Source organism: Streptomyces bikiniensis (assembly GCF_000716625.1).
Taxonomy (GTDB): Bacteria; Actinomycetota; Actinomycetes; order Streptomycetales; family Streptomycetaceae; genus Streptomyces; species Streptomyces bikiniensis.
On sequence record NZ_JNXJ01000033.1, the window covers coordinates 1 to 56,452 of the forward strand.

At 73.4% G+C, this 56,452-nt stretch carries 52 protein-coding genes and 1 pseudogene (1 of these 53 cut by a window edge); 30 read left to right on the forward strand and 23 right to left on the reverse strand.

Annotation, left to right across the window (positions count from 1 at the left end; genetic code table 11):
- From dacB to folE, 6 genes are all read left to right on the forward strand, one after another.
- The coding region (gene dacB / locus OO47_RS24075; RefSeq protein ID WP_033210118.1) for a D-alanyl-D-alanine carboxypeptidase/D-alanyl-D-alanine endopeptidase at positions 1-542 on the forward strand (542 nt) is incomplete at its 5' end.
- A gap of 54 nt (positions 543-596) precedes the next feature.
- Positions 597-1,736, forward strand: coding sequence for a zinc-dependent metalloprotease (locus tag OO47_RS24080; protein ID WP_030219397.1), 1,140 nt, complete (start codon positions 597-599; stop codon positions 1,734-1,736).
- Between the two features lie 207 nt (positions 1,737-1,943).
- Positions 1,944-2,978 carry a tRNA lysidine(34) synthetase TilS gene (gene tilS / locus OO47_RS24085; RefSeq protein WP_030219400.1) on the forward strand — a complete coding sequence of 345 codons (1,035 nt, stop codon included), beginning with the start codon at positions 1,944-1,946 and terminating at the stop codon, positions 2,976-2,978.
- Positions 2,979-3,019: 41 nt separating this feature from the next.
- On the forward strand, positions 3,020-3,559 hold the full coding sequence (gene hpt / locus OO47_RS24090; protein WP_030219403.1) for a hypoxanthine phosphoribosyltransferase: 540 nt from the start codon (positions 3,020-3,022) through the stop codon (positions 3,557-3,559).
- Positions 3,560-3,742: 183 nt separating this feature from the next.
- Positions 3,743-5,764 (forward strand): ATP-dependent zinc metalloprotease FtsH, encoded by a 2,022-nt coding sequence (ftsH, locus tag OO47_RS24095; protein WP_030219406.1) that lies wholly within the window; start codon positions 3,743-3,745, stop codon positions 5,762-5,764.
- A gap of 107 nt (positions 5,765-5,871) precedes the next feature.
- Positions 5,872-6,477: a GTP cyclohydrolase I FolE gene (gene folE / locus OO47_RS24100; RefSeq protein ID WP_030219409.1), complete on the forward strand. Its 606-nt coding sequence runs from the start codon at positions 5,872-5,874 to the stop codon at positions 6,475-6,477.
- A gap of 47 nt (positions 6,478-6,524) precedes the next feature.
- On the opposite strand, the gene OO47_RS24105 is transcribed toward folE, so the two are convergent.
- The 6 genes from OO47_RS24105 to OO47_RS24130 all read right to left on the reverse strand — a co-directional run bounded on the left by OO47_RS24105 (position 6,525) and on the right by OO47_RS24130 (position 11,393).
- Positions 6,525-7,007, reverse strand: coding sequence for a DUF3180 domain-containing protein (locus tag OO47_RS24105; protein ID WP_030219411.1), 483 nt, complete (start codon positions 7,005-7,007; stop codon positions 6,525-6,527).
- 47 nt (positions 7,008-7,054) lie between these two features.
- Positions 7,055-7,654, reverse strand: a complete 600-nt coding sequence (folK, locus tag OO47_RS24110; protein WP_030219413.1) for a 2-amino-4-hydroxy-6-hydroxymethyldihydropteridine diphosphokinase — start codon at positions 7,652-7,654, stop codon at positions 7,055-7,057.
- Positions 7,651-8,010 carry a dihydroneopterin aldolase gene (folB, locus tag OO47_RS24115; RefSeq protein WP_030219416.1) on the reverse strand — a complete coding sequence of 120 codons (360 nt, stop codon included), beginning with the start codon at positions 8,008-8,010 and terminating at the stop codon, positions 7,651-7,653. Before folB ends, folK begins: the two co-directional genes overlap by 4 nt.
- Before the next feature lie 134 nt (positions 8,011-8,144).
- The gene (locus OO47_RS24120; RefSeq protein WP_030219419.1) at positions 8,145-8,624 is read right to left on the reverse strand and encodes a nuclear transport factor 2 family protein; all 480 of its coding nucleotides are present in this window, start codon (positions 8,622-8,624) and stop codon (positions 8,145-8,147) included.
- Positions 8,621-9,481 (reverse strand): dihydropteroate synthase, encoded by an 861-nt coding sequence (gene folP / locus OO47_RS24125; RefSeq protein ID WP_030219422.1) that lies wholly within the window; start codon positions 9,479-9,481, stop codon positions 8,621-8,623. The genes OO47_RS24120 and folP overlap by 4 nt, the downstream gene beginning before the upstream one ends.
- 100 nt (positions 9,482-9,581) lie before the next feature.
- The gene (locus OO47_RS24130; protein WP_030219424.1) at positions 9,582-11,393 is read right to left on the reverse strand and encodes a phosphatidylglycerol lysyltransferase domain-containing protein; all 1,812 of its coding nucleotides are present in this window, start codon (positions 11,391-11,393) and stop codon (positions 9,582-9,584) included.
- A gap of 198 nt (positions 11,394-11,591) precedes the next feature.
- Here OO47_RS24130 and OO47_RS24135 point away from each other — a divergent pair, with 198 nt between their 5' ends.
- Positions 11,592-12,704, forward strand: a complete 1,113-nt coding sequence (locus OO47_RS24135) for an alpha/beta hydrolase (protein WP_030219428.1) — start codon at positions 11,592-11,594, stop codon at positions 12,702-12,704.
- 18 nt (positions 12,705-12,722) lie between these two features.
- Here OO47_RS24135 and OO47_RS24140 read toward each other — a convergent pair whose 3' ends face one another.
- On the reverse strand, positions 12,723-13,688 hold the full coding sequence (locus tag OO47_RS24140; RefSeq protein WP_030219431.1) for an ABC transporter ATP-binding protein: 966 nt from the start codon (positions 13,686-13,688) through the stop codon (positions 12,723-12,725).
- 144 nt (positions 13,689-13,832) lie between these two features.
- Here OO47_RS24140 and OO47_RS24145 point away from each other — a divergent pair, with 144 nt between their 5' ends.
- The 5 genes from OO47_RS24145 (at position 13,833) to OO47_RS36965 (ending at position 17,875) form a co-directional block, all read left to right on the forward strand.
- Positions 13,833-14,519 carry an ABC transporter permease gene (locus tag OO47_RS24145; protein ID WP_030219442.1) on the forward strand — a complete coding sequence of 229 codons (687 nt, stop codon included), beginning with the start codon at positions 13,833-13,835 and terminating at the stop codon, positions 14,517-14,519.
- Between the two features lies 1 nt (position 14,520).
- Positions 14,521-15,249 carry an ABC transporter permease gene (locus OO47_RS24150; RefSeq protein ID WP_063831928.1) on the forward strand — a complete coding sequence of 243 codons (729 nt, stop codon included), beginning with the start codon at positions 14,521-14,523 and terminating at the stop codon, positions 15,247-15,249.
- The gene (locus OO47_RS24155) at positions 15,242-16,231 is read left to right on the forward strand and encodes an ABC transporter substrate-binding protein (protein WP_030219447.1); all 990 of its coding nucleotides are present in this window, start codon (positions 15,242-15,244) and stop codon (positions 16,229-16,231) included. Before OO47_RS24150 ends, OO47_RS24155 begins: the two co-directional genes overlap by 8 nt.
- 130 nt (positions 16,232-16,361) lie before the next feature.
- Entirely contained in the window at positions 16,362-17,387 is a 1,026-nt protein-coding gene (locus OO47_RS24160) for a hypothetical protein (protein ID WP_030219450.1), read from the forward strand.
- Positions 17,384-17,875 (forward strand): GNAT family N-acetyltransferase, encoded by a 492-nt coding sequence (locus tag OO47_RS36965; RefSeq protein ID WP_030219453.1) that lies wholly within the window; start codon positions 17,384-17,386, stop codon positions 17,873-17,875. The genes OO47_RS24160 and OO47_RS36965 overlap by 4 nt, the downstream gene beginning before the upstream one ends.
- Positions 17,876-17,974: 99 nt before the next feature.
- Here OO47_RS36965 and OO47_RS24170 read toward each other — a convergent pair whose 3' ends face one another.
- Complete coding sequence (locus OO47_RS24170; RefSeq protein WP_030219455.1) at positions 17,975-19,117, reverse strand: NADH-quinone oxidoreductase subunit D; 1,143 nt, start codon at positions 19,115-19,117, stop codon at positions 17,975-17,977.
- A 31-nt stretch (positions 19,118-19,148) separates the two neighbouring features.
- A complete protein-coding gene (locus OO47_RS24175; RefSeq protein WP_030219457.1) occupies positions 19,149-20,132 on the reverse strand; it encodes an SAM-dependent methyltransferase in 984 nt (327 codons plus the stop codon).
- Between the two features lie 132 nt (positions 20,133-20,264).
- Here OO47_RS24175 and OO47_RS24180 point away from each other — a divergent pair, with 132 nt between their 5' ends.
- Positions 20,265-21,467 (forward strand): sensor histidine kinase, encoded by a 1,203-nt coding sequence (locus OO47_RS24180; protein WP_030219461.1) that lies wholly within the window; start codon positions 20,265-20,267, stop codon positions 21,465-21,467.
- Positions 21,468-21,490: 23 nt separating this feature from the next.
- Positions 21,491-22,168, forward strand: coding sequence for a response regulator (locus OO47_RS24185; protein ID WP_030219467.1), 678 nt, complete (start codon positions 21,491-21,493; stop codon positions 22,166-22,168).
- Positions 22,169-22,267: 99 nt separating this feature from the next.
- Here OO47_RS24185 and OO47_RS24190 read toward each other — a convergent pair whose 3' ends face one another.
- Positions 22,268-23,350, reverse strand: coding sequence for a DUF5937 family protein (locus OO47_RS24190; RefSeq protein WP_199812333.1), 1,083 nt, complete (start codon positions 23,348-23,350; stop codon positions 22,268-22,270).
- 162 nt (positions 23,351-23,512) lie between these two features.
- On the opposite strand from OO47_RS24190, the gene OO47_RS24195 reads away from it, so the two are divergent.
- The gene (locus OO47_RS24195) at positions 23,513-23,776 is read left to right on the forward strand and encodes a hypothetical protein (RefSeq protein WP_407696344.1); all 264 of its coding nucleotides are present in this window, start codon (positions 23,513-23,515) and stop codon (positions 23,774-23,776) included.
- 77 nt (positions 23,777-23,853) lie between these two features.
- Here OO47_RS24195 and OO47_RS24200 read toward each other — a convergent pair whose 3' ends face one another.
- Positions 23,854-25,080, reverse strand: coding sequence for a threonine aldolase family protein (locus tag OO47_RS24200; protein ID WP_078489864.1), 1,227 nt, complete (start codon positions 25,078-25,080; stop codon positions 23,854-23,856).
- Between the two features lie 125 nt (positions 25,081-25,205).
- Here OO47_RS24200 and OO47_RS24205 point away from each other — a divergent pair, with 125 nt between their 5' ends.
- From OO47_RS24205 to OO47_RS24250, 10 genes are all read left to right on the forward strand, one after another.
- On the forward strand, positions 25,206-26,180 hold the full coding sequence (locus OO47_RS24205) for a Rossmann-like and DUF2520 domain-containing protein (RefSeq protein ID WP_033210125.1): 975 nt from the start codon (positions 25,206-25,208) through the stop codon (positions 26,178-26,180).
- Between the two features lie 305 nt (positions 26,181-26,485).
- Positions 26,486-27,502: a pantoate--beta-alanine ligase gene (panC, locus tag OO47_RS24210; RefSeq protein WP_033210140.1), complete on the forward strand. Its 1,017-nt coding sequence runs from the start codon at positions 26,486-26,488 to the stop codon at positions 27,500-27,502.
- Positions 27,499-29,196: an L-aspartate oxidase gene (locus tag OO47_RS24215; RefSeq protein ID WP_051716243.1), complete on the forward strand. Its 1,698-nt coding sequence runs from the start codon at positions 27,499-27,501 to the stop codon at positions 29,194-29,196. Before panC ends, OO47_RS24215 begins: the two co-directional genes overlap by 4 nt.
- A complete protein-coding gene (gene nadC / locus OO47_RS24220) occupies positions 29,193-30,224 on the forward strand; it encodes a carboxylating nicotinate-nucleotide diphosphorylase (RefSeq protein ID WP_030219487.1) in 1,032 nt (343 codons plus the stop codon). Before OO47_RS24215 ends, nadC begins: the two co-directional genes overlap by 4 nt.
- A complete protein-coding gene (locus OO47_RS24225; protein WP_030219490.1) occupies positions 30,224-31,030 on the forward strand; it encodes a type III pantothenate kinase in 807 nt (268 codons plus the stop codon). Before nadC ends, OO47_RS24225 begins: the two co-directional genes overlap by 1 nt.
- A gap of 163 nt (positions 31,031-31,193) precedes the next feature.
- Complete coding sequence (locus OO47_RS24230; RefSeq protein WP_030219493.1) at positions 31,194-31,766, forward strand: hypothetical protein; 573 nt, start codon at positions 31,194-31,196, stop codon at positions 31,764-31,766.
- A gap of 14 nt (positions 31,767-31,780) precedes the next feature.
- Complete coding sequence (locus OO47_RS37385) at positions 31,781-31,957, forward strand: hypothetical protein (RefSeq protein ID WP_030219496.1); 177 nt, start codon at positions 31,781-31,783, stop codon at positions 31,955-31,957.
- A 148-nt stretch (positions 31,958-32,105) separates the two neighbouring features.
- The gene (locus OO47_RS24240) at positions 32,106-32,537 is read left to right on the forward strand and encodes a BlaI/MecI/CopY family transcriptional regulator (protein ID WP_030219498.1); all 432 of its coding nucleotides are present in this window, start codon (positions 32,106-32,108) and stop codon (positions 32,535-32,537) included.
- Between the two features lie 9 nt (positions 32,538-32,546).
- Complete coding sequence (locus tag OO47_RS24245) at positions 32,547-33,092, forward strand: amino-acid N-acetyltransferase (protein WP_030219501.1); 546 nt, start codon at positions 32,547-32,549, stop codon at positions 33,090-33,092.
- A gap of 211 nt (positions 33,093-33,303) precedes the next feature.
- Positions 33,304-33,639 (forward strand): histone-like nucleoid-structuring protein Lsr2, encoded by a 336-nt coding sequence (locus OO47_RS24250; RefSeq protein WP_030219502.1) that lies wholly within the window; start codon positions 33,304-33,306, stop codon positions 33,637-33,639.
- Here the strand turns inward: OO47_RS24250 and OO47_RS24255 are convergent.
- Entirely contained in the window at positions 33,618-34,208 is a 591-nt protein-coding gene (locus OO47_RS24255; RefSeq protein WP_030219504.1) for an SCO3374 family protein, read from the reverse strand. The two genes, OO47_RS24250 and OO47_RS24255, sit on opposite strands and share 22 nt — an antisense overlap.
- A 486-nt stretch (positions 34,209-34,694) precedes the next feature.
- Here OO47_RS24255 and OO47_RS24260 point away from each other — a divergent pair, with 486 nt between their 5' ends.
- Positions 34,695-37,217 (forward strand): ATP-dependent Clp protease ATP-binding subunit, encoded by a 2,523-nt coding sequence (locus OO47_RS24260; protein WP_030219506.1) that lies wholly within the window; start codon positions 34,695-34,697, stop codon positions 37,215-37,217.
- 77 nt (positions 37,218-37,294) lie between these two features.
- Here OO47_RS24260 and OO47_RS24265 read toward each other — a convergent pair whose 3' ends face one another.
- Complete coding sequence (locus OO47_RS24265) at positions 37,295-39,949, reverse strand: NACHT domain-containing protein (RefSeq protein ID WP_030219508.1); 2,655 nt, start codon at positions 39,947-39,949, stop codon at positions 37,295-37,297.
- A gap of 572 nt (positions 39,950-40,521) precedes the next feature.
- Here OO47_RS24265 and OO47_RS24270 point away from each other — a divergent pair.
- A complete protein-coding gene (locus tag OO47_RS24270) occupies positions 40,522-41,211 on the forward strand; it encodes a M23 family metallopeptidase (protein WP_030219510.1) in 690 nt (229 codons plus the stop codon).
- A 21-nt stretch (positions 41,212-41,232) separates the two neighbouring features.
- Here OO47_RS24270 and OO47_RS24275 read toward each other — a convergent pair whose 3' ends face one another.
- The gene (locus OO47_RS24275) at positions 41,233-41,790 is read right to left on the reverse strand and encodes a TetR/AcrR family transcriptional regulator (protein WP_030219511.1); all 558 of its coding nucleotides are present in this window, start codon (positions 41,788-41,790) and stop codon (positions 41,233-41,235) included.
- A gap of 104 nt (positions 41,791-41,894) precedes the next feature.
- Here OO47_RS24275 and OO47_RS24280 point away from each other — a divergent pair, with 104 nt between their 5' ends.
- Positions 41,895-43,472 (forward strand): MDR family MFS transporter, encoded by a 1,578-nt coding sequence (locus tag OO47_RS24280; RefSeq protein WP_030219512.1) that lies wholly within the window; start codon positions 41,895-41,897, stop codon positions 43,470-43,472.
- Between the two features lie 71 nt (positions 43,473-43,543).
- On the opposite strand, the gene cseC is transcribed toward OO47_RS24280, so the two are convergent.
- The 6 genes and pseudogenes from cseC to OO47_RS24310 all read right to left on the reverse strand — a co-directional run.
- On the reverse strand, positions 43,544-44,863 hold the full coding sequence (cseC, locus tag OO47_RS24285; protein WP_030219516.1) for a two-component system sensor histidine kinase CseC: 1,320 nt from the start codon (positions 44,861-44,863) through the stop codon (positions 43,544-43,546).
- On the reverse strand, positions 44,860-45,561 hold the full coding sequence (gene cseB / locus OO47_RS24290; RefSeq protein ID WP_030219519.1) for a two-component system response regulator CseB: 702 nt from the start codon (positions 45,559-45,561) through the stop codon (positions 44,860-44,862). The genes cseC and cseB overlap by 4 nt, the downstream gene beginning before the upstream one ends.
- Before the next feature lie 98 nt (positions 45,562-45,659).
- On the reverse strand, positions 45,660-46,448 hold the full coding sequence (locus OO47_RS24295; RefSeq protein WP_030219521.1) for a hypothetical protein: 789 nt from the start codon (positions 46,446-46,448) through the stop codon (positions 45,660-45,662).
- Positions 46,436-47,008 (reverse strand): SigE family RNA polymerase sigma factor, encoded by a 573-nt coding sequence (locus OO47_RS24300; protein ID WP_030219524.1) that lies wholly within the window; start codon positions 47,006-47,008, stop codon positions 46,436-46,438. The genes OO47_RS24295 and OO47_RS24300 overlap by 13 nt, the downstream gene beginning before the upstream one ends.
- A gap of 225 nt (positions 47,009-47,233) precedes the next feature.
- Entirely contained in the window at positions 47,234-48,169 is a 936-nt protein-coding gene (locus OO47_RS24305; RefSeq protein ID WP_030219527.1) for an HhH-GPD family protein, read from the reverse strand.
- A 450-nt stretch (positions 48,170-48,619) separates the two neighbouring features.
- Positions 48,620-49,246 (reverse strand): annotated as a pseudogene (locus tag OO47_RS24310) (phosphatase PAP2 family protein); the annotation flags it as partial.
- Positions 49,247-49,469: 223 nt separating this feature from the next.
- On the opposite strand from OO47_RS24310, the gene OO47_RS24315 reads away from it, so the two are divergent.
- Positions 49,470-50,357, forward strand: a complete 888-nt coding sequence (locus OO47_RS24315) for a hypothetical protein (protein ID WP_078489867.1) — start codon at positions 49,470-49,472, stop codon at positions 50,355-50,357.
- Positions 50,358-50,375: 18 nt separating this feature from the next.
- Here the strand turns inward: OO47_RS24315 and disA are convergent, their stop codons facing one another.
- Both disA and radA read right to left on the reverse strand, forming a co-directional pair.
- Positions 50,376-51,500 carry a DNA integrity scanning diadenylate cyclase DisA gene (gene disA, locus OO47_RS24320; protein WP_030219534.1) on the reverse strand — a complete coding sequence of 375 codons (1,125 nt, stop codon included), beginning with the start codon at positions 51,498-51,500 and terminating at the stop codon, positions 50,376-50,378.
- 779 nt (positions 51,501-52,279) lie between these two features.
- Positions 52,280-53,683, reverse strand: a complete 1,404-nt coding sequence (gene radA / locus OO47_RS24325; protein WP_030219535.1) for a DNA repair protein RadA — start codon at positions 53,681-53,683, stop codon at positions 52,280-52,282.
- Positions 53,684-53,860: 177 nt separating this feature from the next.
- Here radA and OO47_RS24330 point away from each other — a divergent pair, with 177 nt between their 5' ends.
- Positions 53,861-55,657: a sigma-70 family RNA polymerase sigma factor gene (locus OO47_RS24330; RefSeq protein ID WP_030219536.1), complete on the forward strand. Its 1,797-nt coding sequence runs from the start codon at positions 53,861-53,863 to the stop codon at positions 55,655-55,657.
- Positions 55,658-55,661: 4 nt separating this feature from the next.
- Here OO47_RS24330 and OO47_RS24335 read toward each other — a convergent pair whose 3' ends face one another.
- Positions 55,662-56,452, reverse strand: the 3' portion of a protein-coding gene (locus tag OO47_RS24335) for a hypothetical protein (RefSeq protein ID WP_078489869.1). The gene runs 76 nt beyond the window's last position; only the last 791 of its 867 coding nucleotides appear in the window; its start codon lies beyond the right edge, outside the window; it ends in the stop codon at positions 55,662-55,664.

Consider the following 56,452-nt stretch of genomic DNA (forward strand, 5'->3'; position numbering starts at 1 on the left):
ACTCCGCACCCCTCGCCGACCTGGTCGAACGCACCCTCACCCACAGCGACAACGACCTCGCCGAAGCCCTCGCCCGCCAGACCGCCCTCGCCCGTGAGCTCCCCGCGAGCTTCGACGGCGCCGGAAAGGCCGTCCGCGCCGAACTCGCCCGCCTCGGCCTCCCCGTCACCGGCACCCGCTTCGCCGACGGCAGCGGCCTCGACCGCGACGACCGCGTCTCCGCCGCCCTCCTCACCGGCCTCCTCACCCGCGCGGCCGACCCCGCCCGCCCCGCCCTGCGCCCCCTCCTCACCGGCCTCCCCGTCGGCGGCTTCACCGGCACCCTCACCGACCGCTTCGACACCGCCCCCGCCGGAGCCGGCCTCGTCCGCGCCAAGACCGGCACCCTCACCGGCGTCAACACCCTCGCCGGCACCGTCGCCACCCCCGACGGACGCCTCCTCGCCTTCGCCTTCCTCGCCGGCCGCACCCCCTCCCCGTACCAGGCCCAGCCCGCCCTCGACCGCCTCTCCGCCGCCCTGACCGGACAGGACCCGTCCTGAGGAGGTCCGTACCGAACACACACCGAACGCGGCCCGAGACCGTACGGTTGACACATGACGAGCATCGGTGGCGCAGGCACATCAGGGATGGTCGACTGGAACCTCGCGGTCGCGACCGCGACCCGCCTCGTACGGCCAGGACCCGAAGTCTCCCGCGACGAGGCCCGCGCGGTCGTCGCCGAACTCCGCAGGCACGCCAAGGCCTCGGAAGAACACGTCCGCGCCTACACCCGCATGATCCCCGAAGGCCACGAACCCCCCGACACCCCCGTCCTCGTGGTCGACCGCGCCGGCTGGATCAAGGCCAACGTCGCCGGCTTCCGCGAACTCCTCACCCCCCTCCTCGGCAAGATGCAGGAGCGCCGCTCCGCCGTCCCCGGCAGCGCCGTCCTCGGCGCCGTCGGCGGCAAGGTCACCGGCGTCGAACTCGGCATGCTCCTGTCCTTCCTCGCCTCCCGCATCCTCGGCCAGTACGAGACCTTCGCCCCCGCCACCCGCGACCTCCCCGCCGGCGCGAACGGCGCCGGACGCCTCCTCCTCGTCGCCCCCAACATCGTCCACGTCGAACGCGAACTCGAAGTCTCCCCGCACGACTTCCGGCTCTGGGTCTGCCTCCACGAGGAGACCCACCGCACCCAGTTCACCGCCGTCCCCTGGCTCCGCGACCACCTCCAGGGCGAAATCCAGACGTTCCTCGCCGCCACCGACGTCGACCCCGGCACCTTCGTCGAACGCCTCCGCGAAGCCGCCCAGACCCTCGCCGGCGGACGCCCCGAAGGAGAGGAGGGCGAACCCGCCCCCTCCCTGGTCGAACTCGTCCAGTCCCCCGAACAGCGCGAGATCCTCGGCCGCCTCACCGCCGTCATGTCCCTCCTCGAAGGCCACGCCGACTACGTCATGGACGGCGTCGGCCCCCAGGTCGTCCCCTCCGTCGCCGAGATCCGCGAGAAGTTCCAGGCCCGCCGCGCCCGCGGCGCCTCCCGCCTCGACCTCGCCCTCCGCAAGCTCCTCGGCCTCGACGCCAAGCTCCGCCAGTACCGCGACGGCGAACGCTTCGTCCGCGCCGTCGTCGACCAGGTCGGCATGGACGGCTTCAACCGCGTCTGGACCTCCCCCAACACGCTCCCCACCAAGAGCGAGATCGCCGCCCCCGCCGACTGGATCGCGAGGGTGCACCGTAAGGCAGACTCGTGAGGCGCACGGGACAGACGGCACCAGAACGCCGGTCGACCCTCCGCCAATCACCCGTCCGAGGGACCCTGACCACGGGGTGAGGCGTGCAATGCTCGGGTAACGGCCGGGTTTCTGTCACCATCGACGCACTCTGAGTGACCGAACCCCCCATTCCGACCGTTAAGACTCCGACCGAGGCACCCCACCCCATCACGAAGGGCACCGGACATGGGTCCCCATCCTGCGGTCGCGGCGATACGCCTGGCGGTCCGCCGCGTACTCCACGACGTCCTCACCGAACACCGGGCCGAGCACCGGAACACCCCCACCTCCACCGCACCCGACCCGCACGCCCCCCTCGTGCTCGTCGCCTGCTCCGGAGGCGCCGACTCCATGGCGCTCGCCTCCGCCCTCGCCTTCGAAGCCCGCAAACTCCCCGTACGCGCCGGCGGCATCACCGTCGACCACGGCCTCCAGGACGGCTCCGACACCCGGGCCGCCGAGGTCGCCGAACGTATGACCGCGCTCGGCCTCACCCCCTCCGAGGCCGTCGCCGTCACCGTCGGACGCGAAGGAGGACCCGAGGCCGCCGCCCGCGACGCCCGCTACGCGGCCCTCGACGCCGCCGCCGAACGCCACGGCGCCGCCGCCGTCCTCCTCGGCCACACCCGCGACGACCAGGCCGAAACCGTCCTCCTCGGCCTCGCCCGCGGCTCCGGGATCCGCTCCCTCTCCGGCATGGCCGCCGTCTCCGGCGCCACCCGCCGCTACCGGCGCCCCTTCCTCCAGCTCGACCGCCAGACCGTCCGCAAGGCCTGCGTCGCCCAGGAACTCGCCGTCTGGGACGACCCCCACAACACCGACCCCGCCTACACCCGCTCCCGACTCCGCCACGAAGGCCTCCCCGCCCTGGAGAAGGCCCTCGGAAAAGGCGTCGTCGAAGCCCTCGCCCGCACGGCCCAGCTCTCCCGCGACGACGCCGACGCCCTCGACACCTGGGCCGCCGACGCCGAGACCGCCGTACGCGACGAGGCCGGCGCCCTGGAGTGCGCCAAGCTCTTCGGACTGCCCCCCGCCGTACGCCGCCGCGTCCTGCGGCGCGCCGTCATCGCCGAGGGCGCCCCCGCCGGATCCCTCTTCGCCCGCCACATCGAGGAAGTCGACCGCCTCGTCACCGGCTGGCGCGGTCAGGGAGCCATCAACCTGCCCGGCCGCGTCGAAGCCCGCCGCCAGGGTGGCAGACTGGTCATTCGGCAAGGCTGACGCACGCTGCAACGAAAGTGACCCGGGTGAACGAGAAGGACATGGGCACCGACCTCCAGTCGGTGCTCATCACCAAGGAAGAGATCGACGCCAAGCTGACCGAGCTGGCCGCGAAGATCGACACGGAATACGCGGGCAAGGACCTGCTCATCGTCGGCGTCCTCAAGGGCGCCGTGATGGTGATGGCGGACCTGGCGCGCGCCCTGTCCACCCCCGTCACCATGGACTGGATGGCCGTCTCCTCCTACGGCGCCGGCACCCAGTCCTCCGGCGTCGTCCGCATCCTCAAGGACCTCGACACCGACATCAAGGGCAAGCACGTCCTGATCGTCGAGGACATCATCGACTCCGGCCTCACCCTGTCCTGGCTCCTGTCCAACCTCGGCTCGCGCGAACCCGCCTCCCTGGAGGTCTGCACCCTCCTGCGCAAGCCCGAGGCCGCCAAGGTCGCCATCGACGTCAAGTGGATCGGCTTCGACATCCCCAACGAGTTCGTCGTCGGCTACGGCCTCGACTACGCCGAGAAGTACCGGAACCTCCCCTTCGTCGGCACGCTCGCCCCGCACGTCTACGGCGGCTGAACCCACGGCCGTACGGGGAACCCGCACCGCCTTCCCTCCGTTGAACCACGGGAAGGCGGTCGCGGGCGACGATGCTGAGGTACCGTCCGAAGAACAGCTTTTTCACACCGCAGTACTCACAGCAGCTCTCACAGCAGCATTTTCCTACGGGCAGGAGGGACGGAGCGCTATCGCTCCGTATGGATGGACGTGAAGCGATACTTCCGTGGGCCGGTCATGTGGATCGTGCTGGCCGTCCTCGCCGTGGTCGTGCTGATGCAGGTCGTCGGCTCGTCCGAGGGCTACAAGACGGTGGACACCGGCAAGGTCGTCCAGGCGATCGACAAGAACCAGGTCAAGCAGGCAAAGATCACCACCGGTGACGAACAGCTCGTCAAGCTCGAGCTCGTCGACGGCCAGAAGATCGACAAGAGCGACAAGATCCAGGCCAGCTACATTGGCAGCCAGGGCGTCGCCCTCGCCGACAAGCTCCAGGAGAAGTTCGAGGCCGGACAGATCGAGAAGGGCTACACCGTCTCCCCGACGAAGCAGTCGGCCCTCGTCTCGATCCTCCTCTCCCTCCTCCCCTTCGTCCTCATCGTGGTCGTCTTCCTCTTCCTGATGAACCAGATGCAGGGCGGCGGCTCCCGCGTCATGCAGTTCGGCAAGTCCAAGGCCAAGCTCATCACCAAGGACACCCCGAAGACCACCTTCGCCGACGTCGCCGGCTCGGACGAGGCCGTCGAGGAGCTCCACGAGATCAAGGAATTCCTCCAGGAGCCCGCCAAGTTCCAGGCCGTCGGCGCCAAGATCCCCAAGGGCGTCTTGCTCTACGGCCCCCCCGGAACCGGCAAGACGCTCCTCGCGCGCGCCGTCGCCGGCGAGGCCGGGGTCCCGTTCTACTCGATCTCCGGCTCCGACTTCGTCGAGATGTTCGTCGGCGTCGGCGCCTCCCGGGTCCGCGACCTCTTCGAGCAGGCCAAGGCCAACGCGCCCGCCATCGTCTTCGTGGACGAGATCGACGCCGTCGGACGCCACCGCGGCGCCGGCCTCGGCGGCGGCCACGACGAGCGCGAGCAGACCCTCAACCAGCTGCTCGTGGAGATGGACGGCTTCGACGTCAAGGGCGGCGTCATCCTGATCGCCGCCACGAACCGGCCCGACATCCTCGACCCGGCCCTCCTGCGCCCCGGCCGCTTCGACCGGCAGATCGCCGTCGACCGCCCCGACATGCAGGGCCGCCTGGAGATCCTCAAGGTCCACCAGAAGGGCAAGCCGGTCGCCCCGGACGTCGACCTCGGCGCCGTCGCCCGACGCACCCCCGGCTTCACCGGCGCGGACCTCTCCAACGTCCTCAACGAGGCGGCGCTCCTCACCGCCCGCAGCGACCAGAAGCTCATCGACAACAAGGCGCTGGACGAGGCGATCGACCGCGTGGTCGCGGGCCCGCAGAAGCGGACCCGCATCATGTCGGACAAGGAGAAGAAGATCACCGCGTACCACGAGGGCGGCCACGCCCTGGTCGCGGCGGCCTCGCCGAACTCCGACCCCGTCCACAAGATCACCATCCTGTCCCGCGGCCGCGCCCTGGGCTACACGATGGTCCTGCCGGACGAGGACAAGTACTCGACCACCCGCAACGAGATGCTCGACCAGCTCGCCTACATGCTGGGCGGACGCGCCGCCGAGGAACTGGTCTTCCACGACCCGACCACCGGCGCCGCGAACGACATCGAGAAGGCCACCGCCACGGCCCGCGCGATGGTCACCCAGTACGGCATGACCGAGCGCCTCGGCGCGATCAAGTTCGGCGGCGACAACACCGAGCCCTTCCTCGGGCGCGAGATGGCGCACCAGCGCGACTACTCGGAAGAGGTCGCGGCGCTGGTCGACGAAGAGGTCAAGAAGCTCATCGAGACCGCCCACAACGAGGCCTGGGAGATCCTGGTCGAGAACCGCGACGTCCTCGACAACCTGGTCCTCGCCCTCCTGGAGAAGGAGACCCTCGGCAAGGAGGAGATCGCGGAGATCTTCGCCCCGATCGTGAAGCGCCCGGCCCGCCCGGCGTGGACGGGCTCCTCCCGCCGCACCCCCTCCACCCGTCCGCCGGTCCTCTCCCCCAAGGAGCTGGCCCTGACGAACACGGCGAACGGCTCGTCCGCCCCGGTGGAGACCACCAAGGGCATCGACATCGCCCCGGTGGACCCCCCGTCCCCGGAGGACTGACCTCCCCGGCCGACCGGGCGGACCCGGAATGGATACCGCGCCCCCACAGGTTTTAGCCTGTGGGGGCGCGGCCATTCGCGCACACAGGCATACGGAACGAGGCAAAGATGACCGACCCGGTGACCCTGGACGGCGAGGGCAGGATCGGCGACTTCGACGAGAAGCGCGCCGAGAACGCCGTACGAGAGCTCCTCATCGCGGTCGGCGAGGACCCGGACCGCGAGGGCCTGAGGGAGACGCCGGCGCGGGTGGCGCGGGCGTACAAGGAGATATTCGCGGGCCTGCGGCAGGAGCCCCAGGACGTCCTGACGACCACGTTCGACCTGGGTCATGACGAGATGGTGCTGGTCAAGGACATTGAGGTTTTTTCGACCTGTGAGCACCACCTTGTCCCGTTTCGCGGGGTGGCCCACGTCGGATACATCCCGTCCACGTCGGGGAAGATCACCGGTCTGTCGAAGCTGGCCCGTCTGGTCGACGTCTACGCCCGCCGTCCCCAGGTGCAGGAGCGGCTGACCACCCAGGTGGCCGACTCGCTGATGGAGATCCTGGAGCCGCGCGGAGTCATCGTGGTCTTCGAGTGCGAGCACATGTGCATGTCGATGCGCGGCATCCGCAAGCCCGGTGCGAAGACCATCACCTCGGCCGTCCGCGGCCAGCTGCGCGACCCCGCGACCCGCGCCGAGGCGATGAGCCTCATCATGGCGCGCTGAGCGCCACGACGCGGTAGGACGGTCCTCGGGAAGAGAAGGGCGGACCCTCAGGCCCGGGCGCTGCCCGGGCCCTCGTCGTCGTCCTCCGGGAGTCTGCAGACGCGTTCCAGGAAGAGGGCGGCCGCGATGACGGCCAGGCCCGCCAGGAGTGCGAGGGCCGCGTAGAGGGCCTGGTCGCGGCGGGCCGGGACGTCGAGGGAGCCGAGGAGGAAGACGCCCGTGCCGCCGTACATGCCGGCGACGAGGGCGGCGACCAGGGCGCTGGCCTGGCCGAAGACCACCGCGCGGGCCGCCATCAGGGGTTCGACGCCCTTGGCGCCGGGGCGGCGCTCCCGCTGGGCCCTGAGGCGGGCGCGGATCGAGAGGGCGGTCGCGGTGAGGACGACGGCGATCACGGCGAGGACGATCGGCGCGGCGACCGGCACGCTGGGGAGGGAGCCGACCGCGTCCCAGAGCCGGGCGCCGCCCCAGGAGAGGATGCCGGCCGCCAGGAACAGCCCGGCGAGCACCTTCAGCCGCAGTTGTTTCACCGGGTGTCCTTCGTGTGGTCGCGGGCGGTCTGCCACGAGCCTAACGACTACTCGGGCAGGCGGAGTTCCAGGTCGGCACGGAGGGTGACGCCCTCGGCGCCGACGGTGGAGAGGAGGTCCGCGACCGGTCCGTGGCCGGGGAGCCGGGCCCCGGGGTCCACGTCGTGCCAGGGGGCGAGGACGAAGGCGCGCTGGTGGGCGCGGGGGTGGGGCAGGGTGAGGACGGGATCGTCGGAGAGCACGTCCGCGTACGCGACGATGTCGACGTCGATGGTGCGGGGGCCCCAGCGCTCCTCGCGGACGCGGTGGAAGGCCTCCTCGACGGCGTGGGCGCGCTCCAGGAGGGAGGAGGGCGGCAGGGTCGTCTTCACGAGGGCGACGGCGTTGAAGTACGAGGGCTGGCTGCCGGGGTCGACGCCCCAGGGCTCGGTCTCGTAGACGGGGGAGACGGCCTTGACGCGGAGTCCGGGGGTGTCGGCGAGGGCGTCGACGGCGCCCTGGAGGGTCTCCAGGCGGTTGCCGAGGTTGGCGCCGAGGGCGAGGACGGCCCAGCGGGGGTTGGAGAGGGTGGTGTCTGCGGCGTCGACGGTCTCGACGACGGAGGCGGGTACGGGCTGGACGGTGGGGTCGCTGTGCGTCGCTTTCATCGTCGGCTCCGGGTGATCGTGACGGTGACGTCGTCGAAGGGCACGGTGATGGGCGCGTCCGGCTTGTGGACGACGACCTCCACCTCCTGTACCCCGGCGTGGCTCAGGCACTGCTGGGCGATGCGTTCGGCGAGGGTTTCGATGAGGTCGACGGGCTCGCCCTGGACGACGTCGACGACCTCTTCGGCGACGATGCCGTAGTGGACGGTCTTGGAGAGGTCGTCCCCGGCGGCGGCGGGGCGGGTGTCCAGGCCGAGGGTCAGGTCCACGATGAAGGTCTGGCCCTCCTCGCGCTCCTTGGGGAAGACGCCGTGGTGGCCCCGGGCCTTGAGGCCGCGCAGCGCGACACGATCCACGCGAATCACTCCTGCTGTCGTAGTTCGGGTGGCCACGCAGCCGGGTGCGGACGGCCGGGTGTCCGGTGTCGAATCTACCCGCGGGGACCGACAGGGCGTGCCCGTGGGGGGCCGGGGGTGGTCGTAAGTGCAGGTCAGGCGGGTGGTTCGAGGTCGTCGGGGGCGGTTTCCGCGTCGTCCGGGCCGTCGTCGCCGGCGAGGACGGGGGAGGCGTGGTGGGACCAGATCCGCCAGCCGTCGGGGGTGCGGCGGAAGACGTTGGTGGCGACGACGAGCTGTCCGACGAGGGGTCCGAGTTCGGCGCCGTCCTCGGCGGGGCCGCCGCTGAGGATGTTCTCGGTGCAGGTGACGAGGGCGGTGTCGCCGGCCAGGGAGATCTTGAGGTCGGTGAGGAAGAACTGGATGTACTCGGTGTTCGCCATGATCAGGGCGTACGAGCGGAGGACCTCGCCGCGGCCGGTGAGGACGGGCCAGCCGGGGTGGACGCAGGTGACGGGGGCGGTGTCGTCGTCGAGCCAGAGGCCGGAGACGGTGTCGAAGTCACCGGTCTCCATGGCCTCGTAGAAGGCGGTGTTGGCGGCTTCGACGGCGGTCGCGTCGGTGGCGGGGGTCATCTGGCTCCTTCGACGGCGCGGGCGACCCGGACGGCGTCGGCGGTGGCGCGGACCTCGTGGACGCGGACGGCCCACGCGCCCGCGTGGGCGGCGAGGGCGGAGACGGCGGCGGTGGCGGCGTCGCGCTCGCGGGCGGGGGGCGGGGCGGCGCCCTCGCGGGCGAGGACGTGGCCGAGGAAGCGTTTGCGGGAGGCGGCGACGAGGAGGGGGCGGCCGAGGGCGCGGAGCTCGGGGAGGTGGGCGACGAGGGCGAGGTCGTGGGGGGCGAGTTTGGCGAAGCCGAGGCCGGGGTCGATCACGATGCGGTCGGGGTGGACGCCACCGTCGACGACGGCTTCCAGGCGGGTGCGGAGTTCGGTGACGACCTCGGTGACGACGTCGTCGTACACGGCGAGGTCGTTCATGGTGTCGCTGAAGCCGCGCCAGTGCATGACGACGAAGGGGACTTCGGCGGCGGCGACGGCGGGGACCATGCCGGGGTCGGCGAGGCCGCCGCTGACGTCGTTGACGAGGGCGGCGCCGGCGTCGACGGCGCGGGCGGCGACGGCGGCGCGCATGGTGTCGACGGAGACGGTGACGCCTTCGGCGGCGAGGCCGCGGACGACGGGGACGACGCGGCGGAGTTCTTCCTCCTCGTCGACGCGGGTGGCGCCGGGGCGGGTGGACTCGCCGCCGACGTCGACCAGGTCGGCGCCTTCGGCGACGAGGTGGAGGCCGTGCTTGACGGCGGCCGTGGTGTCGAACCAGCGGCCGCCGTCGGAGAAGGAGTCGGGGGTCACGTTGACCACGCCCATGACCGCGCAGCGGTCCCACTCCGGCAGGCCCCGGGCCGTTCCCCGGTCGGTCGTCGTACTCATGGGTCCAGCGTAGGGGGTGTCCTGTCGGTCGGGCCGGGCGCCGCGAGCCCGGCCCGGCCGACAGGACGCCCCCTGGGGCCCGGGCGGGGTTCGGGAGGGGTCAGGCGGCGTGGGCCTCGTGCTCGGTGGAGGTGCGGGGGGTGAGGTGGGCGCAGGGGCGGGGGGCCGGGGCCGGGCGGCGGCGGGCGAAGGGGCGGGGGAGGGAGAGGTTCACGAAGCCTTCGGCCTGCAGGGCGGCGAGGCCGATGCGGGGGAGGTCGCGGGTGGTGCGATAGACGACGAAGCGGGGTTCCCAGCGGGGCCGGAACTTGGCGTTGAACTTGTAGAGGGACTCGATCTGGAACCAGCGGGAGAGGAAGACGAGGAGTCCGCGCCAGAGCCGGAGGACGGGTCCGGCGCCGATCTTCTCGCCGCGGGCGAGGGCGGCGCGGAACATGGCGAAGTTGAGGGAGACGCGCTCGATGCCGAGGGCGGGGGAGGCCTGGAGGGCGGCGACGATGAGGAGCTCGTTCATGCCGGGGTCGGCGGAGCGGTCGCGGCGCATGAGTTCGAGGGACATGCCGTCGGGGCCCCAGGGGACGAAGTGGATGATCGCCTTGAGGTCGCCGTAGGGGGAGGCGGCATCGGTGTCGTCCTCTTTGTGGGCGGTCGCTATGACGGCGTCGCCGTCGCCGGGGGCGCCGATGCGGCCGAGGGCCATGGAGAAGCCGCGTTCGGTGTCGGTGCCGCGCCAGTCGGCGGCGGCGCGGCGGATGTGTTCGAGTTCGGTGCCGTCGAGGTCGCGGACGCGGCGGACGCGGGTGGTGTAGCCGTTGCGTTCGATGCGTTTGACCATCTGGCGGACGTTGCGCATGGCCCGGCCGGAGAGGGAGAAGTCCGCGACGTCGACGATCGCCTCGTCGCCGAGTTCGAGGGCGTCGAGGCCGGTCTCGCGGGTCCAGACCTGGCCGCCGGTCTCGGAGCAGCCCATGACAGCGGGGGTCCAGGAGTGGATCTTGGCTTCGTCCATGAAGCGCTCGATGGCGCCGGGCCAGGCCTCGACGTCGCCGATGGGGTCGCCGCTGGCGAGCATGACGCCGGAGACGACGCGGTAGCAGACGGCGGCCTTGCCGCTGGGGGAGAAGACGACGCCCTTGTCGCGGCGGAGGGCGAAGTGGCCGAGGGAGTCGCGGCCGCCGTGCTGGTCGAGGAGGGCGCGCAGCCGGGTCTCGTCGTCGTCGGTGAGGCGGGCGGCGGGGTGTTCGGGGCGGAAGGCCAGGTAGATGGTGGTGAGGGCGGTGAGCATGCCGAGGGCGCCGAGGGAGTAGCCGACGGTCCAGTCGACGCCGTGGGTGTAGGCGACGGGGCCCTCGACGCCGAAGAGTCCGTACAGGACGTGTTCGAGGCGGTCGGTGAGGCTGGGGTCGCCGACGGTGCGGCGGGGGTGGGCGCTGACGATGACGAGGCCGAGGGCGAGGGAGCCGGCGCCCATGAGGACGAAGTTGGCGAGGGCGCGCCAGCGGCTGCGGGGGTCGGGGAGGGCGGCGAACTGGCCGCGGTGGCGGAGCAGGAGGGCGAGGAGGGCGAGGGAGAGGAGGACGCCGAGGACCGAGTGGCGCCAGACGAACTGGGCGGTGGCGCCGAGGGGGAGGAGGACGACGGCGGCGCGCCAGGCGCGGCGCTTGTGGCGCTTGAGGCCGTGGGCGAGGAGCAGGAGGAGGACGCCGGCGCTCAGGGAGAGGGCGGCGGAGAGGGGGCCGAGGGCGCCGGGGAGGACTTCGGCGAGGGCGTGGACGCGGCTGGCGCGGAAGCGGGGGAAGATTCCGGCGGCGATGTCGACGAGGCCGATGAGGGTGCAGGCGGTTCCGACGAGCGAGGGGACCTTCTCGGGCCGGGGGCCGCGGAGAATCCGGCGTACCCGGGCCGGAACCATTCCTCTTTTGTCCCCATCTACCGTGACAGACATGGCTTCCCGTACTTCCCGTGGTCCTGCGCAGGGTCTTTGACTCCGGTCGGGCCCCGCGGCGCGTTCGGCGGGCCGTTCCGGCCGGTGCGCCTTCTAGGACGGCGCCGTGCGGGGCCGGGTTCATCGGTTCACAGGAAATTCTCGGAAAGAAGGCTCGGTCGACTCATGGGTCTCACCAGTACCAAAGTCCTCGTGCTGGCGGTCGTGGCGGCCGTGGTGCTGTTCCTGGCCACGGTGCTGCTGTGGCCGCGGCTCGCGCGCGGGGGGTGGCGGTCGGTGGTGGGCCGGGTGGGGCTGCTGCTGGTGACCCAGGTGACGCTGTTCGCGGCGGTGGGTCTGGCGGCGAACCGGTCGTTCCTCTTCTACGGCTCGTGGGCGGACCTGTTCGGGCAGGAGCAGGACATGGGGGTGGTCGTGGACCACGGTTCCGGTTCGAAGGACCTGCGGGTGGTGGGGAAGCAGGCGGTGGACGTGCCGGGCGGCGGGCGTCCGGAGGTCGGCGGGCAGATCCAGAAGGTCGTGGTGGCGGGGGAGCGGTCGAAGATCGTCTCGCCGGCCTATGTGTACCTGCCGCCGGAGTACTTCCGGAAGGAGTACGCGGGGCGCACGTTCCCGGCGTCGGTGGTGCTCACGGGGTATCCGGGAACGGCGGAGAACCTGATCAAGGGGTTGAAGTACCCGAGGACGGCGTACGAGCAGGCGAAGCAGGGGCGGATGCAGCCGATGGTCCTGGTGATGCTGCGTCCGACGGTGGCGCCGCCGCGGGACACGGAGTGCGTGGACGTTCCGGGGGGTCCGCAGACGGAGACCTTCTTCGCGGAGGACCTGCCGAAGGCGGTGTCGGAGGCGTACCGGGTGGGGACGGAGCCGCGGAACTGGGGCTTCATGGGGAACTCGACGGGGGCGTACTGCGCGTTGAAGATCGCGCTGCACCGTCCGGACCGGTTCGCGGCGGGGGCGGGCTTCTCGGCGTACTACCGGGCGGCGGAGGACGTGACGACCGGTGACCTCTTCCGGGGGGACGACCGGTTGCGGAAGCGGTCGGACCTGCTGTGGAGCCTGGACCACCTGCCGCAGGGGAGGTCGTCGTTCCTGGTGACGACGTCGTTGAGGGGCGAGGACAACCTGAAGGGGACGCAGGAGTTCGTCCGGAAGGTGAGGAGCCCGGCGGAGGTCTCGTCGATCACGCTGGAGAGCGGCGGGCACAACTTCAACACGTGGAACCGGGAGATTCCGCCGGGGCTCGTATGGATGGGCGGGAAGCTCAGCGCGGGCTGATCCCGGGGGCGCGGGCCGTCACGCGGCCGTGGCCCGGCGCAGGGCGCGGTGGACGCCGGCGGGGGTGAGGACGCCGAGGGGCGCGCCGTCGGCGCCGGTGACGGCGAGGCGGCCGGTGTCGTGCTGGAGGAGGACGGCGAGCGCGTCCTTGAGGGACGTGCCGAGGGGTACGGGGGCGGGGTCGCCGTCTCCGGCCCCTCCGGCCGGTACGGGGTCGAGGTCGGCCTCGGTGACGGGGGTGACGGCCAGGCGCTTGAGGCCGCGGTCGCTGCCGACGAAGTCCGCGACGTACGGGGTGGCGGGGGCGGCGAGGACGGTGGCGGGGGTGTCGAACTGCTCGATGCGGCCCTGTCCGTAGACGGCCATGCGGTCGCCCATGCGGACGGCCTCCTCGATGTCGTGGGTGACGAGGAGGACGGTCTTGCGGACGGTGGCCTGGAGGGCGAGGAACTCGTTCTGGAGGCGTTCGCGGACGACGGGGTCGACGGCGCCGAAGGGCTCGTCCATGAGGAGGACGGGCGGGTCGGCGGCGAGGGCGCGGGCGACGCCGACGCGCTGGCGCTGGCCGCCGGAGAGCTGGGCGGGGTAGCGGGGGCCGTAGGTGGCCGGGTCGAGGCCGACGAGGTCGAGGAGTTCGGCGGCACGCGCGCGTGCCGCCGATTTCTTCCATCCCAGGAGGGAGGGGACGGTCGCGGTGTTGTCGAGGACGGTGCGGTGGGGGAAGAGGCCGACCTGCTGGATGACGTAGCCGATCTTGCGGCGCAGGGCGACCGGGTCGACGTCCGCGACGTCCTTCCCGTCGACGAGGACGCGGCCGGAGGTCGGTTCGACGAGCCGGTTGACCATCATCATGGTGGTCGTCTTTCCGCAGCCGGACGGGCCGACCAGGGTGACGAGTTCGCCCTCGGCGACCTCGAAGGAGAGGTCGTCCACGGCGGTGGTGCCGTCGTCGTACCGCTTGGTCACGTGCTCGAACCGGATCATGGTTCCCCATTCTGGCCCCTGGGCGGCGGGGGTGTGTGAAGGGCGTGTTGCCGCATTGTGGCGGATCCCGGGGATTGTCGGTGGCGGGGGTTAGGGTCGTCCACACAGGCGTTCGGAGGGGTGGAGAGCCCGGGGGGAGGGACGATGAGCGCGCCGAACTGTCTGGTCACGAACGACTGGATCTGCGGGGAGTACCTGCGCACCCGCCGCGGGGAGCTGACGGACGCGCTGCTCCAGCATGTGGGAATCACGGCCGCCTCGGTGCTGATCGCGCTCGTCGTCGCGGTGCCGCTGGCGCTGCTCGTGCGGGCCAGGCCCCGGTTCGCGGGCCCGGTCCTCGGACTGACCACGCTGCTCTACACGATCCCGTCGCTGGCGATGTTCTCGCTGCTGCTGCCGTTCTTCGGCCTTTCGGCGGCGCTCGTGGTGACCGGTCTCGTGCTGTACGCCCTGACGATCCTCGTGCGGAACGCGCTGGCGGGCCTCGCGGCCGTGCCCGCCGAGACGCGGGAGGCGGCCCGGGGCATGGGGTACGGCTCGCTGCGGCTGCTGTGGGCGGTCGAACTGCCCCTCGCGCTGCCGGTCCTGATGGCCGGGGTGCGGATGGCGACGGTGTCCACGATCGCGCTGACGACGATCGGCTCGGTCGTCGGGCGCGGCGGCCTCGGCAATCTGATCGAGGACGCGCTGCCGACCTTCTTCAAGGCGCAGGTGCTCGCCGCCTCGGTGCTGTGCGTGCTGCTCGCCGTCGTCGCAGACCTGCTGCTCCTGGGCCTCCAGCGGCTCCTCACGCCCTGGGTCCGGATACGGACCGCGCCGGGGGGTGGGTGAGGTGGGGGTCGTGACGGACGCCTGGGGCTGGCTCACCACCGGCGCGCACTGGACGGGCGACGGCGGCATCGGGCAGCGCCTCGCCGAGCACGTGTACGTGAGCGGGCTCGCGCTCCTGCTCGCCTCGGCGCTCGCGCTGCCGCTCGGCCTGTGGCTGGGCCACCTGGGCCGGGGCGGGGCGCTCGCGGTGAACGTGTCGAACGTGGGCCGGGCGGTGCCCGTCTTCGCGGTCCTGGCCCTGTTCATGGTGTCGCCCCTGCGGAACGCCGGTTACGTGCCGACCGTGGTGGCCCTGGTGCTGTTCGCGATGCCGCCGCTCCTCACCAACGCGTACGTGGGGGTGCGGGAGGTGGACCGGGCCGCGGTGCGGGCCGCGCGGGGCATGGGGATGACGGGCGGGCAGGTCTTCCTCCGGGTGGAACTGCCGCTCGCCCGGCCGGTGGTGGCGACCGGGGTCCGCTCGGCCGCGGTGCAGGTGGTCGCCACGGCCACCGTCGCGGCGATGGTCGGCCAGGGCGGCCTCGGCCGGATCATCACGGCGGGGTTCGCCACGTACGACACGGGGCAGGTGGTCGCGGGCGCCGTGCTCGTGGCCCTGCTCGCCCTCCTGGTGGAGGGCGTGCTCGCCGGCGCGGACCGGCTCCTGCCGGGGCCGGGACGCGGTCCGGGCCGGGGGCACGCGCGCGTGCCGAAGAACAGAACGATCCGACGAAGCCGACTGGATGGGTGATCTCGTGAACAGGGTCTCGCGTATCGCGGGCGCGCTGCTGGGCACGGCGGCGCTGACCGCCGCCCTCGCGGCGTGCGGCGGTGACAGCCTGGAGGACGGAAGGGAGAAGAGCTCCGGGGGCTCCGGCGGCGGGTCGAAGGGCTCGCTCGTGGTCGGCGCGGCCGCCTTCACCGAGGCCAAGGTCCTCGCCGAGTTGTACGCGCAGTCGCTGCGGGACGCCGGATACTCCGTCTCCATCACCACGGTGAAGAACCGCGAGCTGTACGAGCCCTCCCTGGAGAGCGGCGAGATCGACGTCGTCCCGGAATACGCGGCGACGATCGCGGAATTCCTCAACGCGAAGGTGAACGGCCCGAAGGCGCCCGAGGAGAAGCCGGTCGCCTCCGGCGACGCGGCGGCCACGGTCGAGGCGCTGCGAAAGCTCGCCGAGCCGCGCGGTCTGAAGGTCCTCGCGGTCGGAGAGGCGGTCGACCAGAACGCCTTCGCGGTGAGCAGGGAATTCGCCGAGAAGAACAAGCTGACGACGCTTTCCGATCTCGGCGCGTCCAAGATCAAGGTGAAGATCGCCGCCGGTGACGAATGCGCGGTGCGCCCCTTCTGCGCCCCCGGTCTGAAGAAGACGTACGGGATCGACGTGGCCGGGATCGACCCCAAGGGCGTCGGCACCCCGCAGGCCAAGCAGGCCGTGAAGGACGGGGTGGACCAGCTGGTCCTGACGACCACCACGGACGCCACGGTCGAGAACTACGGCCTCGTCTTCCTCACGGACGACAAAAAGCTGCAGAACGCCGACAACGTCCTGCCCGTGGTCAACGCCAAGGACGCCGGTTCTCCCGTGATAGCCGCCGCCCTCGACAAGATCACCAAGGTGCTGACCACAGCGGATCTCGCCGAACTCAACCGCAAGGTGGATGCCGAGCGGGCGAAGCCGGAGGACGTCGCCAAGGAGTATCTGACGGCGAAGGGGCTGCTCAAGAAGTAGGCGAAGAGCGGGGGGAGTCGGCCCGAAACGGAACCGGAACGGGCGGTATCCACTTCCGGTGGCGAGAAGTGGCCAAGAGATTGCCGGGCCGATCCCCCGCACGGCGCCTACGCACGGTAAATTTCAGGCCATGCCACGTGGACGCCACCGCCATTCCCCGCCTCTGCACAAGCTGCTGCCGCCCTCCGCGGTCGCCGGCGCCGCGGTCGTGTGCGCCGCGGCCGCCTGGCTGCCCGGCGACCTGGTGGTCGTGCGGCTGCTGACCGCCGCCGCGGCGGCCGCGGCCGTCACCGGCGCCTTCCTCATGCGCAGTTGGGACCGGAGCGCCGGACTGCGGGTCGCCGAGACCGAGCGGGCGCGCGCCGCCGACCAGTGGAAGGCCGAGGAGCGGGCCGCCGAACTGGAGTCCGACCTCGAAGAGTCCCGCGCCCTGCGCGCCCGGCTCGACGCCAAGCTCCGCGCCAAGCGCGTGGAGCTCGCCGGACTGCGCGGCGAGCACGCCGACCTGCTCCGCCGCTACGCTACCGCCGAGACCGAGCGCGCCAGCGCCCTGGAGGGCCGCCGCGTCCTCGCCCTGGAGAGCGCGGGCGGCGGCGACGCCAAGGCCCTCCCGGCCGCCGGCTCCGCACTCACCCCGGAGGCCTTCCGCCGCGCCGCCGAGGCCCTGCGCGACCTCCCGCGCAACGCCGCCGCCCAGCAGGCCCGCCGCACCGCCGAGGCCGCCCGCGCCCGCGACCTCGCCGAGCGCGCCCGGGAGACGGAGGAGCCGCAGGGGAAGCACGCGGCGGCCGCCGGGACCGAGCAGTACACCCGGCCGGCCGCCCCCGCCCTCCCGCCCGCCGCCCCCGTACCGGTCGCCGCCGCGATCGTCCCGCACGCCTCCCGCAGGTCCGTCCCGCGCCCCGAGGGCGGCTTCGACTTCTTCGGCACGCAGAAGACGGCGGAGGCCATCGAGGCCGTGCAGCACACCGACCTCGCCGACGTCGTCGGCGAGGAGGTCCTGGCCGCCGGGGCCGCGCTCGGCACCCCGGCCGGCGCCCCCGGCATCGGCACTCCCGTGCCGCCGCGGACGATCGGCCAGGTCATCGACCTGACCGCGCACGACGAGACGGAACAGCTCGACGTGGCGGAGCTGCGCGGGGCCGTGAACTCATGACGCACCGCCTCGCCGCCCTCCCCGCCGGTGAGGTCGCCCGCCGCCGGGACGAACTGCTCGCCCTGTGCGCCCAGGCCTTCTGCGGCGAGCCCTGGCACGAGCCGCCGCTCGGCGCCGTACGGACCGTGGAGCGGCTGCTCGGCTCGGCGGCCGGGCGGCCCGACTTCCGGGCCGTCGCCGCGTTCGGCCCCGACGACGAACTCCTGGGCTTCACGGCCGGCTGGACCGACACCGTCCTGACCGGCCGGGAACCCGCCTTCGAACTCGCCGAACTCGTCGTCGCCCCCGCCCGCCAGGGCCTCGGCACCGGCCGCGCCCTCCACGACGCGATCCTCGCCGGCCTGGCCCCGGGCTCACGCCTTCTGATGACCCTCGACGTACCGGAGTTGACGAAGCGGTACGAGCGCTGGGGCTGGTCCGTGTACGACCGGCGCACGCCGGGCACGTCGGGGCGCGTGTACGCGGTGATGCGCCGCGAGGACGGATAGCGGCGGGTTCTACCTGCCGGTACCGGCCCCGCTCCTTACGGACAGCGGCGGGTTCTGCCTTGCCGGTACCGGCCGGCTCCTCACGGATGGCCGCGGGTCCTACTTGTCGATGTCGCCGACGACGAAGAAGAGCGAGCCCAGGATCGCCACCATGTCGGCGACCAGCGTCCCCGGCAGCAGTTCGGCGAGGGCCTGGATGTTGTTGAACGAGGCCGAGCGCAGCTTCATCCGGTACGGGGTCTTCTCGCCCTTCGACACCAGGTAGTAGCCGTTCACGCCGAGCGGGTTCTCGGTCCACGCGTACGTGTGGCCCTCCGGCGCCTTCAGGACCTTCGGCAGCCGCTGGTTGACCGGCCCCGGCGGCAGCTCCTCCATCCGGTCCAGACAGGCGTCCGCCAGGTCCAGGGAGTTGTGCGTCTGGTCGAGCAGGCACTCGAACCGGGCCAGGCAGTCGCCCTCCTCCCGCACCGCCACCCGCAGCACGTCCGCCAGCTCCCCGTACGCGAGGTACGGCTCGTCGCGGCGCAGGTCGAAGTCGACGCCCGAGGCGCGGGCGATCGGCCCCGACACCCCGTACGCGTGGACCGCCTCCCGCGACAGGACCCCGATCCCGCGCGTGCGGCCCCGGAAGATCTCGTTGCCGAGGACGAGCCGGTCGTACACGTCCATCCGCGAGCGCACGTCCGCGACGGCCTGCCGCACCCGGCCCGTCCACCCGGCCGGCAGGTCCTCCTTGAGGCCGCCGACCCGGTTGAACATGTAGTGCATCCGGCCGCCGGACGCCTCCTCCATCACCGCCTGGAGCTCCTCGCGCTCCCGGAAGGCGTGGAAGACCGGGGTGATCCCGCCCAGTTCGAGGGGGTACGAGCCCAGGAACATGAGGTGGTTGAGGACCCGGTTCAGCTCGGCGAGGAGCGTACGGGCCCACACCGCGCGCTCCGGGACCTCCATGCCCAGCATCCGCTCGACGGCCATCACCACGCCCAGCTCGCTGGAGAACGCGGACAGCCAGTCGTGGCGGTTGGCCAGCATGACGATCTGGCGGTAGTCCCGCGCCTCGAAGAGCTTCTCGGCCCCCCGGTGCATGTAGCCGACCACCGGCTCGGCCGACCGGATCACCTCGCCGTCCAGGACGAGCCGGAGCCGGAGCACGCCGTGGGTCGAGGGGTGCTGCGGCCCGATGTTCAGCACCATGTCGGTGCTCTCCGCCGCGCCGCCGATTCCGACCGTCGTCTCCGTCATGCGGCCAGTATCTCCCGTACGGGCCCCGCCCCTACGGCCCGTCCGCCGGGGGCACCCGCCGGGTCAGCCAGAGGAAGTCGCCGAGGCCGCCCCGGGCGGTCAGCTCGGCGGCCTCGCCGGCCGAGGACAGGGCCCGGACGTACCCGGCCGGGTCGGTGGAGGCGAGCGCGAGGGGCGGCCGGTCCCCGGTCACCCCGAGCCGCCGCAGCGCCTCCCGCTGCGTGACCAGCTCCGTGCCCGCCCCTCCGGAGGAGGCCGCCGCGCACGCGTCCAGCGCCACGTGGGACGTCAGGTCGCAGGAGCCGTCCGGAACCGGCGGCACCTCGCGGCCCGCGCGGAACCCGGTCAGGGAGCCGAAGGGCGGCCGGGAGCCCCGTACGTGCGCGTAGTCCACGGCCACCGCCCGGCCCGCCGCCAGACAGGACACCGCAGACGCCCAGGCCTCGTCCCGGGGCCGCCCGATCTCGGCCCGCGCGCCGGGCTCCCGCAGCGGCCACCAGCGCTCCAGCCACTCCGCGTCCGCCCCCGAGACGGGCGCGCCGAGCCGCTCCGTGCCGTCGGCGCGCACCTCCACGTACCGGACCGTGCCCGCCGCGTCCGCCTCGGCCGCGTCCACCGGCACGTTGTCCAGCCACTCGTTCGCGAAGAGCAGCCCCCGCGCCCCGCGCGGCGGCCGGTCCGTCCACTCCACCCGGGGGTCGAGCCCGTCCGGGCGAGCGGCGCGCTCGACCGCGTACGCCCGTACCGAAAGGCCGCTCCCGGCGGTCGCCGCGAGCACCCCGGCGAGCAGTTCCCCGCGCCCCGCGCCCACGTCCACGAGATCGACCCGGTCCGTCCCCAGTTCCTCCGCGACCCCGGCCAGGAGCCGGGCCACGGCCCCCGCGAAGAGCGGGGAGGCGTGCACCGAGGTGCGGAAGTGCCCCGCCGGGCCCTCGGGCCGCAGGTAGAAGCCCCCGGGGCCGTACAGCGCCCGCTCCGTGGCCTCCCGCCACCCCCACCACGTCTTGTCCGTCACGGACCACAGTCTCCCCTCCGGGCCCGCCCCGGCCCCCCGCCACCGTCTCCACCTCGGGGAGTACGGTCCCCGAGCCAAGGATCGACCCCACGGTTGATCCCCGAACCTTCCCCCTTCCCTACGCTGGGTGACGTGCAGCGCCTCTACGACTTCCTCCGCAGACACCCCACGGGCGTCGACGGCTTCTGGGCCCTCGTCCTCCTCGGGTTCTCCCTGCTGTGGGTGGGGTCGACCTACCCGCCGGTCGACCATCCCGTCGCGTACGGGATCGTCGCCGCGCTCTTCTCCCTGGTCCTGGCGCTGCGCCGGCGGGCTCCGGAGCGGATGCTGCTGCTCACCGTCGCCCTCGGCCTGCTCCAGCTCGCCCTCGGCCTGGAACCGTTCCTGGCCGACTTCGCCATGCTCGTGATCATCTACACGGTCGCGGCGCACGACGGACCGCGCTGGGCGTCCCGCCTCGCCCTCGCCGGCGGACTGAGCGCCGCCACGCTCGCCCAGTTCAGATGGCCGGTGGAGGACCCCGCCTCCGGCCCCGCCAAGGTCTTCTTCACGGTCATCATGACCGTGCCGTTCGTCCTCGCCTGGGTTCTCGGCGACTCCCTGCGCACCCGCCGCGCCTACTTCGCGCAGCTGGAGGAGCGCGCCTCCCGCCTGGAGCAGGAGCGCGAGGCCCAGGCCAAGGTCGCGGTCGCCGCCGAGCGGGCCAGGATCGCCCGCGAGCTGCACGACGTCGTCGCGCACAACGTGTCGGTGATGGTGGTCCAGGCCGACGGCGCCGCCTACGTCATGGACTCGTCCCCGGAGACCGCGAAGCAGGCCCTGGAGACCATCTCCACCACCGGCCGGCAGGCGCTCGCCGAGATGCGCAGGCTCCTCGGCATCCTGCGCACCGGGGAGCACCAGGAGGCCGGGGAGTACGTGCCGCAGCCCGACGTGGGCCAGATCGAGGACCTGGTCGAGCAGGTCAGGGGCGCCGGCCTCACCGTCGACTTCGCGGTCGAGGGGAGCCCCCGCCCGCTGCCCAGCGGCGTCGAGCTCACCGCGTACCGGATCGTGCAGGAGGCCCTGACCAACACCCGCAAGCACGGCGGGCCGGACGCGGGCGCCAGCGTCCGCCTGGTCTACTTCGACGACGGCCTCGGGCTGCTCGTCGAGGACGACGGCCGGGGGGCGCCGCAGGAGATGTACGAGGACGGGGGCGCCGACGGGCGGGGCCACGGTCTGATCGGCATGCGGGAGCGGGTCGGCATGGTCGGCGGCACCCTGGACGCGGGCCCGCGTCCGGGCGGAGGCTTCCGGATCAGCGCCCTGCTCCCCCTCAAGCCCGCCCACTGACGACCCCTAAGGAAACCGCTCCCATGCCCATTCGCGTGATGCTCGTAGACGACCAGGTGCTGCTGCGCACCGGCTTCCGCATGGTGCTCGCCGCCCAGCCGGACATGGAGGTCGTGGCGGAGGCGGGCGACGGCGCCGAGGCCCTGGAGGTGCTGCGGTCGACGGAGGTCGACGTCGTCCTGATGGACGTGCGCATGCCGAGGCTGGACGGGGTGGAGGCGACCCGGCGGATCTGCGCCCAGCCGGACCCGCCGAAGGTGCTGATCCTGACCACCTTCGACCTCGACGAGTACGCGTTCTCCGGTCTGAAGGCGGGGGCCAGCGGCTTCATGCTGAAGGACGTGCCGCCGGCGGAGCTGCTCGGCGCGATCCGCTCGGTGCACAGCGGGGACGCCGTGGTGGCGCCCTCGACCACCCGCCGTCTCCTCGACCGCTTCTCGCCGATGCTGCCGTCGACGGGCCGCGAGCCCGAGCACAAGGAGCTGGGGCGTCTGACGGACCGCGAGCGGGAGGTGATGATGCTGGTCGCGCAGGGCCTGTCGAACGGCGAGATCGCCGCCCGGCTCGTCCTCTCCGAGGCGACGGTGAAGACGCACGTCGGCCGCATCCTCACCAAGCTGGGCCTGCGCGACCGGGTCCAGGTCGTGGTCCTCGCGTACGAGTCGGGGCTGGTCAGGGCCGGGGGCGGCGGGGCGGCGTAGGACGGCCGCGGCTTCCCTTCCGGGGCGGGAGCGCCGCCTTCTGGAGCGGGAGCGCCGTCTTCCGGGGCGGGAGCGCCGCTTTTTGGATAGCGCCGCTCGCTATCGCAGCACCGACTCCAGGAAGTCGCTGCCCAGGCGGGCGGTGACGGTCACGTCGAGCTGGTGCAGGACGTACCGGCCGCGCCGCCGGGTGGTGACCAGGCCGGCCTTCTTCATGACCGCGAGGTGGCGGGAGACCTCGGGCGGGGTGATGCCGTACGCGTCGGCCAGCTCGCTCGTCGTGTACTCGCCCCGGGCGAGGCTGCGGCAGAGCCGCATCCGCATCGGGTGGGCGACCGCCTCCAGGCGCAGCTTGACCGCCTCCACGGGGGTGCCGCCGCCGAGGTCGCGGGCGGGCACGGGGTACTGGACCACCGGCTGCCAGCCGGGCGCGTACAGCGCGGAGAGGTGCGGCCAGCCGAAGGCGGTCGGCAGGAACGTCACGCCGGTGCCCTCGGCGGTGGTACGGCGCTGGAGCAGCTTGTCCACGACGATCCGGGAGCCCCGCTCGTCCTCCTCCAGGGCCATCGAGGAGGAGGCGTCGGCGACGGCCTCGGCCAAGCCCTTGCGGCGCATCAGCTCGGTCTTGTGGCGCGCGTCGGCGGCGAGCTGGACCCGGACGCGGCGCCAGGTGTCGCCGAAGAAGGCCTCGTCGCAGTCCTCCAGGAGCCGCCGGACCCACGCGCGCGTGCCGGGCGGGTCCGCGAGCATCCGCTCCACGAAGGCGGCCTGGCGCGGGCCGCGCGCGGCGGCCAGGTCGAGGGCGCGGCGGCGCATCCGCCCGTCCACGAGCGGGGACGGGGCGCCGTGCGCGTAGTGGCCGGCGCAGGAGATCTCCAGGGCCGCGCCCACGTACTTCTCGTCGTCCATCCGGTCGAGGTCGTCCAGCTCCTCGGCGAGCGTCTCGCGGGGGCGGGCGGGCAGCAGGATGTCGGACCGGGTGGAGCGCCACATGAAGTCGGCCTTGTGGAGCCGGTCCGCGAGCTCCGGCTTCAGCGCGGCGGCCGTGGTGGTGGTCCAGGCGTGCAGCCGGGCGTGGTGCGCGGGCTCCGCCAGGGCGTGCAGGGCGGCGCCCAGCTCGGCCAGGGGCGAGGGGCAGAAGGAGATCCGCTCGTGCGGCAGTCCGGTGATGTCGATGGTCACGCTCACCGTGTCATGGTGCGGGACGGACCGGGGGCGGTGTCGCGCCGATTGACGGGGACCGTCAAACGGCGGTCGCGGGCGGGTCCGGCCGTCGTTTGACGGGGCTCGTCAACCGGCGGGCCGGGGCGCCGGGGAACGGGACACGGTGGGGGCGTGAACGCGATGCACCAGTACCTCCTCGACGCCTCCCGCGCCGCCCGGCTCGGCGATCCGCCGCCGCCCGCGCCCGGCACCCACGACCTCGCCGTCCTGCGGGCGGTCCGGGACCGGCGCCGCTTCGCACGGGTCCTGGCGGGGCGCCCGGCCCGGGGCGGCCTCCGCGCGGCCCTGCGCCGCGCGGGTCTGTTCGGCGCGGGCCGCACGGCCCCGTCCCGTACGGCCCCGTCCCGTACGGCTCCGGCGACGCGCAGCCGTCCGGCCGACTGAGGCGTCAGGGCGCCCGGCAGCCCCCGGTCCGCCCCCGAGGCGCCCGGCAGCCCCGGGGCCGGCCTCCGAGGCGCCCGTCAGCCCCGGGCCGCCCCCGGAAGCCGCGACAGGAAGTCCCGTACCGCCTCCCGTACGTCCTCCGCCGTCCACTCCAGGCCCGGGCCCGCCACCGTCAGCTCCGTCCGGGCGACCCCCGGCGGGCCGCCCGGGCCCGGGGCGGACCAGCGGCGGAAGAGGACGGTGCCGGTGGCCTCGGTCTGGGCGAGGGCGGCGGCCGTCAGGGTCTCGGGGGAGTACGGCAGCCAGACCTGGAACTGGTGGGTGTGCGGGACCTCGGGGTGGACCCGGAACCAGCCCGTGCCCGCCTCCGCGAGCGCCTCCCGGACCGCGTCGGCCACCACGCGCGCGTGGGCCGCGTACGAGGGCAGCCGGGGCAGCTCGGCGTCCAGGCCCCGGAGCGCGGAGAGCGCCGCCGGGTACTGCTGGAAGACCTGGCCCCCGTACCGGTGCCGCCAGACCCGGGCCTCCTCCATGACGTCCTCGGGCCCGGCGAGCGCGGCCCCGGACTGGCCGCCGAGGGACTTGTAGAACGACACGTACACGCTGTCCGCGAGCCCCGCGATCTCCGCGAGCCCCCGGCCGAGGTGCGTCGGGCACTCCCACAGGCGCGCCCCGTCGAAGTGGACGACCGCGTCCCGCTCCCGGGCCGCCTCCACCACCTCCACCAGCTCCTCCCAGGCGGGCAGCACGAAGCCGGCGTCCCGCAGCGGCAGCTCCAGCATCAGCGTCCCGAACGGCTCCGGGTGGTCCCGCACCTCCTCGGCCGTCGGCAGCCGGGGCGCGTCGGTGGGGTGCGTCGTGCGGAGCCCGGAGACGGCCCCGAGCGCCCCGGCCTCGTGGACCTCGGGGTGGGCGAGCGGGTGGAGGGCGACGACGGGGCTGCCGGTGCGCCCGGCCCAGCAGCGCAGCGCCACCTGCTGGGCCATGGTGCCGGTGGGGAAAAAAACGGCGGCGGGCAGGCCCAGCTCCTCGGCGACCCGCCGCTCCAGGACCTCGACCGGGCCGTCGCCGTATGCGTCGGGCGCCGCCCCGCCGTACCCGGCGGCCTCCGCCCACGCGGCCAGCTCGCGCAGCCGCTCCCCGACCGTGCCGTCCACCGGGGAGCGCCACAGCTTCCGCGCGGCTCCGCCCCAGACCTCCGCCCGGTGCAGCCGGGCCGCCTCCTCGTCCTCGGGCTCCACGGGGCCACCGGTTTCCACAGGTTCCGCACTTTCCGCAGTTTCCGCACTTTCCGCAGTTTCCATGGGGTGATCATCACACCGCCGCCCACACCCTGTGGACAGCCACGGAAGGGCCTCCGACGCTGGCGTAGCATGACCAGAAATCGTCCGGTACCCGCCGAGGACTGGAACGGAAGGCCGTCCCCACCGTGAACGCACCATCAGCGCCAGAGTCCCGAGCCGGGGACCGGCCCGCCCGGCTCACCGTCGGAGTCGTCGGCGCCGGCCGGGTGGGCCCCGCCCTCGCCGCCTCCCTCCGGCTCGCGGGACACCGCCCCGTCGCCGTCTCGGCGGTCTCCGACGCCTCGCGGCGCCGCGCCGCCGCGCTCCTGCCGGACGTGCCGGTCGTGGAGCCCGCGCGCGTCCTCGCCCTCGCCGACCTGGTCCTGCTCACCGTCCCCGACGACGCCCTGCCCGGCCTGGTCGAAGGGCTCGCCGACACCGGGGCCGTACGGCCGGGACAGCTGCTCGTGCACACCTCCGGGCGGTACGGGGCGCGGGTCCTCGACCCCGCCCGCCGGGCCGGCGCCCTGCCGCTCGCCCTGCACCCCGCCATGACCTTCACCGGCACCGCCGTGGACGTGCAGCGGCTCGCCGGGTGCTCCTTCGGGGTGACCGCGCCCGAGGAGCTGCGGCTCGCCGCCGAGGCCCTGGTGATCGAGATGGGCGGCGAGCCCGAGTGGGTCGCCGAGGAGGCCCGCCCGCTCTACCACGCGGCCCTCGCCCTCGGCGCGAACCACCTGGTCACCCTGGTGGCCCAGTCGATGGAGCTGCTCCACAAGGCCGGGGTCGCCGCCCCCGACCGGATGCTCGGGCCCCTCCTGGGCGCCGCCCTCGACAACGCGCTGCGGTCCGGCGACGCGGCCCTGACCGGCCCCGTCGCGCGCGGGGACGCGGGCACGGTCGCCGCGCACGTGGCCGAGCTGCGCAAGCACGCGCCCGGGACCGTCACCGGTTACCTGGCGATGGCCCGCACGACCGCCGACCGGGCGCTCGCGCACGGCCTGCTCAAGCCCGAGCTGGCCGAGGACCTGCTGGGGGTGCTCGCCGAGACCCCGACGGGCGCGACCGGCCCGACCGGCACCACCGGGACCGCCGACGGGCCGCAAGGAGACGACCGATGAGCCTGCCCGCCCGCGACCACGACCGGACGCCTGCCGGGGCCTCCGCGCCGGCACGGGACACCACCCCCGCCGGGGCCTCCGCGCCCGCCGGGGCCTCCGCGCCTGCCGGGACCTCCGCGCCCGCAGGGGAAACCACCCCCGCCGGGACCTCCGCGCACGCCGGGGCCCCCGCCCCCACGGGAACCCCCGCCCCCTCCGCCCCCGCAGGGTCCTCCCCCGTCCCCGCAGGGACCCCCGCCCCCGGTCAAGACCGCTCCCCCGCCGACCGCCCCCGCCAGGCCGGCCTCGTCCCCACCGCCGAGGGGCTGCGCGACGCCGCCGCCCGGCGGGGCGCCCCCGGGCGCAACGCCGTGGTCATGACCATGGGCGCCCTCCACGAGGGCCACGCCACCCTGATCCGCGCCGCACGCGCGCGCGTGGGGGAGGACGGCTTCGTCGTCGTCACCGTCTTCGTCAACCCGCTCCAGTTCGGCGCGGGCGAGGACCTCGACCGCTACCCCCGCACCCTGGACGCCGACCTGGAGCTGGCCCTCGGCGCGGGCGCGAGCGTCGTCTTCGCGCCCTCCGTGGACGAGGTCTACCCGGGCGGCGAGCCGCAGGTCCGGGTCACCGCCGGACCCATGGGGGAACGGCTCGAAGGCGCCTCCCGGCCCGGCCACTTCGACGGCATGCTGACCGTCGTCGCCAAGCTGCTCCACCTCACCGCCCCCGACCTGGCCCTCTTCGGGCAGAAGGACGCCCAGCAGCTGGCCCTGATCCGGCGCATGGTCCGGGACCTGAACTTCCCGGTCGAGGTCGTCGGCGTGGAGACCGTCCGCGAGGAGGACGGCCTGGCCCTCTCCAGCCGCAACCGCTACCTGTCGGCCGGGGAGCGCCGGACCGCCCTCGCGCTGTCCCGCGCGCTGTTCGCCGGCCGGGAGCGCCTCGCCGCCCAGGAGGCGCTGCGCGCGCGGGCCGACGCCCTGCCGAACGGGCGGGACCGGGCCGGGAACCGGGCCGAGGCGCTCTCCCGGCTCGGCGAGGCCCGGGCCGCCGCCGACGCCCACGCGGTCGCGCAGGCCGCCGAGTGCGCCGGCGCCGGAGCCGTGCGCGCCGCCGCCCGCGCGGTCCTGGACGAGGCGGCGAAGGCGGAGCCGCCGCTGACCCTCGACTACCTGGCCCTGGTGGACCCGGCGGACTTCACCGAGGTCGCCGACGACCACGACGGCGAGGCGGTCCTCGCCGTCGCCGCGCGCGTGGGAAGCACGCGCCTCATCGACAACATCCCCCTGCGCTTCGGGCCCCCGAGCCCCGAATCCCCGACCCTCGGAGCCACCAAGTGACCGGAACACGGCTGCACGCCCCCGAGCCGGGCTGGGCCATCGACGCCGACGTGGTCGTGGTCGGCTCCGGCGTCGCCGGCCTGACCGCCGCCCTGCGCTGCACCGCCGCCGGGCTCCGTACGGTCGTCGTCACCAAGGCCTTGCTCGACGACGGCTCCACCCGCTGGGCCCAGGGCGGCATCGCCGCCGCGCTCGGCGAGGGCGACACCCCCGAGCAGCACCTCGACGACACCCTCGTGGCCGGTGCCGGGCTGTGCGACGAGCGCGCGGTGCGGACCCTGGTCACCGAGGGGCCGGACGCGGTCCGCCGGCTGATCGAGACCGGCGCCCACTTCGACACGACCTCCGGGGGCGAGATCGCGCTGACCCGCGAGGGCGGCCACCACCGCCGCCGGATCGCCCACGCGGGCGGGGACGCGACCGGCGCCGAGATCTCCCGCGCCCTGGTCGAGGCGATACGCGACCGGGGCGTGCACACCGTCGAGCACGCCCTCGTCCTGGACCTCCTGACGGACGCGGCGGGCCGTACGGCCGGGGTGACCCTGCACGTCATGGACGAGGGGCAGCACGACGGCGTCGGCGCCGTCCACGCCCCCGCGGTGGTCCTCGCCACCGGCGGCATGGGCCAGATCTTCTCCGCCACCACCAACCCGCCGGTCTCGACCGGCGACGGCGTGGCCCTCGCGCTGCGCGCCGGGGCCGAGGTCTCCGACCTGGAGTTCGTCCAGTTCCACCCGACCGTGCTCTTCCTGGGCGCGGGCGCCGAGGGCCAGCAGCCGCTGGTCTCCGAGGCGGTACGGGGCGAGGGCGCGCACCTGGTGGACGCGGACGGGGTCCGCTTCATGCTGGGGCAGCACGAGCTGGCCGAGCTGGCGCCCCGGGACGTCGTCGCCAAGGCGATCACGCGCCGGATGCGGGAGCAGGACGCCGAGCACATGTACCTCGACGCCCGGCACTTCGGGGCCGAGATGTGGGAGCGGCGCTTCCCGACGATCCTGGCCGCTTGCCGCGCCCACGGCATCGACCCGGTCACCGAGCCGATCCCGGTGGCCCCCGCCGCCCACTACGCCTCCGGCGGCGTCCGCACGGACCTGTATGGCCGGACCACCGTCCCCGGCCTGTACGCGTGCGGGGAGGTCGCCTGCACGGGCGTCCACGGCGCCAACCGGCTCGCCTCGAACTCGCTCCTGGAGGGCCTGGTCTTCGCCGAGCGGATCGCGGAGGACGTCGTCGAGAACGGACCGCACCGCGAGGGCACGCCGGTCCCGTCCGCCCCGCCGCGCGTGATGCCGGTGCTCAAGCCGGGCCTGCGCCCCGACCTCCAGCGGATCATGAGCGCGAACGCGGGCGTGCTGCGCTCCGGGGAGAGCCTGCGCAGGGCGGCCGCGGCCCTGGAGGAGCTGAGCGTCGACGCCGTCATGGACCACCTGGGCAAGAGCTCCGAGCCGTGCACGGAGGCCTGGGAGGCCGCCAACCTCCTGGAGGTCGCCGGCGCCCTGGTGACGGCCGCGCTCGCCCGCGAGGAGACCCGCGGCTGCCACTGGCGCGAGGACCGGCCCGAGCGCGACGACGCCGTCTGGCGCCGGCACCTGATCGTGAGCCGTGACTCCCACGGCCTTTTCGCCGCCCACCCCACCGCCGGCGCGGACTTCCCCTCCGTGACCGCCGAAGTCTCCAAGGAGCCGCAGTCGTGAGCACGCCCGAGGAAGCCCGTCCCGAGCCCGTGGACGTCCCCCTCATCCAGATCAGCACCTTCGAGTCGGCCCCCGGGGACGCCGAGGAGGCCGGCGGCTGCGGCGACGGCTGCGGCTGCGGCGACGAGGAGTTCGTGTGCGGGCTCGACCCGGCGCTGGCCGAACTGCTCGCCGGCGCCGGCCTCGACCCGGTCCAGGTGGAGGACATCGCCCACCTGGCGCTCGCCGAGGACCTCGACGGCGGGGTGGACGTGACGACCGTGGCGACCGTCCCCGAGGACGCCGTCGCCACCGCCGACTTCACCGCCCGCGAGGCCGGTGTGGTGGCCGGCCTGCGGGTCGCGGAGGCGGTCCTGTCGATCGTCTGCACCGACGCCTTCGAGGTCGAGCGGCACGTCGAGGACGGCGAGCGCGTCGAGGCCGGGCAGCAGCTCCTGAGCGTCACCGCCCGCACCCGCGACCTGCTCACCGGCGAGCGCAGCGCGCTCAACATCCTGTGCCGCCTCTCCGGCATCGCCACCGCCACGCGCGCGTGGGCGGACGCCCTGGAGGGCACGCGGGCCAAGGTCCGCGACACCCGCAAGACGACCCCGGGCCTGCGCGCCCTGGAGAAGTACGCGGTCCGCTGCGGCGGCGGCGTCAACCACCGCATGTCGCTGTCGGACGCGGCCCTGGTGAAGGACAACCACGTGGTGGCGGCCGGCGGCGTCGCGGAGGCCTTCAAGGCGGTGCGCGAGCTGTTCCCGGAGGTGCCGATCGAGGTCGAGGTCGACACGTTGCACCAGGTCCGCGAGGTCCTGGACGCGGGCGCCGACCTGATCCTGCTCGACAACTTCACCCCGGGCGAGACGGAGGAGGCCGTGGCGCTCGTCGCGGGCCGCGCCGTCCTGGAGTCCTCGGGCCGCCTCACCCTGGAGAACGCGGCGGCGTACGCGGCGACCGGTGTCGACTACCTGGCGGTCGGCGGCCTCACCCACTCCTCCCCGATCCTCGACATCGGCCTCGACCTGCGCGAGGTGCGGGCCTGATGCTGCTCACCATCGACGTCGGCAACACGCACACGGTCCTCGGCCTCTTCGACGGGGACGAGATCGTCGAGCACTGGCGGATCTCCACGGATCCGCGCCGGACCGCCGACGAGATGGCGGTCCTGCTCCAGGGCCTCATGGGCATGCACCCGCTGCTCGGCGTCGAGCTGGGCGACGGCATCGAGGGCATCGCGATCTGCGCGACGGTCCCCTCGGTCCTGCACGAGCTGCGCGAGGTCACCCGCCGGTACTACGGGGACGTCCCGGCGGTCCTGGTGGAGCCGGGCGTCAAGACGGGCGTCCCGGTCATCACCGACAACCCGAAGGAGGTCGGCGCGGACCGCGTCATCAACGCGGCCGCGGCGGTCGAGCTGTACGGCGGCCCGGCGATCGTCGTGGACTTCGGCACGGCGACGACGTACGACGCGGTCACCGCGCGCGGGGAGTACGCGGGCGGGGCCATCGCGCCGGGCATCGAGATCTCGGTGGAGGCGCTCGGCGTGCGCGGGGCGATGCTCCGCAAGATCGAGCTGGCCCGCCCGCGGAACGTGATCGGCAAGAACACGGTCGAGGCGATGCAGTCCGGCATCATCTACGGCTACGCGGGCCAGGTGGACGGCGTGGTGGCCCGGATGAAGCGCGAGCTGGTCGGCCCGAAGGGCGACCCGGACGACGTGACCGTGATCGCGACGGGCGGCCTGGCCCCGATGGTCCTCGGCGAGTCCACGGAGATCGACGAGCACGAGCCCTGGCTGACCCTGATCGGCCTACGCCTGGTGTACGAGCGGAACGTCTCGCGCGCGTAGCCCGCGCGGCCGCCCCTCCCGGAGAGGGGGGCGGCCGTACGGACGGAGGGCCCGCACCGCCGAACGGCTGCCGCCCGGCGCGCCGTAATGATCCTTAAGCGGAAATTGTCCGATTAGCGCGTACCGTCGGCCCATGCCCACGCCATACGGATCCCGTGGCGGCATGGCGTTCAGCGCGGACGAGCTGCGTGTGCTCCGCCGCGCCCTTGCCATCGCCCTCCAGCCCGCCCCCCTTCAGGACGAGGACGTCCAGGACTGCCTGCGCCTGGCCGAATCCGTGGACGAGGCGGTACGCGAGGCCGGTCGGCTGCGCGCCTTCCTCCTCGCCGACCTGGTCCGCTACCGCGAGGCCCTGCCGGGCTCCCTCGGCGGCTACCTGGAGCTCCTCCGGGACGCGCTGGCCGCCGGGTACGACCCCGGGGCCGACGACCTCGCCGCCCTGCGGGCCCTGCGCCGCAACCCCGCCGCCGCCGAGCTGCTCGCCCGCTGCCAGGGCCTCGCCGAACGCTCCGTACGCGCGCGCCTGGCCCGGGTCGTCCAGGCCACCGCCCCCGCCGCCGACCGCGCCTCCAGGGCCCGGCTCCTCGCCCTGCCCGGCGGACGCGCGGCGGCCGACGAGCCCAGGCCCACCCCGCCCGTCCCGGCGGAGCGCCCGGTGCCCAAGCCCTCCGAGGTGTTCCCGCCGCGCCGGCGGCCCGTTCCCCCGCCCCCGCCCGAGGAGCGGGCCGCCGGATAGCTACCCTGGTCGCCATGGAATACGTATCCGCGCTCCTGCCCCCCGTCGTGATGGCCGCGTTCTTCATCGCCCTCGTCGTCACGATCGTCAAGAGCCAGGGCGGTCCGAACAAGGCCAAGGAGGACGCGGCCGTCGACGCCGCCCTCGCCCGCACCGAGGCGGCCCGGCAGCCGGACGGTTCCGCCTCCTGACCCCGCCGGGGTTCCGCACCACCGGGGACGTACGGCCTCACGAGGTCGTGCGTCCTTTTTGCTTGCCCCGGATCGGTTTCGCGCTGTTTCGCTCCGTTTTCCGGCGTCGATCGACCCTTACCGGCGTTTCGCGCACTATGGTGGCGCTGTGCCCCGTCCTTTGGGAGAGCTCGAAGACGCCGTCATGACGCGCGTGTGGCAATGGAACCGCCCGGTGACCGTCCGGGAAGTTCTGGAGGACCTCCAGCGGGAACGGTCCATCGCCTACACCACCGTCATGACCGTCATGGACAATCTCCACCAGAAGGGCTGGGTCCGCAGGGAAGTCGAAGGCCGCGCCTATCGCTATACGGCGGTCTCCACCCGCGCCGCCTACGCGGCCGCACTGATGAACGAGGCCTGGAGCCGCAGCGACAATCCCGCCGCCGCCCTCGTCGCCTTCTTCGGGATGATGTCCCCGGAGCAGCGCGAAGCGCTCGACGACGCCATTCGGATCGTCCAGCGGGACACCCCGCTCCCCGGACCCCTGCCCGCCCCGCCCCGGGAGGGCGGCGGGGAAACCGGGTCCGAAGGGCGATAACGTCCCCCCATGCCGCCATCCGACTCCCCGGCCGCCTCTCCGGCCCACACCAGAGCCGTCACCGTACGCAGGGCCCGCACCAGCGACGTCGCGGCCGTCCGCCGACTCGTCGACCCTTTCGTCCGGCGCGGCATCCTGCTCGACAAGGCGACCGTGACGCTTTACGAGTCCATCCAGGAGTTCTGGGTGGCGGAACGCGACGAGGACGCCGCCGTCGTCGGCTGCGGCGCGCTCCACGTGATGTGGGAAGACCTCGCCGAAGTGCGCACGCTCGCCGTCGATCCCGAGTTCAGGGGAGCCGGCGTGGGACATCAGGTGCTCGACAAGTTGTTGCACACCGCCCGATGGCTCGGGGTGCGGCGGGTATTCTGCCTGACCTTCGAAGTCGACTTCTTCACGAAGCACGGCTTCGTCGAGATCGGCGAGACACCGGTCGACGGAGATGTCTACAGCGAGCTCCTGCGTTCCTATGACGAGGGAGTAGCGGAGTTCCTCGGTCTCGAACGAGTGAAGCCGAACACCTTGGGCAACAGCCGGATGCTTCTGCACCTCTGACCCGGAAGCGACCGAACCGGACCCGTACCGGTCCGGGAACGACGCCCCGAACCCGTACGGAAGCCCCCGGGGAACCCCGCCCGGAACCCTATGTCCGAATCGCGCACGTTTCCCGCGCCGTCGGGGTTCTGAACCTCTCCCAGGGGTTTGTGTTTTCCCGGGAAAAGCGGTTTCCTTTCCGCGTACTGCATTTTCGATGAAAGGAAATCCGGTGGCACAGAAGGTTCAGGTCCTTCTTGTCGACGACCTCGACGGCGTCGAGGCGGACGAGACCGTGACGTTCGCGCTGGACGGCAAGACCTACGAGATCGACCTCACCACCGCCAACGCGGAAAAGCTCCGCGGTCTGCTCGAGCCGTACACCAGGAGCGGTCGGCGCACCGGTGGCCGCACCACCGGCGGTCGCGGCAAGGGCCGCGCCGCGGCGACGGGCAGCCCCGACACCGCGAAGATCCGCGCGTGGGCCAAGGAGAACGGCTACGAGGTCAACGACCGCGGCCGCGTGCCCGCCACCGTGAAGGCGGCCTACGAGGACGCGAACCGCTGAGGCGGCAGCTGCTGAGCCACCGGCCCCCGGGCCCGGGCACTCAGCAGCCGCACCCGGTGGCACTCGCCGGCGGCGGCGGACACGAGCCGCACCAGGCAGGGGGCGCCCCCTCCGCCCCACGGCGCGCCCCGCAGGGCCGGGAGCGAGGGCTCGACCTCGCGGCCCGGCACGGGGGCCCGCAGCCACACCGCGGCGTCCGGCGCGCCGGAGCCGCCCCGCCCCGGGGGAAGGGGCGCGGTCATCCGGCCGCCGGCCCCGAGCGCCGAGAGGTCCAGGGCGATCCCGCCCCACTCCAGCCAGTCGAGCAGCCCCGGCAGCTCCTCCGCGCTCCCCGCGGCCACGAGCAGCCGCATCCGGGACCCGGCCAGGGCCACCGGACCGGTCGCCGCGCCCACCCGGCGCAGGACGCCCCGGCCGGCCGCGGCGGGCAGCTCCAGGACGTCGAAGCGCTCCCCCGTGACCAGCGCCACCGGCGGGCCCGCCACCGTCGCCCAGCCGAGCCCTTCCTCGTACCACCGCGCCGGGCCGTCGTCGAGCGGCGCGCGGGGGGACGGAACGATCGGGGCCATGCCGGGGGAACTCCCGCGAGGGCGTCTTGGTTACGCCCCCGGAGCGGCCCCGCACCCGCCGCGCGGTGACGCACGGTCCCCCGCCGGACGCGCGAGGTGTCCGGGATGGGGTGTACGAGTGCATTCGGGCGCGCAAGGGTGTTCGCTGGTAGCGGAGGGAACCGGGGTGCGCGGCATGGAGTGTCGGTGCTTACGGGTAAGACATTCCTAGTGGAGAGGGGTGACCTCGCGGGCTTCGGCGTCTCACGTTCGCCATCGGCGTACAGAAGGCACGGGTAACCACTTGGCCTGCGGGAACATCGTCTCGCACCATCGGGTTGGAGCATTTGTCGGCTGTTCGGCAGCAGGTCTCCCCACGGACAAGGGGGTGATCCGGACGGATGTCGGCAGTTGGAATGAGCGGTCCCCGCTTGCGGGACTAAGCTGCGGAAGGACAGGGAGGGGATCGACCCCTAACTGACTGACCGCTCTGAGGAGCGATTAACGATGTTCGAGAGGTTCACCGACCGCGCGCGGCGGGTTGTCGTCCTGGCTCAGGAAGAAGCCCGGATGCTCAACCACAACTACATCGGCACCGAGCACATCCTTCTGGGCCTTATCCACGAGGGTGAGGGTGTCGCCGCTAAGGCCCTGGAGAGCCTCGGGATTTCGCTCGAGGCGGTCCGCCAGCAGGTGGAGGAGATCATCGGCCAGGGCCAGCAGGCCCCGTCCGGGCACATCCCCTTCACCCCTCGTGCCAAGAAGGTCCTGGAGCTGTCGCTCCGGGAGGCCCTCCAGCTCGGCCACAACTACATCGGCACCGAGCACATCCTGCTCGGCCTGATCCGCGAGGGCGAGGGCGTCGCCGCCCAGGTCCTCGTGAAGCTGGGCGCCGATCTCAACCGGGTCCGGCAGCAGGTCATCCAGCTGCTCTCCGGCTACCAGGGCAAGGAAGCCGCCACGGCCGGCGGTCCTGCCGAGGGCACCCCCTCGACGTCCCTGGTCCTCGACCAGTTCGGCCGCAACCTCACCCAGGCGGCCCGCGAATCCAAGCTCGACCCGGTCATCGGGCGCGAGAAGGAGATCGAGCGGGTCATGCAGGTGCTGTCCCGCCGCACCAAGAACAACCCGGTGCTCATCGGCGAGCCCGGCGTCGGCAAGACCGCCGTCGTCGAGGGCCTGGCCCAGGCCATCGTCAAGGGCGAGGTGCCCGAGACCCTCAAGGACAAGCACCTCTACACCCTGGACCTCGGCGCCCTGGTCGCCGGCTCCCGCTACCGCGGTGACTTCGAGGAGCGCCTGAAGAAGGTCCTCAAGGAGATCCGCACCCGCGGCGACATCATCCTGTTCATCGACGAGCTCCACACCCTCGTGGGTGCGGGCGCCGCCGAGGGCGCGATCGACGCCGCCAGCATCCTCAAGCCGATGCTGGCCCGCGGTGAGCTCCAGACCATCGGCGCCACCACGCTCGACGAGTACCGGAAGTACCTGGAGAAGGACGCGGCCCTGGAGCGCCGCTTCCAGCCCATCCAGGTCGCCGAGCCGTCGCTGCCGCACACCATCGAGATCCTCAAGGGCCTGCGCGACCGGTACGAGGCCCACCACCGGGTCTCCATCACCGACGAGGCCCTCGTCCAGGCCGCGACCCTGGCCGACCGGTACATCTCGGACCGCTTCCTGCCGGACAAGGCGATCGACCTGATCGACGAGGCCGGTTCCCGGATGCGCATCCGCCGGATGACCGCGCCGCCGGACCTCCGCGAGTTCGACGAGAAGATCGCCGGCGTCCGCCGCGACAAGGAGTCCGCGATCGACTCGCAGGACTTCGAGAAGGCGGCGTCCCTGCGCGACAAGGAGAAGCAGCTCCTCGCCGCGAAGGCCAAGCGCGAGAAGGAGTGGAAGGCCGGCGACATGGACGTCGTCGCCGAGGTCGACGGCGAGCTGATCGCCGAGGTCCTCGCGACCGCCACCGGCATTCCGGTCTTCAAGCTGACCGAGGAGGAGTCCTCGCGTCTGCTGCGCATGGAGGACGAGCTCCACAAGCGCGTCATCGGCCAGAAGGACGCCGTCATCGGTCTTTCGCGGGCGATCCGCCGTACGCGGGCCGGTCTGAAGGACCCGAAGCGTCCCGGTGGCTCGTTCATCTTCGCCGGTCCGTCCGGTGTCGGTAAGACCGAGCTGTCGAAGGCCCTCGCCGAATTCCTCTTCGGTGACGAGGACGCGATGATCTCCCTCGACATGTCGGAGTTCAGCGAGAAGCACACGGTTTCCCGTCTCTTCGGTTCGCCGCCCGGATACGTCGGCTACGAAGAGGGCGGCCAGCTCACCGAGAAGGTGCGCCGCAAGCCGTTCTCCGTCGTCCTCTTCGACGAGGTCGAGAAGGCCCACCCCGATATCTTCAATTCCCTTCTCCAGATCCTGGAGGACGGTCGCCTGACCGACTCCCAGGGCCGGGTCGTGGACTTCAAGAACACGGTCATCATCATGACGACCAACCTCGGGACCAGGGACATCTCGAAGGGCTTCAACCTGGGCTTCGCGGCCCAGGGCGACACGAAGTCCAACTACGAGCGGATGAAGGCGAAGGTCAGCGACGAGCTGAAGCAGCACTTCCGCCCGGAGTTCCTCAACCGTGTGGACGACATCATCGTCTTCCCGCAGCTGACGCAGGACGACATCCTCCAGATCGTCGACCTGATGATCAGCCGCGTGGACGAGCGCCTGAAGGACCGGGACATGGGCATCGAGCTCTCCCAGTCCGCGAAGGAGCTGCTCGCCAAGAAGGGTTACGACCCGGTGATGGGCGCCCGGCCGCTGCGCCGGACGATCCAGCGCGAGATCGAGGACACGCTCTCGGAGAAGATCCTCTTCGGCGAGCTGCGCCCCGGTCACATCGTGGTCGTGGACACGGAGGGCGAGGGCGAGGAGCGCAAGTTCACCTTCCGCGGCGAGGAGAAGTCGGCCCTGCCGGACGTCCCGCCGGTCGAGGCGGCGGGCGGCCCCGGGCCGAACCTGTCCAAGGACGCGTGACGCTGCGCTGGGCCTGTAGCGCGTAGTCGAGGGGCGGCCCCGGAACCCGAACGGTTCCGGGGCCGCCCCTCGTGCGTTCAGAGGACGGTGACCTCGACGTGGGGCGGGAGGTGCTCGGTGCCGACCGCGGATCCGACGACCCTCACCTTCTTCAGGCGGGGCAGGGAGGCGAGCGGTGCCAGGTCCACCGCGTCCTCGGAGCCGTACAGGTGCACTTCGACGTCCTGGAGCCGGGCGTCCCGGGGCATGAGCGGGAATTCGTACTGCGTGTCGAAGCACTCCAGGACCAGGCCGACCGGGTCGCACAAAGACAGGAGTTCGGCCGCCCGGTGGCCGGAGACCAGGCTCTCGATGCCCAGGAGCGGGGGCGTCAGGCCGAGGCGGATCATTTCCTCGGCCTGGTCGTCGGAGCGGACGGTGAAGACGAGGTCGCTCGGATCGAGCTGTGCCACGATCTCCTCGGCGTAGGAGCGCGGATCGAAGCGGAACCACGACCAGACGAGCTGCGAGCGGACCGCCAGGCTCGGATGGCGTGTGAAGCGGGCCAGGTAGACGAGGGCCGCGTCGGTCGGCACGTGGGACGCGGTGACCACGGAGTGGAACGCCTCGGTGGTGGTCAGTTCCTCCGGGCCGCCCAGCAGCCCCAGGACCAGCGGGCCGACCTCCGCCAGTTGCCGGGCCTCGTCGGGGTCGCGCGGCGGGATCACCTCCCCCGTCCTCCGCAGCACCTCCCCCCGGATCTCCGGGGACACCTCCGTCGCGTGGTCCAGCGCCGTCGCCGCCAGCAGGGTGAGCCGCAGCCGCACCCGGCGGTCCCCGGCCGCGTCCGCCGCCGACAGCAGCTCCCGCAGGACCTCCGCGCACTCGCGCGGCCGGGCGTGGCCGACCGCCATGCGGATCACGTCCTCCCACTGGTCGTCGGCGGCGTGGCGGACGAGGACGCCGATGTCCCAGTGGTCCACGAGGGCCTTCGCCGCCAGGTAGTCCTGGAAGGTGCGGTGGACGAACTCGACGGTGTCGGCCGTGGGCTCGCGCAGGAGGCCGCTGCGGTGCAGGAGGTGGGTGAAGACCCGGTCCGGGGGGTACGCCGAGGCGTCCGGGACCGCCGGGACGGCCTCGGCGACGAGCGACGCGGCGCGGTCGCGGTCCATCTGCGTGCGCCCGTTCAGCGTCAGCCAGTACGCCAGGCGCTGGACCAGCTGGATCTGCGGGGCCTCGTCCAGGACGAGGCCGGTCGGGGCGCCCATGTCCCGTTCGCGGTCCCGCCGGGACAGGAGCAGGGGCAGGGCCGCCTCGTAGAGCGCCTTGCGGCCCCGGGGCAGGAAGCCGCGCCGGTCGCGGTGGAGGGCGCAGATCAGACCGCACATCAGGGGGTTGGTGGCGAGCTGGGCCACGTGCTCGGCGGTGCGCAGGGAGTCCAGGAGCGGCTGTTCGTACCCGGCGGCGTCCGGTCCGGCGGCCCGGTGCCAGCGGCGGACGAAGGTGGTGACCTCCGTGCGGGCCATGGGCGCGAGGGCCAGTTCGGTGAAGCCGTCCGGGGCCAGCCAGTCGTCCCGTACGGCGGTGGGGCGCGAGGTGACGAGCCAGCGGTTGCCCTCGTACGCGCCGAGGAGGTCGCGCAGCCACTCGCGGGCCCGGCCGCGCTCGGCCTCGGGGATCTCGTCGATGCCGTCGGCCAGGACCAGGCCCCGGCCGGCCGCGAGGACCCGGTCGGTCCAGCCGTCGGGCGGGGTGAGCGGGCAGCCGGCGGCGGGCAGGAAGCGGTCGGGGGAGGGCAGCCGCTCGCCGTGGCGGGTGAGGGTGCGCAGGGGCAGGACGAAGGGGACGCGGCCCCGGAGGTACGCCATGCCCTCGGGCCGGTCCTCGTTCGCCGCCGAGACCGTCAGCCACTGGACGAGGGTGGTCTTGCCGGAGCCCGCGAGGCCGCGCAGGAGGACCTTGTCGTGGCGGGCGAGGGCGAGGTCGGCGCGGACGGAGGGCTGTTCCCGCTGCCGTGCGGAGGTCTCGGGCGTGCCCTCCCCGCCGGTCGCCTCCAGGGACAGGTACGCCATGTCCAGCGGCCACTCGTCCGGTGAGTGGTGCAGGTCGACGCCGTAGATGGTCAGGCGGCCGTGCTTCCTGGCGAGGTGGGCCAGGTAGCGGCGCTCGAAGGCCGCGTCCTCGCTCCCGGGCGCCGGGACGCGGGTGAGGACGGCGTCGACCCGGGCGAGGAGTTCCGCCTGGGCGCGGGTCTGCTCCACCAGGCTGCGGGCGATGAAGGTGGAGCGCCGGGTGAAGAACTCCAGGATGTGGAGGCAGGCCCACTCGGTCATGGTCTCCAGGTAGAGGACCGAGTCGGTGGAGAGGCCGTCGGGGGCCGGGGCGGCGGCCCGCAGCCGGCGGGCGAGGTCGCGGGGGCCGAGGCGGACGGCCTGGACGTCGTCCATGTCGAGGTCGCCGAGGGCCAGCAGGTTCGCGGCGAGGGCGTCGGTGACGGCCCCGGTCTCGTCGGCGGGGAAGGGCGGCTCCCCGGTCCCCCGCCGGGAGCGCTCGACCAGGGTGGCGGCGAGCCCGCGGACGTCCTTCTCGGTGAGGGTGCGCTTCTCGCCCCGGAAGGAGACGAGGCCGGAGAGCCGGACCTCGGCGTCCTTGGGGACGAGGCCCGCTCCGGGGCCCTCGCTCGCGAGGAGCTTCTTCAGGAGCGGTCCTATCGCGGCCGAGGCGAGGCGTGTGCCGATGAGCGCCGGTTCCATGGTGACCCCCTGTGTTTCCGTGGAGCGGTCAGCGTAGTGGGGGAGGGGCCGGGACGGGGGCCGGGGGTGTGACCCGGGCCGCTTTCCGAGGCCTTTTCCACGTGCGGGAGCCCCTTTCAGTGGTCCCCGTCACGTGACCCAGGCCGCATTCGGAATGCCTTTCCGAGTGACCCAGGTCCCATCCGGAAGGGCCCCCGGGTGACAAGGCGCACAGGGGTTTCGAGGGGTACTAACCGGAATAGTGGCAAACATTGCCGTTTATTTCGGACATACGGGTACGAAGCGGGGGGTCGGAGGGCCCGTCCGGTCCCGGGCCGTGCCCGGACCGGCCTCCTGGGCGGTCCGGGACCCCGAGACATGCGGTTAAACCGGTTTTCTTGGGCCGATATGTCCGATTTCGAAGCCCCCGCCCCTGGTCGTCAAGACCTGAACTTCTTCCGTGATCGCTACGACGTCATGTCGTAGATGGGGTGTTTTGGGATGACTGGGGGTCCGGGTTACCAAAGATGAGCAAGCCCGACGCCGCAGCGAAAGCGCGTCGGGTCCCGTACTCCCCGGAGGTTTTCCCCCGTATGTCGAAGCGCGTTATGAACCCCGCCACCCGTGTCGCCGCCGTCGCTCTCGCCACTGCCGGCCTGGGGGCGTCGCTGGTGGCCGGAGCAGGGTCCGCCTTCGCCGCCGAGGGCAAGGCCGTCGTCCCGACCGCCGCGACCGCGTCCGCCGCCGTCGCCGCCCAGGCCGAGACCCAGGCGCACCTCGCCGCCCAGGTGAAGGCCGCCGCCGCGAAGAAGACCGTCGCCGTCAAGGCCACCGCCGTGAAGGCGACCGCCACCAAGAAGGCCCCGGCCTGGGTGAAGCCGGTCAGCTCCTACACCCTCAGCGCCAGCTTCAACCAGGGCGGCGCCATGTGGGCCCACAAGCACTCCGGCCAGGACTTCGCCGTTCCGGTCGGCACCCCGGTCAAGGCCGCCGGCGCCGGCACCGTCGTGAAGGCCGGCCCGTACGGCGGCGGCGACGGCCCCGCGTACGGCAACGCCATCGTGATCAAGCACGCCAACGGCAAGTACTCGCAGTACGCCCACCTGTCGAAGATCCAGGTCAAGATCGGCCAGAAGGTCGGCGCCGGTCAGCGCATCGCCCTCTCGGGCAACACCGGCAACTCCTCCGGCCCCCACCTGCACTTCGAGATCCGCACCACCCCGAACTACGGCTCCGCCGTGAACCCGGCCGCCTTCCTGCGCGCCCACGGCGTCGGCATCTGATCCGCCGAACCCGCTGTGAACCTATGAGGCCCGGTGGGCCTCGTCGATGAGATCGAGGGCGACCTCGAGGACGGCTTCGTGCTTCTCCTCGGGGTCGCCCTCGACGTTCGGCATGAAGAACGTGCCCGCGTGGAGCGTGAAGATCGCGCTGACGCAGCGGACCTTCTCCTTGACGGGGAAGTCGTCGTCGTACAGCAGGCCGGTCAGCGCCATCATGCGCTCCTTGAAGGTGAGCCCGACGCTCAGCTCGCGCACGGCGGCCTGGTTCTCCTGCATGAAGCGGAAGAGCGGCGCCGCCGCGAGCAGGGCCACCTGGTAGCGGCGCACGATCTCCCGCTTGGTCTCGATCGTGCGCGGCTGCTTCCCGGCCCAGTCGATCAGCTCGTCCATCGGCCTGGTCAGGTCCTGGAAGATCCCGATCAGGATGTCTTCCTTGGTCTTGAAGTGGTAGTAGAGCGCCGCCTTGGTCACGTCGAGGCGTTCCGCGATCTCGCGCAGGGAGGTCTTCTCGTAGCCCTGCTCCGCGAAGAGTTCGAGGGCCACGTCCTGGATGCGCTGACGGGTGTTGCCTCGGGCCATGGGGGCGCCCTCCACTTTCCAAAGAACTTACTTGACGACCGGCAAGTTACGGGCCTACCGTCCCTCAGTGTAGTAACTAGCCGGGCGGCAAGTAAGGGAATGGCATGGCGACGCAACAGAACGTTCAAACGGAAGAGGGGGCGGCACCGCCGGCGCGCAGCGTCCGTGTCGTCCTGCTCGCCCTCATGATCGCGATGCTCCTCGCGATGCTGGACAACATGATCATCGGCACCGCGATGCCGACGATCGTCGGCGAGCTCGGCGGCCTGGAACACCTCTCCTGGGTCGTCACCGCCTACACCCTGGCCACCGCCGCCTCCACCCCCCTCTGGGGCAAGCTCGGCGACATGTTCGGCCGCAAGGGCGTCTTCCTCACCTCGATCGTGATCTTCCTGATCGGCTCGGCGCTCAGCGGCATGGCCCAGGACATGGGCCAGCTCATCGGCTTCCGCGCGGTCCAGGGCCTCGGCGCCGGCGGCCTCATGGTCGGCGTCATGGCGATCATCGGCGACCTCATCCCGCCCCGCGAGCGCGGCAAGTACCAGGGCATGATGGCCGGCGTGATGGCCCTCGCCATGATCGGCGGCCCCCTCGTCGGCGGCACCATCACCGACCACTGGGGCTGGCGCTGGTCCTTCTACATCAACCTGCCGCTCGGCGCCGTCGCCCTCGCCATGGTCACCACCGTCCTGCACCTGCCGAAGAAGCCGCGGAGCACGGACACCCGGATCGACTTCGCCGGCGCCGCGCTGCTGACCGCCGGCATCACCGCGATCGTCCTGGTCACCACCTGGGGCGGCACCGAGTACGCCTGGAGTTCGGCCACCATCGTCGGCCTCGCCGTCGGCGGCGTCCTCGCCCTCCTCGCCTTCCTGTGGGTGGAGACCCGGGCGAGCGACCCGATCGTGCCGCTGCACATCTTCCGCAGCCGCAACTTCACCCTGATGTCCCTGATCGGCTTCGTCGCCGGCTTCGTGATGTTCGGCGCGGTCCTCTACCTGCCGCTCTTCCAGCAGTCCGTCCAGGGCGCCTCCGCCACCAACTCCGGACTGCTCCTCCTGCCGATGCTGCTCTCGATGATGGTCGTCTCGCTGGTCGCGGGCCGGGTCACCACCAGCACCGGCAAGTACAAGGCCTTCCCCATCGCGGGCGGGGCCCTCATGACGGCCGGCCTCTTCCTGCTCTCCACCATGGACACCGGCACCTCACGGCTGGTCTCCGGGATCTGGATGGCCGTCCTCGGCGCCGGCATGGGCTTCCTCATGCAGATCACCATGCTGGTCGCCCAGAACAGCGTGGAGATGAAGGACATGGGCGTCGCCTCCTCCTCCACCACCCTCTTCCGGACGCTCGGCTCCTCCTTCGGCGTCGCGATCATGGGCGCGCTCTTCACCTCCCGCGTCCAGGACGAGATGGCCGCCCGGGGCGGGTCGGAGCTGACGGCGCGGACCGCCCAGCTCGACGCGGCGAGCCTCGCCAAGCTCCCGGCCCAGCTCCGCGAGGCCTATCAGCACGCGGTCGCCGCCGGCACCCACGGCGCCTTCCTGCTCGCCGCGGCGGTCGCCGTCCTCTCCTTCGCCCTCGCCCTCTTCGTCAAGGAGGTGGCGCTGCGGGGCGCGGGCCCGGAGGCCGCGCAGGAGCCCGCCGACGGCGGTGCGGCGAAGGTGTCCGAGAAGGTCTGAGACGCGCGCGCACGACGGTGGGGCCGGGTCCCGGAGAAGGGGCCCGGCCCCGCTGCCGCACCGGAGGACCGCTACTGCTCCGGCAGCCGCAGGACGGGAAAGCTGCCCGTGTTCGTCGGCGCGTGGTCCGGGAGCCACAGGACCGCGATGGCCCCGCCCACCCCGTTCGGCGCCGCCTCGGAGGCCACGTTCCGGAAGGTCAGCCGGGCGCCCAGGACCCGGGCCTGACCCGACGCGATCGTCAGGCCCAGACCGTGGCCCTGGCCCGCGCGGTCGCTCGACCCCGTGCGGAACCGGCTCGGGCCCTCCCTGAGCAGGGTCTCGGGGAACCCCGGACCGTGGTCGCGGACGCGCACCACCCGGCCCTCCACCGTCACCTCCACCGGCGGCCTCCCGTGCTTGGCCGCGTTGGCGAGGAGATTGCCCAGGACGCGTTCGAGCCGGCGCGGGTCGGTGTTCACCCAGGAGTCGTGCACGACCCGGACGACGACCTCGGGGTCCAGGGTCCGCACCCGCCGCTCCACGAACTCCCCGAGCGCGATCTCCTGGAGCTCGGCCCGCTCCGACGCGCTGTCCAGCCGGGCCACCTCCAGGACGTCCTCGACCAGCGTCCGCATCGCCTGCGCCCGGTCCCGCACCAGCTCCGTCGGACGCCCCGGCGGCAGCAGCTCGGCCGCCGTGAGCAGCCCCGTGACGGGGGTCCGCAGCTCGTGCGCGATGTCCGCGGTGACCCGCCGCTCGGCCTCGATCCGCTCGTTCAGGGCGTCGGTCAGGGCGTCCACCGCCCACGCCAGATCGTCCGTCTCGTCCCGTACGACCCCGCCCACGGCCTCCCGCACCCGCACCTCCGTGTTGCCCTGGGCGACCCGGCCGGCCGCGACGGCCGCCTTCCGCAGCCGCCGCGAGAGCCGGCCGCCGATGAGCACGCCGAGCGCGCACCCGCCGAAGACCACCGAGACCGAGCCGATGACGAGCGCCCGGTCCAGATCGCCCATGATCTTCGCGCTGCGGTCGGCGAAGGGGATGTGCAGCGACAGGACGTCGCCGTTGGCGAGCGGCACGGCCGCCCACACGTCGGGCGGACCGCCGTGCCGGTGCTCCTGCACGTACGTGCCGCGCCGGTTGTCCCGCATCAGCCGGTCGAGCTGGTGCGGCAGGGCCGGGTCGTTGATCTTGGTGCCGAAGCGGGGCTCCTTCGGCTTCGACGTCTCGTACAGCCGCTGCGCGAAGAGCAGCCGCTCCATCTGCACCTCGCGCGCGTTGTCGAGCATCGAGATGCGGGCGGCGTTGTGCACGACCACGCTCAGGGTGACCGCGATGAGGGCGCCGACCGCCGCGATGGCGACGGCGATCTTCCAGCGGACCCCGGTGCGCAGGGGGAACGGCCTCACCCGCCCTGGCCCCGGAGCTTGTAGCCGAAGCCGCGCACGGTCTCGATCCTGTCCTGGCCGATCTTGGCCCGCAGCCGCTGCACGTGCACGTCCACGACCCGGGTGTCGCCGCCCCAGCCGTAGTCCCAGACCCGCTCCAGGAGCTTGTCCCGGGACAGCACGGTGCCGGGCGCGGACGAGAACTCCAGGAGCAGCCGCATCTCGGTCGGGGTCAGCGCCACCGGCGCCCCGCCCCTCCTGACCTCCATGCCCTCGGTGTCGACCTCCAGGTCCCCGAAGACCAGCAGCCCGCCGTCCGCGGGCCCGTCCCCGGCCTCGCCGCCGCCCGCGTGCCCGAAGCGGCGCAGCACGGCCCGGATGCGGGCCATCAGGACCGAGCCGTCGAAGGGCTTGGTCACGTAGTCGTCCGCCCCGGCCTCCAGGCCGAGGACGACGTCGATGGAGTCGGCGCGCGCCGACAGCATGATCACCGGGACCGTCGACTCGTCGCGGATGCGGCGGCAGAGGCTGACGCCGTCCATGCCCGGCAGCATCACGTCGAGCAGGGCGATGTCCGGCCGCCGCGCCCGGAAGGAGTCCAGGCCGGAGAGGCCGTCGGGCATGGCCGTGACCCGGAAGCCGTCCCGCTCCAGGGCGAGCTGGGTGGCCTCACGGATGACGTCGTCGTCCTCGACGAACAGGACATGGGTTTCGGCCATCGTGGGGTTCCTTCGGGGTCGTGCGCTTTCCGGGTCTCTTCGGGCCCGGGTCTCTTTGAGTACGGGTCTCTTCGGGTGCGTGTCTCTTCGGGGACGGGTCAGCCCGCGGGGGGCTCGCTGGGCGCGGGCTCCAGGCCCTCGCCCTCGCCGACCGACCGGCTGTAGTCGTTGTGGACCCAGTCGTGCTGGGTGAACCGGTTGCCCGACCAGCGGTAGGTGATCACGTCCTCGCCCGAGGGGTACGCGACCGGGTCGCCCTCCGCGTACACCTGCTTGGTGACGATCAGGTCGCCCCGGTCGATCGTGGCGTACACCCCCGCGTCCTCGGCCCCGAAGACGTTCTCGTACCCGTCGCTCGCGTTGCGGTAGACGTACGTGCCGATGCCGATGCCGTCACCGCAGGTCATCACGTTGACGACGACGTCGGGGGCGGGCGCGTTCGTGAGGTTGCCGTACGAGGCGTCCACCGGGTACGAGTCCGCCGCGCACGGCTTCAGGTCGGCCTTGAACCGCTTGCCGAGCTTCGGATCGGCCTTGAGCAGCTCGATCGGGTCCACCCGCTCCGCCGGCCGGGGGCCCGAGCCGGCCGAGGGGGCGTCGGAGGTGGGGGCGGCCGCGGCGACCTCGTCCGTACGGGCCGCGCCCTCGTCGCGGGAGCCCGTGCCGCCGGTGGAGCAGGCGGCCAGGGAGAGGCCGACGGCGACGAGTCCGGCGGCCGCCGTGGCACCCGCCGCCCTGGCGGCACGCCGAGGGCGGCGACGCCCGGCGGAGAGCCGGTCGCCGCCGCCGGAACCGGGGCCGTCGTCGGGGCCGGGCCCTTCGAAGCCGGGGCCGCCGTGTCTTCCGCCGTCGGCCTCGTCGTCGGGTCCGCCGTCTATGCCGCGCACCGCTCCCGCCCCCCTTCGTCGCCTCGCACGGTCGTCCGCTCCCCGGTCCGCCCCAGGGCGCGGGCGTCGAGGTCGCGGCTCTCCAGCTCCTGCCGGAGCCGGGCGAGCGCGCGGTGGAGCGTGGACTTCACCGTACCGGTCGACATGCCGAGCGCCGCCGCCGTCTCCTCCGTGCTCATCTGCTCCCAGTGGCGCAGGACGACGACGCTGCGCTGCTTCGGCGCGAGCACCTTCAGGACGTCCATCAGGAGGGCCCGGTCGGCGTGCTGCTCGGTCGCGTCGGCCACGCTCGCGTCGGGCAGCTGCTCGGTCGGGACCTCTTCGAGCTTGCGGGAGCGCCACCACTCGGTCCGGGTGTTGATCATGACCCGGCGCAGGTAGGCGTCGGCGAGGGACTTGTCGGCGATGCCGTCCCAGCGCCCGTACGTACGGGCCAGGGCCGTCTGCAGGAGGTCCTGGGCGTCGACGGGGTCGGCCACGAGACGGCGCGCACTGCGCAGCAGGGCGTCCTGCCGCGTGCGTACGTACTCCTCGAAGTCGAGCACCTCACCGTGCCTCATCCGAACCGCCTCCATCCCCGTGACCTGCTTGTTCCCTCGTGTCGTGGAGGACGCTACGGAGCGGTTGTCACGGGGCTGTGCGGGGCAGCCGTCGGTGGACGCACGGCTACCCATCGGTTGTGTAACAGCGGGGGAGGAAGGGGTTTCGGAGCCGGGACCCCAGGAAAATGGCGGGCGGGCCTCAGGAAAGCGGCAGGCGGGTCTCAGGAGAGCGGCAGGCGGGTCTCAGGAGAGCGGCAGTCGGTAGAAGCCGTCGTCCAGCGGCTCGACGAGGCCGTCCGCGACCAGGCCGTCCAGCGCCCTGGCCCGCTGCACCGGCTCGTCCCAGACCGCGTCCAGGGCCTCGCGCGCCACCGGGTCCGCCGAGTCCCGCAGGACGGCGAGGAGCCGCCCCCGGACCTGCCGGTCGGTGCCCGCGTACGTCTGGCCGCGCCGCGGCGGGCCGTCGTGCGCCGGCTTGCCCGCGAGCCGCCAGGCGCACTGCCCGGAGATCGGGCAGCGCCCGCAGTCCTCGTTCTTCGCCGTGCACACCAGCGCGCCCAGCTCCATGGAGGCGGCGGCCCAGCGGGCGGCCGTCCCCTCGTCCTCGGGCAGCAGGGCGCGGGCGAGCCGCCGCTCGGCGGCCGTGGTCGCGTTCGGCGGGTACTGGACGCCGGTCGCCGCGCGGGCGAAGACCCGGCGCACGTTGGTGTCCAGGACGGCGTGCCGCTGCCCGTACGCGAAGGAGGCCACCGCGGCGGCCGTGTACTCCCCGATGCCGGGCAGCGCGAGGAGCTGCGCGTGGTCGTCGGGCACGTCCCCGCCGTGCCGCTCCGTTATGGCGGTGGCCGCCGCGTGCAGCCGCAGCGCCCGGCGCGGGTAGCCGAGCCGGCCCCAGGCGCGGACCGCCTCGCCGGGGGCCTCGGCGGCCAGGTCGGCCGGGCGGGGCCAGCGCGCGAGCCACTGCTCGTACACGGGCAGGACCCGGACGACCGGGGTCTGCTGGAGCATGAACTCGCTCACCATGACCCCCCAGGCGCCGGCCTCGGGGCGGCGCCAGGGCAGGTCACGGGCGTGCCGGTCGAACCAGGCGAGGACGGGCCGGTGCAGCTCGGCGGGGACGGCGGGCACCCCGGGGATCCCGGAGGCCTCGGGGACGGAGGGCGTGTCGATGGAAGTCATGGCACCACCGATCCTGACACGGTTCCGGGGGGATCAGCGCGCGTCGTACGGCGCGTGCCCACCCGGTCCGGGGTTCTCGTGGGGGGCGGCGGGGTTCTCGTACGAAGGGGCCGGGTGCCCGTACGGGGAGGGGGCGCCGTAGGGGGAAGCGGAACCGTACGGCGCGGCGGGGGCGGACCCGTACGGGGCCGAGGGGTCATGGGCGGGCGCGGCCCCGTACGCGGGCGCGGAGCCGTACGGAGCGGCCGGGTCGTCCGAGGGGGCGGAACCGTAGGGGGTGGCGGGGGCGGACCCGTACGAAGGGGCGGGGTCCCCGTACGGGGAGGCGGGGGCGGACCCGTACGGAGCGGCGGGGTCCCCGTACGGAGCGGCGGGAGCGGATCCGTACGGAGCGGCGGGAGCGGCGCCGTGCGGGGGAGCGGGGTCGAACAGGGAGGGCTCGGCGGGGGCGGCGGCGGACGTACGGGGTCCCTGACCCGCGCACCACACGACCAGCGCGTTCCGGCTCGACCGGGCCGTCTCGACCAGGGACCGCACCGGCCGCTCGGCGAACCGCATCACCAGGAAGGCGACCAGGGCGCCGAGGAGCAGGCCGGCGGTCACGTCGTGCGGGTAGTGCACGCCGACGAAGACCCGGGAGAAGGCCATGAGCACCGCCATCGGCACCGTGAAGCGGCCCATGCCGCGCCAGGACAGGGCGAGCGCGATCGCGGCGGCGCCCGCGATGGCCGAGTGGTTGCTGGGGAAGGACCAGTCGCCGTAGGGCGGGCAGGTCACCAGCGAGGCGGGCGCTCCGGCGACCGCGCGGCACGGACGTTCCTCGTCGATCAGCGACTTCAGCGACTCGCTCACCACGTAGCCGAAGGCGGTGGCGAGCGGAGCGAGCAGCGCGAGCGACATCGCCCGGCTCGAACCGTCGCGGGTGCGCCACCAGCCGGCCAGGAAGAGCACGCCGAAGAGCAGCAGTCCGGCCTCGGTCCAGACCTCGGCGAGCAGCTGGAACCAGTGCGGCGTGGCGTGGGCGAGATCGGCGACGTCGAGGTACAGACGGTCGGAGAGGTCGAGGAGGGTGTCCATGGGGAACGACGCTAACCGGAATCCGGAGCGCCTCGCCCCGGGCCATCGGCCGGAACGACCCCCGACGAAAGTGGGGGGCGCCGATTCGCTCCGGTTGGCCCCGTTTTGACTCGCGGACCCGGAAAAAGTTCCCGGAAAGAAGGGTGTGATGATCGGCAAAACTTGAGGTCTCGGGCGGCGGGTGGGGCGGGAGTTGGGCCCGATCTCTCGTAAGGTTCGGGTCGTGGGATCTTTGCGCAATCCGGTCGGGCCGCTTCCCTCCACCATCTACTGGCGTCGGAGGGCGGTGGCGCTGTGCCTGGTCGCACTCCTCGCCCTGCTCACCGTGTGGGCCGTGACGTCCGGCGGCGGGGACGGGAAGAAGCCGAACGACTCCGCCAACGGCTCGTCGCCCACCCCGCCCTCGATCACGCCCGGCCCCTCCGGCTCGGGCCCCGCGATCAGCCAACAGCCCGGCGGGCGCGACGAGTCGGACGAGGAGGACGGGGCCTCCGGCGGCAACGGCGGCGCGGACTCGGGCGGTTCGGGCTCCGGCTCCGGTTCGGGCTCCGGCTCCGGTTCCGGTTCCGGTTCCGGTGGTACGGACGCGGGCGCGGGCTCCGGGGGTGCGGACTCCGCAGGACCGGGCGTCCCCGACGAGAACGGTGACGGCTCCGGCGACGGCGGCGCGGGCACCGGCGCGGGCCGGCAGCTCCCGGCCGACTCCCCGATCCCCAACTGCCCGGCCGGAGCGGTCCAGTTGACGCTCAAGTCCGTCAAGGTCACCTACGAGACGGGGGAGAAGCCCCGCTTCCAGCTCGTCGCGAAGAACACCTCGGCCACCGACTGCAAGGCCGACTTCGGGCCCCGCAACGCGGTCCTGACGATCAGCGACGCCAAGGACGACGAGGTCTGGTCCTCCGCGCACTGCCCGCGCCCCGGCACCCCGCTCCTGCTGAGCCTCCCCGCCGGGGCGACCCTCACCCACACCGTGGAGTGGGACCGCGGGCGCAGCGCCCCGCAGTGCGCCACCGCCCCGGCGGGCAAGGCGGGCCCCGGGACCTACCTGGTGGAGGCCGCGATGCCGGGCGTCAAGATCCTTCCGGCCTCGTTCACGCTCGCCAAGGACTGACCCGGCCCCGGTGCGTCCTCAGACGTACCGCTCCAGGATCGAGGACTCCGCGAGCCGGGACAGGCCCTCGCGGACGCTGCGGGCGCGGGCCTCGCCGACGCCGTCGACGGCCTGGAGGTCGTCGACGCTGGCCGCGAGGAGCTTCTGCAGCCCGCCGAAGTGCTCCACGAGCCGCTCGATGATCGCGCCCGGCAGCCGCGGCACCTTCGCGAGGAGCCGGTAGCCGCGCGGCGAGACCGCCGAGTCGAGGGTCTCGGGCGAGCCGCTGTAGCCCAGGGCCCGCGCCACGACCGGGAGTTCGAGCAGCTCGGTGTGGGTGAGCGCGTCCAGCTCGGTGAGCGCCTCCGCGACCGTCCGCGAGCGCTTCGCCGTCGGCTCCGGCACGTAGTCCCGGATCACCAGCTCGCGCTCCGGTTCCACGCCCGCGATCAACTCGTCCAGCTGGAGCGAGAGGAGGCGCCCGTCGGTGCCCAGCTCGACCACGTACTCCGCGATCTCGGTGGCGATCCGGCGGACCATCTCCAGGCGCTGCGCGACGGCGGTGACGTCCCGGACCGTGACCAGGTCCTCGATCTCCAGGGCCGAGAGCGTGCCCGCCACCTCGTCGAGGCGGAGCTTGTACCGCTCCAGGGTCGCGAGCGCCTGGTTGGCGCGGGACAGGATCGCGGCCGACTCCTCCAGGACCCGGCGCTCGCCGTGCACGTACAGCGCGATCAGGCGCATCGACTGGGAGACGGAGACGACCGGGAAGTTGCACTGCTTGGAGACCCGGTCCGCGGTGCGGTGGCGGGTGCCGGTCTCCTCGGTGGGGATGGAGGCGTCCGGGACGAGCTGCACGCCCGCCCGGTGGATCTTGGTGATGTCCTTGTCGAGGACGAGCGCGCCGTCGAGCTTGCACAGCTCGCGCAGGCGGGTGGCGGTGAACTCGACGTCCAGCACGAAGCCGCCGGTGCACATCGAATCGACCGCTTTGTCCAGGCCGAGCACGATGAGCCCGCCCGTGTTTCCCCGGAGGATCCGCTCCAGGCCGTCGCGCAGGGCGGTGCCCGGCGCGACCGCGCTCAGAGCCGCGCGCATCAGCGCGTCACTGCCGGAGCCCGCGCCGGACTTCCCGGGAGCTGCTGCCCCGTCCTTGGCTGCCAACTGGATTCCTCCGGCTCGTACGGATGGGCGAGACCAGGGCAAAGTCTAGCGACACCACCCCGCCGCCCTCCGCCCCCGGCCGAACGCGGCTGGTGCGAAAGGGGTCCCCACCCGGCACCGAAACCAACCCTTCCCCTCGCGGGAAGCCCCACGGGACACCATTCCCACCCCTTGCCGGAACCTTTACCGACCCCTTGCCGCCCCCATGTCCGAACCAGCGCCGGTCCCTTGCCGCGGCCTTGTCCGGACCCATACCGATCCCTTGCCGGGGCCTTGTCCGAACCCGCGCCGGTCTCTTGCCGAACGCCTGGCCGAACCCGCGCCGACTCCTTGCCGGGGCCTTGTCCGAACCCGCGCCGGTCTTTTGCCGAACGCCTGGCCGAACCCGCGCCGGTCTTTTGCCGAACGCCTGGCCGAACCCGCGCCGACTCCTTGCCGGGGCCTTGTCCGAACCCGCGCCGATCTCTTGCCGAACGCCTGGTCCGGGCCTGTACCGGGCGCCCGCCGAGCCTGTGCCGAACGGCCCCGCCGGGCTCCTGCCGGGCTCCTTGCCCGGGCCCCCGCCGGGCTCTTGCCGGGCGTCCCACCGGACCCCTCTGCCGAACGCCTGCCCCGGCTCGTGCCGAGCCCTTGCCGGATGCCTAGCCGGACATCCCCCGGCCCCCGATGGGCGCTCACCGGACGTCTCCCGGCCCGCGCCCGGCGCTCGCCGGGCGTCTCCCCGGCACCTCGCGGAAGCCCCCACCGCCCCGGGGCGCGGGGCCCGGGCCCGCCCCGCCCTACTGCTCCGCGCCCTCCGGCGCCTTCGCGCGCCGCCCGCGCGGCAGGACCCGCAGCGCGTCGCCCATGTCCGCGACCTCCGTCACCTTCATGCCCGGCGGCACCCTCCCCGGGTCCGTCGGGACCAGCGCGTGCGTGAAGCCCAGGCGGTGCGCCTCCGCGAGGCGCCGCTGCACGCCCGTCACCCGCCGGACCTCGCCCGCGAGCCCGACCTCCCCGATCGCCACCAGGTTCTTCGGCAGCGGGGTGTCGCTCGCCGCGGAGGCGAGGGCGAGCGCGATCGCCAGGTCGGCGGCCGGCTCGGAGAGCTTCACGCCGCCCACGGTCGCGCTGTAGATGTCCCGCTTGCCGAGCGCGCTGATCCGCCCGCGCTGCTCCAGGACCGCCAGCATCATCGACACCCGGGAGGTCTCCAGACCGGAGACGGTCCGGCGCGGGGAGGGGATCTGGGAGTCCACCGTCAGCGACTGCACCTCCGCGACCAGCGGCCGGCGCCCCTCCAGGGTGACCGTCAGACACGTGCCCGGCACGGCCACGTCGCGCCGGGTCAGGAAGAGCCCCGACGGGTCGGCGAGCCCCGTGATCCCCTCGTCGTGCAGCTCGAAGCAGCCGACCTCGTCCGTCGCCCCGTACCGGTTCTTCACGCCCCGCACCAGCCGCAGGCGCGCGTGCCGGTCGCCCTCGAAGCTCAGCACCACGTCCACCAGGTGCTCCAGGAGCCGGGGGCCCGCGATGGCCCCGTCCTTGGTGACGTGGCCGACCAGGAGCGTCGACATCCCACGCTCCTTGGAGGCCCGGATCAGCGCGCCCGCGACCTCGCGGACCTGCGCCATGCCGCCGGGCGCGCCGTCGATCTCGGGCGAGGCCACGGTCTGCACCGAGTCCAGGATCAGCAGCGACGGCTTCACCGCGTCCAGGTGCCCGAGGACCGCCGACAGGTCGGTCTCCGCCGCCAGGTACAGGTGGTCGTCGATCGCGCCGATCCGGTCGGCCCGCAGCCGGACCTGGCTCGCGGACTCCTCGCCCGTCACGTACAGCGTGCGGTGCTCGTCGCTCGCCGCCTTCGCCGCCACGTCGAGCAGCAGCGTCGACTTGCCGACGCCCGGCTCGCCCGCGAGCAGCACCACGGCACCGGGCACGAGCCCCCCGCCGAGGACCCGGTCCAGCTCGTCGACGCCGGTCGAGCGGGCGGTCGCCTGCCGGCCGTCGACCTGCCCGATGGGAAGCGCGGCGGTGGAGACCCGGCCCGCGGCGGTCGTCCGGACCGCGGGCGCGCCGTACTCCTCCACCGTCCCCCAGGCCTGGCACTCGGGGCAGCGGCCGAGCCACTTGGCCGTCTGCCAGCCGCACTCGGTGCAGCGGTAGGACGGACGCTCCTTGGCGGATTTCGTACGGGCAGCCATGCGCCCCACCGTAGCCGCCGCCACCGACAACGGGCCCCGGCCCCGCGACCGGAGCCCGCACAACCCGTCCACCCGGCGCCGGGTACCCGTCCTCTTTCGAGCGATACCTTCACCCGTAGGGATGAGAAGTGCGCGACCGGTACGAAGAACGCCCCCGCTCCTGCCTACGGTCGCCCAGTGACGAGCAGCAGGCTGGAAACCCCCGCACGCACCACCGGCGCACACCGGGCGCACCGCACCACGGACCAGGGACCGCGCACGCTCGGCCGCCGGCCCCCCGCCCGCTACGAGGCCGCCCTCGACGGCCTCTTCACGTACTGCCTCTCCGTGCTCTGCGACCACGACACGGCCACCGCCGTCCTCGGCGACGTCCTCGCCGCGGCCGAGCGCCACCGGGGCCGCTGCCCCTCCGACGAGGACGGCCGCACCGCCTGGCTGTACGCCCTCGCCCGCTGGGCCTGCCTGCGCACCCTCGGCGAGCAGCGCCGCAAGCGCCAGGGCGCCCACACCGGCCGCCCCGCCGTCACCCCGCCCGAGCCGCCCCGGGTCTCCGCCGGGACCGCCGAGCGGCACCGCGCCGAACTCGCCCTCCTCGCCTGGCCCGAGGCGGCCGGCACCACCCCCGCGCAGCGCGAGGCCCTGGAGCTCGCCGTCCGCCACGGCCTCAACCACCGCCAGGTCGCCGCCGTCCTCTCCCTCGACCCGCTCGCCGCCCGCGAGCTCCTGGCCACCGCCGGCTGCGAGGTCGAACGCACCCGGGCCGCCCTCGCCGTCGTCGAGACCGGCAGCTGCCCCACCGTCGCCCGGCTCACCGGCGACCGGCAGGTGCTCCTCTCGGCCACCCTGCGCGCCGAGCTCGTCCGGCACGTGGACGACTGCCCCCGCTGCCGCCGCGCCGCCGAGCGCGTGGGCGCCGCCGGGCCCTGGCCCGGCACCGGGGCCCTCCCCCCGGACCGGCTGCCGCTGGTCGAGGCGCCCCGGGCCGCCGCGTACATGGCGATGCTGCACGTGCCCCGCGCGCGTGCCGGCGCCCCGCGCTTCGCGCCCACCGGCTTCCCCGTGGACCCGAAGGACCACACGGCCCGCCGCGACCGGATGCGGGCCCGCGCGGTGACCACCACCGTCGTCGCGGCCGTGGTCGCCGCCCCCGTCCTCGCCCTGTGGACCTCCTACCGGGGCACCACCGACGCCACCCATGACGGGGGCCGGGTCAGCGCGCGCGAGACGGACGACGGGACCGGCCCGGACGGGCGCCCCCACGACCGGTACGAGAACGCGGGCAGCGCCCGCGCCACCCCCGAGCCCCGCTTCACCCGGGGCAGCCGCGCGCCCGACGTCTCCGTCGAGGTGGTCAGCCCCGGCGGCCCCACCGGCCCCGGAACGCCCCCGAAGCCCGGAGAGGCCGCCCCCGGCTGGGTCACGGTCGCCGCGCGCGGCCACGGCGACCTGACCCTCCTGACGCTGACCGCCGGCGGCGGCTCGCCCGTCGCCTGGTCGCTGTGGACGGACGCGCCCTGGATCTACGTGAGCCGCGCCTCGGGCATCCTCCGCCCCGGCGAGCGGGTCACCGTCGAGGTCCGCGTCGACCACGGGCGCGAACCCGGGGGAGCGTGGAGCGCCCGGGTCGGGGTGAACCCCTCGGGCGCGGTGGTGCGCATCGCCGGGATCAACCGCACCGGGCAGGGCGGCGTCTTCCACCCGGCCCCGGGCGTCCCCCGGCCGCCGAAGCCGGTGCCGCCCCCGCCGGCCACCACGGAGCCGACCACCCCGCCCACGGCCCCGCCGCCGACGACGGAGGAACCGCCGCCGACCACTCCGCCCCCGACGACGGAGGAACCGCCGGCGACGACCCCGCCGCCCGCGACGGAGGAGCCGACCACCCCGCCGCCGACGACGGAGGAGCCCCCGCCGACGCCCACGGACCCCGGCACGACCCCGCCGCCGGAGACGGAGGAACCGCCCCCGGCCTCCTGAGGGCTCAGACCCCCGGCCGCGGCGGGTCCGCCGGGTGCGGGGCCACAAGGGGCAGCTGCGAGGCGAGCCGGGCCTCGCACAGGCCGGCGAGGACCCCGTACGCCTCCTCGCCCATCATCTCGGTGAGCTCGGGCCGGTACGTGACGTAGACCGGCTCCCCGGCGCCGTGCGCCGAGGTGGCCGAGGTGCACCACCAGTGCAGGTCGTGGCCGCCCGGGCCCCAGCCCCGGCGGTCGTACTCCCCGATCGACACCTGGAGCACCCGGGTGTCGTCGGGCCGGTCGATCCAGTCGTACGTCCGGCGCACCGGCAGCTGCCAGCACACGTCCGGCTTGGTCTCCAGCGGCTCCCGGCCCTCCTTCAGGGCCAGGATGTGCAGCGAGCAGCCCATGCCGCCCGCGAACCCGGGACGGTTCTGGAAGATGCAGGAGCCCTCCCAGCGGCGGGTCTGCCGGTCGCCGTCCTCGTCGAGCTGCGTCCAGCCCGTCTCCGTACCGACGTCGTGGAACTGCCACAGCTCCGGCGTGAGCCGGGCCACGTGCTCCGCGACCCGCTTCTCGTCGTCCTCGTCGGAGAAGTGCGCGCCCAGCGTGCAGCAGCCGTCGTCGGCCCGGCCCGCCTGGATGCCCCGGCAGCCGCTGCCGAAGACGCACGTCCAGCGCGAGGTCAGCCAGGTCAGGTCGCAGCGGAAGACCTGCTCCTCGTCGGCCGGGTCGGGGAACTCGACCCACGCGCGCGCGAAGTCCAGCCCCTTCTCGTCCGGTTCCACGTCCTTGCCCCGTTTCCCGGCGCCCT

Bases quoted from the DNA above. Each gene is read 5' to 3' on its own strand.
- OO47_RS24195 (WP_407696344.1), top strand. From the start codon at position 23,513: ATGCACCAGTACCTCCTCGACGCCTCCCGCGCCGCCCGGCTCGGCGAT.
- OO47_RS24135 (WP_030219428.1), top strand. From the start codon at position 11,592: ATGGGTCTCACCAGTACCAAAGTCCTCGTGCTGGCGGTCGTGGCGGCC.
- OO47_RS24130 (WP_030219424.1), bottom strand. From the start codon at position 11,393: ATGGTTCCGGCCCGGGTACGCCGGATTCTCCGCGGCCCCCGGCCCGAG.
- OO47_RS24260 (WP_030219506.1), top strand. From the start codon at position 34,695: ATGTTCGAGAGGTTCACCGACCGCGCGCGGCGGGTTGTCGTCCTGGCT.
- OO47_RS24185 (WP_030219467.1), top strand. From the start codon at position 21,491: ATGCCCATTCGCGTGATGCTCGTAGACGACCAGGTGCTGCTGCGCACC.
- ftsH (WP_030219406.1), top strand. From the start codon at position 3,743: ATGGACGTGAAGCGATACTTCCGTGGGCCGGTCATGTGGATCGTGCTG.
- hpt (WP_030219403.1), top strand. From the start codon at position 3,020: ATGGGCACCGACCTCCAGTCGGTGCTCATCACCAAGGAAGAGATCGAC.
- OO47_RS24145 (WP_030219442.1), top strand. From the start codon at position 13,833: ATGAGCGCGCCGAACTGTCTGGTCACGAACGACTGGATCTGCGGGGAG.
- OO47_RS24225 (WP_030219490.1), top strand. From the start codon at position 30,224: ATGCTGCTCACCATCGACGTCGGCAACACGCACACGGTCCTCGGCCTC.
- OO47_RS37385 (WP_030219496.1), top strand. From the start codon at position 31,781: ATGGAATACGTATCCGCGCTCCTGCCCCCCGTCGTGATGGCCGCGTTC.
- OO47_RS24230 (WP_030219493.1), top strand. From the start codon at position 31,194: ATGGCGTTCAGCGCGGACGAGCTGCGTGTGCTCCGCCGCGCCCTTGCC.
- radA (WP_030219535.1), bottom strand. From the start codon at position 53,683: ATGGCTGCCCGTACGAAATCCGCCAAGGAGCGTCCGTCCTACCGCTGC.
- folE (WP_030219409.1), top strand. From the start codon at position 5,872: ATGACCGACCCGGTGACCCTGGACGGCGAGGGCAGGATCGGCGACTTC.
- OO47_RS24255 (WP_030219504.1), bottom strand. From the start codon at position 34,208: ATGGCCCCGATCGTTCCGTCCCCCCGCGCGCCGCTCGACGACGGCCCG.
- OO47_RS24265 (WP_030219508.1), bottom strand. From the start codon at position 39,949: ATGGAACCGGCGCTCATCGGCACACGCCTCGCCTCGGCCGCGATAGGA.
- folP (WP_030219422.1), bottom strand. From the start codon at position 9,481: ATGAGTACGACGACCGACCGGGGAACGGCCCGGGGCCTGCCGGAGTGG.
- OO47_RS24280 (WP_030219512.1), top strand. From the start codon at position 41,895: ATGGCGACGCAACAGAACGTTCAAACGGAAGAGGGGGCGGCACCGCCG.
- folK (WP_030219413.1), bottom strand. From the start codon at position 7,654: ATGAAAGCGACGCACAGCGACCCCACCGTCCAGCCCGTACCCGCCTCC.
- OO47_RS24140 (WP_030219431.1), bottom strand. From the start codon at position 13,688: ATGATCCGGTTCGAGCACGTGACCAAGCGGTACGACGACGGCACCACC.
- OO47_RS24270 (WP_030219510.1), top strand. From the start codon at position 40,522: ATGTCGAAGCGCGTTATGAACCCCGCCACCCGTGTCGCCGCCGTCGCT.
- OO47_RS24160 (WP_030219450.1), top strand. From the start codon at position 16,362: ATGCCACGTGGACGCCACCGCCATTCCCCGCCTCTGCACAAGCTGCTG.
- OO47_RS24120 (WP_030219419.1), bottom strand. From the start codon at position 8,624: ATGACCCCCGCCACCGACGCGACCGCCGTCGAAGCCGCCAACACCGCC.
- tilS (WP_030219400.1), top strand. From the start codon at position 1,944: ATGGGTCCCCATCCTGCGGTCGCGGCGATACGCCTGGCGGTCCGCCGC.
- OO47_RS24305 (WP_030219527.1), bottom strand. From the start codon at position 48,169: ATGACTTCCATCGACACGCCCTCCGTCCCCGAGGCCTCCGGGATCCCC.
- OO47_RS24080 (WP_030219397.1), top strand. From the start codon at position 597: ATGACGAGCATCGGTGGCGCAGGCACATCAGGGATGGTCGACTGGAAC.
- OO47_RS24155 (WP_030219447.1), top strand. From the start codon at position 15,242: ATGGGTGATCTCGTGAACAGGGTCTCGCGTATCGCGGGCGCGCTGCTG.
- OO47_RS24245 (WP_030219501.1), top strand. From the start codon at position 32,547: ATGCCGCCATCCGACTCCCCGGCCGCCTCTCCGGCCCACACCAGAGCC.
- cseB (WP_030219519.1), bottom strand. From the start codon at position 45,561: ATGGCCGAAACCCATGTCCTGTTCGTCGAGGACGACGACGTCATCCGT.
- OO47_RS24300 (WP_030219524.1), bottom strand. From the start codon at position 47,008: ATGAGGCACGGTGAGGTGCTCGACTTCGAGGAGTACGTACGCACGCGG.
- OO47_RS36965 (WP_030219453.1), top strand. From the start codon at position 17,384: ATGACGCACCGCCTCGCCGCCCTCCCCGCCGGTGAGGTCGCCCGCCGC.
- OO47_RS24200 (WP_078489864.1), bottom strand. From the start codon at position 25,080: ATGGAAACTGCGGAAAGTGCGGAAACTGCGGAAAGTGCGGAACCTGTG.
- OO47_RS24275 (WP_030219511.1), bottom strand. From the start codon at position 41,790: ATGGCCCGAGGCAACACCCGTCAGCGCATCCAGGACGTGGCCCTCGAA.
- OO47_RS24170 (WP_030219455.1), bottom strand. From the start codon at position 19,117: ATGACGGAGACGACGGTCGGAATCGGCGGCGCGGCGGAGAGCACCGAC.